A 57,671-nucleotide genomic window follows, 5' to 3' on the forward strand; every position below is an offset into this window, starting at 1 on the left:
AGTGGGTGCGCATTATAGGGACATCAGAAAACTGCGCAACCCCTTTTTTCGAGTTTTTTTGATTTTTTTTAAAATAATGAGATAGCCACAATTTACGCACGAGTTACTCATAGAGTTATCCACAGAACACGCTTTTTGGGGGTTAATTAGGGGGATTCGGCACTGCTCTATAATGAAGAACAGCTTGTATGAAGTCTGTCGAAAAGTAGTATTACCGAACTAAGAGTTTAATATTTTCTGATAAATCGGAATTGTTTTTACCCTATAACCAGGAAGGGCGCCTTTAAGGCGCCCTTCTACTTCTTATATAGCAGTGTCGATTAGCTCAGTTTGCCATGACACTGTTTGTATTTTTTACCTGAGCCACATGGACATGGATCATTGCGACCAACTTTTTCACCATCACGAATAACCGGTGCAGAAGGCATTCCTTGAGGCGCAGGCGCTTCATCCGCCATTGCTTCTGCAGCTGCATGTTGGAATTCACGTTCAATACGTGCTTCATTTTCGCGACGACGCGCTTCCATTTCATCAACGTCAGATTGTGCTTGTACTTGCACCTTCGACAGAATACTAATGACATCATGTTTCAGCGTATCCAACATTTGTTGGAACAGCTCAAATGACTCACGCTTATATTCCTGCTTCGGATTCTTCTGCGCATAACCGCGTAAGTGAATACCTTGGCGCAGATAGTCCATTGCCGCGAGGTGTTCTTTCCACAAACCATCGAGGGTTTGCAACATGACGGCTTTTTCGAATTGACGTAGTACTTCCGGACCTACCATCTCTTCTTTGGCATCATAAGCTTGCTGCCATTGAGTAACGATACGCTCACGCAAGGTTTCTTCATGCAGGTCGTCTTCGTTATCCAGCCACTCTTGTAATGGCAGCTTCAACGCAAATTCTTGCTCCAGACGTTCTTCAAGGCCCGCGACATCCCACAACTCTTCTACTGATTGCGGTGGAATATAGTTGTCGACCAGTGTATTGATGACGTCTTCGCGAATACCTTCGATAGAATCCTTGATGGATTCCGCATCCATCAGCGCGTTACGTTGCGAGTAAACGACCTGACGTTGGTCGTTGGCCACATCATCGTATTCAAGCAGTTGCTTACGAATATCAAAGTTACGTGCTTCCACTTTACGTTGAGCGTTTTCAATCGCGCGCGATACCCATGGGTGTTCGATCGCTTCACCTTCTTCCATACCCAGCTTTTTCATCATGCCGGCAACACGGTCAGAGGCGAAGATACGCATCAAGCTATCTTCCATCGACAGATAAAAACGTGATGAACCTGGGTCACCTTGACGGCCTGAACGGCCACGCAACTGGTTGTCGATACGACGAGATTCATGGCGTTCGGTACCCAGAATATGTAAACCACCAGCGGCTAACACATGATCGTGACGTTGCTGCCAATCAGTACGAATGGCATCAATCTGTTCTTGGGTTGGATTTTCCAACGCTTCGATTTCAGACTTCCAGCTACCACCTAACACGATATCGGTACCACGGCCGGCCATGTTGGTGGCTACGGTAACCGTACCTGCTCGTCCGGCTTGTGCAACGATCTCCGCTTCATGTTCGTGGAACTTAGCGTTCAATACTTGGTGCGGGATCTTTTTCTGCTTCAGCAGATGCGACAGCAGTTCAGATTGTTCGATTGATACGGTACCCACCAACACAGGCTGACCACGTTCACGACAATCTTCGATATCTTTAATAATGGCTTCGTATTTTTCACGGGCGGTGAGATACACCAAATCCGCCATATCCTTACGGATCATTGGGCGGTTGGTCGGTACGACTACTGTGTCCAAACCATAGATGTGTTGGAACTCAAACGCTTCGGTATCAGCAGTACCTGTCATACCCGCCAGTTTTTCATAGAGACGGAAATAGTTCTGGAAGGTAATCGATGCCAACGTCTGGTTTTCGTTTTGGATCTTAACACCTTCTTTAGCTTCAACGGCTTGGTGCAAACCTTCAGACCAACGACGCCCCGGCATAGTACGACCGGTGTGTTCATCGACGATGACGATTTCGTTGTTCTGCACAACGTAATCAACGTCTTTTTCAAACAGGTGGTGCGCGCGCAGACCAGCGTTAACATGGTGTAGTAAAGAGAGGTTAGCTGCAGAGTAAAGCGATTCGCCTTCAGCAAGTAAGCCTACCTGTGTAAGCAGTTGCTCGATTTTTTCCTGACCACGCTCAGTCATGTTTACTTGCTTGGATTTCTCGTCGATAGAGAAATCGCCGTCACCCGTAAATTCGTCTGAGTCTTCTTTCTCCTGACGAATAAGTTGCGGGATCAGCGTATTAACTTTGATGTACAACTCAGAGCTATCTTCCGCAGCCCCCGAGATAATCAGTGGCGTACGAGCTTCGTCAATCAGAATCGAATCCACTTCGTCGATCAGCGCATAATGCAGCGGACGTTGCACACGTTCGTTCGGTGAGAACGCCATGTTGTCACGCAGATAATCGAAACCAAATTCGTTGTTAGTACCGTAGGTGATATCGGCGCTGTATGCGGCCACTTTGTCTTGGTGTTGCATACCGGACAAGTTAACACCAACGGTCAGCCCCAGGAATTCAAACAATGGACGGTTGGTTTCAGCATCGCGCTTCGCCAAATAGTCGTTCACGGTAATGACATGTACACCTTTGCCGCTAATCGCATTCAAATAGGCAGGCAAGGTTGCCGTCAGTGTTTTACCTTCACCGGTACGCATTTCAGCGATACGGTTAGAGTCCAACACCAAACCACCGAGCAGCTGCACGTCAAAGTGACGCATTTCGAAGGTACGCTTTGAGGCTTCTCGAACGGTCGCAAAGGCTTCTGGCGTGATCGATTCTAATGATTCGCCATTTTCAAGACGGGCACGGAACTCTGCAGTTTTGGCTTTGAGTTGCTCATCGCTGAGCTTTTCATACTCAGCTTCAAGAGCGTTAATCTTATTTACAACCTTCCCCAACGCTTTAAGTGTGCGTTGGTTACGGCTACCAAAAATTTTTGTCAGTACTTTACCTAACATCTGAATCACTTATTAAGTTGTAGGCCAGACCCGATTCGAGGCTGGCGGCCAATTTCCGTTAACCCGCGTGACGATATACAAATTTCTTTGGATCGATCTGCTGACCGTTACGCAGTACTTCGTAATGTACATGGGGACCGGTAGAACGGCCGGTACTGCCCATGCTGGCGATTTTCTCGCCTTTGGCAACCACATCACCTACAGCTACTGACAATGTTTCGTTATGGCCATAGCGGGTACGCAATCCGTTTCCGTGATCAATTTCCACCAGATTGCCATAACCAAACATATTTCCAGCCCATGTGACTACCCCTGCACCAGTGGCAATCACATCAGCTCCTTCCGAACCAGCAAAGTCGATGCCTTTGTGCATCGCTCGATGGCCGTTAAAAGGATCGTTTCGTAAACCGTAGGGCGAGGATAGCCAGCCTTTGCTGACTGGTCGCCCGGATATGTAACGCTCTTGTTCTATATTGAGATTACTTGCCACAGTTTCAAGCAGTGACAATTGAGCATTACCTTTATCTATTCCTGAAGCCAGCTGCTCCATATCGTTAAGCAACTGGTTTAATTCGATAGTTGAACCAAAATCACTTGGACCGCCAACACCAACTTCGGCACCAAAATCAAATTGTTCATCTAGTTGATAATTCTGAGCGAGCTGCTGCCCAAGCGCTTCAAGCCGGGTAAGTTTGGCTTGCATTTTTGCGACGTGACTGACCAAGGTAGCCAGTTGATTTTCGGTAGCGCTTTTGAGTTGTTTGACCTGCCGCTGTTGTGCTTCACGTGCTTGACGCTCGCTATCAACACTGGCTTGCTGCGACTCAAATCGCTGCTGATTGTATTGGTACAATCCGGCCCCAGTGGCAATGAGCAACATTGGCAATAATAGCCAACGTTTTCCCGGTTGCCAGCGCGTGACGCCATTTCGACCCTGAATAAAAACTGTTACACTCATAGCCTCGTTAAGCCATCTTATTATCGTAATGAAAAAGCTCCCCCAACACCTCAGTCAACTGGTTCACCAGTCAGGCATTTTACCTGAGCTGGCTGAGAGAGCAGAGCTTTTGTTATACCTGGACCGTACCGTCAAAGGTATGTTATCTGGTCCAGTCAGCACACAGCTTACCGTCGCCAATTTTCGTCAAAACATTCTGGTCATCGAGACCACTACCGCTGTTTGGGCTGCTCGGCTTAACTTCCAAAAAGCGCAATTACTGCAGCAGCTCCAGTCAGAAGCGCTACCAATGCTTACCGCTATCGAGGTGAAAGTCAACCCGACTCTGATTTCCCGCGATACAAAACCCAATCCACCTCACAGGCAAATCAGCGAAACGACTGCTTCTCACTTATCAGACTTGGCTGAAACTGCAGGTGGCACCTTAGGGCAGAAACTAAAACGGCTGGCTGCATTAGCCAGCCGTAAAGGCTCTGAAACGACGGATTAAGCCATCACCACAGAGGCTGGCATGCTGAAACTTACCGGAGCATCGGCTTCTTTATCGAAGCTTACGACTTCCCAAGCATCAGCATTAGCTAACAAGGCACGAACTAAGTTGTTATTCAGTGCGTGGCCAGTTTTGTAGGCGCTGAACTCACCGATAATGGCATGACCGGCAACATATAAGTCACCGAAAGCATCCAAAATTTTGTGCTTAACGAATTCATCCTCATAACGCAGGCCATCGGGGTTGAGGACACGATATTCATCAAGCACTACGGCGTTTTCCATACTTCCGCCCAACGCTAAGTTATTAGCGCGCAGATACTCAATATCACGCATAAAGCCAAAGGTTCTGGCACGACTGATATCTTTGATAAAGGCCGAAGAGGAAAAATCCATTACCATCTGTTGCTGGCTACGGGCGATTTCGGGATGGGCAAAATCGATAGCAAAGTTTACTTTGAAACCTTTGTAAGGTTTCAGCTCTGCCCATTTATCACCATCTTCTACACGCACCGTTTGCTTAATTCGCAGATATTTTTTTGCGGCAGCCTGTTCTTTAATTCCTGCGCTTTGCAGCAGGAAGACGAATGGACTGGCACTGCCGTCCATAATCGGAATTTCAGGCGCATCGACTTCGATTACTGCGTTATCAATACCCAAACCCGCTAATGCTGCAAACAGGTGCTCAATCGTCGAGATCCGTACGCCGTCATTATTGACTAACGCAGTACACATGGTTGTTTCACGAACCAGATCTGCTTTTGCCGCAATGGCAACTGCAGGTTCGAGATCAGTGCGCATCAGCACAATCCCTGTGTTGACGGGTGCAGGTCTAATGGTCAAAGTCACTTTGTTGCCAGAATGCAATCCGACCCCAGTTGCTTTTACCGTATTTTCAACAGTTCTTTGAAAAATCATTTAGTTACCCGTATAAAACTCAACGTTAAATCATGTGACCTGAACAGCAAAACCCCGGCGTTATAGCCAAGGTGGTCGGATATCTTAACATAACCTAAGCAATACACAAAAAAATACTGACGCTGAAATAATCAACGCTAGATCAAATTTTCAGCATCCCGCCGTGCTAATTAATCCGCTTGCTTACGCAAAAACGCCGGAATATCCAAGTAATCCAGTTCATTTTTGTGCGGATTAGGGTTAACTGCAGGCTTTACAGAGGCTGCGGTATTGCCATTGCTGACATGTGCCACCGGCTCATCTGTTGGAACATGTGTTTCCACTTTTGGTTCCACAACAGGTTCAGCGCGCGGTGCAGCTTTAGTCGTCACCAACTGAATGTCTGGCTTACGTTCAGCACCGATACCAGTCGCAACCACAGTTACGCGCAGCTCGTCACTCATTTCTGGGTCAATAACCGCACCCACAACCACGGTAGCAGTATCAGAAGCGTAAGCTTTCACGTGGTTACCCACAGTTTCAAACTCTTCGATGCTCATATCCATGCCCGCAGTAATGTTAACCAACACGCCACGCGCACCCGCCAAGTCGATATCTTCCAGCAACGGACTCGCAACAGCCGCTTCAGCTGCTTCTTCTGCACGATCTTCACCACGTGCCACACCGGTCCCCATCATGGCGTTACCCATTTCAGACATTACCGTGCGTACGTCAGCAAAGTCGACGTTAATCAGACCTGGACGGGTGATCAGCTCGGCAATACCTTGCACAGCACCAAGCAACACATTGTTGGCAGCAGCAAAAGCATCCAACAATGAAGTACCACGACCTAACACTTTCAGCAGTTTTTCGTTAGGAATGGTGATCAACGAATCCACATTTTTGGCCAGTTCAGCGATGCCCTGTTCGGCATAAGCCATACGCTTTTTACCTTCAAACGGGAATGGCTTGGTCACCACAGCAACGGTCAAGATGCCTTCTTCTTTGGCAATCTGCGCGACCACTGGTGCTGCACCAGTCCCGGTACCACCGCCCATACCGGCGGCGATAAAGATCATGTCTGAGCCTGCAATCGCAGCACGAATGCTTTCACGATCTTCTTCAGCGGCTGCACGACCGATTTCTGGATTAGCACCCGCACCAAGACCTTTAGTTACGCCGCGGCCCAACTGAATGGTGGTGCCAGCAGAAGACTTACGCAGTGCTTGTGCGTCTGTATTGGTTACCATGAACTCAACACCTTCGATGTTGTGCTCAACCATATGCTCGATAGCGTTGCCACCACCGCCGCCTACACCGATGACTTTGAGGACTGCATCGCTCATCGCATCGTCTGAATGGGTATCCATGATTTCAAACATGGTTTAATTCTCCCTGCTACCTGCGTTTACTGAGTTAAAACTCACCTTTAAACCAACTCTGGACCCGATTCCATAAGCTGGTTACCCCTTGACGCTCTGGTTTTTCTAACTGACGATCCATCAGTCTTCTGGCGCCGTAATGCAACAACCCAACTCCAGTGGAGTAGATAGGTTGGTCTACATATTCATAAAGTCCCTTCACCGGCAGCGGCTTAGCCACACGTACCGGCATGCCGAAAGTTGCCTCGGCAATATCAACTGCGCCTTCAATTGACGCTGTACCACCGGTAATCACAATACCGGCAGCAATTTGATCTTCTAATCCGCTGTCTTTCAGTTGTTTGAACACCAGCTCAAACAGCTCTTGGTAACGCGGCTCTACCACTTCTGCCAGCGTGTGGCGGCTCATGGTCCGTGATGGACGACCGCCAACTGACGGCACTTCAATACTGTCTTCGCGACTCACCAAGGCACTGCGCGCGCTGGCATATTGCACTTTAATCTGCTCCGCATGTGACAGCGGTGTACGGAAAATCTTGGCGATATCATTAGTCACCTGATTTCCCGCTACTGGCACCACGGCGCAATGACGCAAGGCACCATTGGTGTATACCGCGATATCAGTGGTACCACCGCCAATATCGACCAAACAGACACCCAGATCTTTTTCATCGTTGGTCAGTACCGCATCAGCCGATGCAATGCCGGAAAACACCAAGTCATCCACTTTTAAGCCACAGCGCTCAACACTCTTGGTAATGTTCTTCGCCATATCGTTGGCACAGGTGACAATATGCACCTTGGCTTCCATACGCATACCAGACATACCAATCGGGCTCTTAATGCCCTCTTGCACGTCAATGGCGTACTCTTGCGGCAGCACGTGCAAAATACGACGCTCAGTCGGGATCTTTACTGACCGAGCAGTGTGAATGACGTTTTCGACATCTTCCGAGGTCACCTCTTCGTCATTGATAGACACCATGCCGTTTTCGTTTTGGCAATCGATATGCTTGCCGGAAATACTCAAATACACCGAAGATACTTGGCAATCAGCCATTAATTCCGCTTGATCCAATGCTCGCTGAACACTGCGCACAATAGAGTCGAGATCATTCACACCACCTTTATCCATGCCGCGCGACGGATGATTACCGAGCCCGACAATGCTGATTTCACCATCAGGTAGCACTTCACCAATAATCACGGCAACTTTTGCGGTGCCAATATCCAATCCGACGATCAGATTTCTTTCTTGGTTTTTGGTCATCGATCACTGACTCTCTTCTTGTGATGCTTCCCAGCCTACGGCCAGTCCGGTGTCGTAACGCAAATCCACTCGCGCGACGCTTTTATCCTGTTTTAACAACTCCGGATACACGTTGATAAAACGTTGTATCCGCGACATTTTATCTTCTCGGCCGAGATCGAGCACAATGCCATTTCCCAGCTCAGCCTCCCACGCTAAGCGTGGGCTTAAATGCAATTTCTGCAGATGAAAACTGTTGATGCGCAACAGCTCTTCCATCTGCTTATAAGCGGTGAGCACATCCACACCACGGTCATCCGGCCCAGACAGCCAAGGCAATGTATCTAGCCCCGGCTCTTGCGGCGCGGCAAACACCTCACCGTGTTCATTCAGCCATGCGGTAGCATTCCAGTGCGCTACAGGGCTCTGCTCCTGCAGATAAACCTTTAGCTTCGCTGGCCAATCGCGCCGCACCGAAGCGTGATACACCCAAGGCAAGGCTTCCAATGCCTTCTGCACTTCCATCACATCGGCGCTGAAAAAGCTGCGCGCCATCAAATCCTGCAATGCTGTACGTATCTCTGCGTCACTGGTAAAGCGACGCTCACCTTTTACCGCTACCGCCTGAATTGGCAAGGCATCAGCGTCGTTCAGCAACAGGTCGAGCTTCCAACCTGCATAAGCGAGGCCGAGCAGTATCAACAGCAGGAAACCCAGTCCGCTGATTAGATACCAATTTGCTCGCCGCAGTCGCTGCCGAACAGATACCAATTTTTGCGCCAATCCCATCCTTCAGGCTCCGTCATGACGGCGGAAAAACGGCCATTATACGGAGCCGAAAATCTTGGTCAAAATTTATCGTACAAACGTTAATAACCGCTTGTTTTTTATTCAATTGCATCGGCTTTTACCTGATTTTTAAAACCAAGTTTGCTGGCCGCCAGCGATTTTGATAATGCGCCAATATTGCCTGCGCCTTGGGTCAACATCAGATCGCCATCCTGCAATACGCCGGGCAACAACTCAGCTAGCTGCTCAGGCGTAGCAACATAAACCGGATCCACCTGACCACGTAGGCGGATACTGCGGCACAAGCTACGGCTGTCAGCCCCCGCAACGGGTGTTTCACCTGCGGCGTAGACTTCCAACAACAGCAAACAATCAACCTGTGACAGTACATCGACAAAATCTTCATAGAGATCACGGGTACGGGTAAAACGATGCGGCTGAAATGCCATCACCAAACGCTTATCCGGCCAGCCAGCCCGCGCCGCTTTAATCGTCGCTGCCACTTCACTGGGATGATGGCCGTAATCGTCCACCAGCATGATGTCGCCATTTGGGGTGGCAAAGTTGCCCAAATGCTGAAAACGACGGCCAATCCCCTGGAATTCGACCAACGCCTGCAAAATTGCGCTATCGTCAATGTCATCCTCGGTCGCAACCGCAATCGCGGCGAGTGAATTCAGCACGTTATGACGGCCTGGTAAATTCAGCGTGATGTCTAAATCATCACGGCCTTTGCGGCGCAGGGTAAAGTGACACTGTCCTACCGTTTGGCTGAAATTCAGCGCTTGTACATCGGCATCATCGCTAAAACCATAAGTCACCATATGACGACCGATGCGCGGCATAATTTCGCGCACCACAGGGTCGTCGATACACAGCACCGCCACGCCGTAAAACGGCAGGTTATGCAGAAAATCAACGAAGGTGGTTTTCAGCTTTTCAAAGTCCCCACCATAGGTATCCATATGGTCGGCTTCGATGTTAGTGACCACTGACACCATCGGCTGTAGGTGCAGGAACGAAGCATCGCTTTCGTCCGCTTCAGCAATCAAGTAACGGCTATGGCCCAAGCGCGCGTTGGTACCGGCACTATTCAGCAAACCGCCAATCACAAAGGTAGGATCTCGTCCTGCTTGTCCATAAATACTGGCGATCAAACTGGTGGTAGTCGTTTTACCGTGAGTGCCAGCAATGGCAACACCATGGCGATAACGCATCAGCTCGGCCAACATTTCAGCGCGGCGTACAATCGGCGTGCGGTTAGCTTTAGCAGCCACAAGTTCTGGGTTGTCGGCCTTAATCGCGGTCGAGACCACCACCACATCAACATTCATTACCGCTTCAGCGGTATGACCAATCACAATCTTGGCGCCAAAAGATGCCAAACGTTCGGTGACGGCATTCTCAGCGATATCTGAGCCACTGATCTGGTAGCCTTCATTCAGCAGCACCTCAGCGATACCGCCCATACCAGCACCACCGATACCGACAAAATGAATACGCCGTACCCGGCGCATTTCCGGGATGGTTGCTCGTAACTGGGCGTATTTAGCTGCATTCATACTCTTTTTTATCCTTTACTCTGCCAACTGCTTACATACGTCAGCGACTCTGGCAGTTGCATTCGTTATGGCGACTTGCTTAGCGTTTTGTCCCATTTCAACCAACAGTTGCCGATCTTCGGCCAACGTCAATAACTGTTGCGATAAGCTCTCTACGGTCATCTGCTCCTGTGGCAACAAGCGTCCGGCGTTAGCCTTGACCAAGACATTGGCATTGCGAGTCTGGTGGTCATCTACGGCATGTGGCAAGGGGACTAAAATCGCTGGCAAGCCGACAGTTGCAAGCTCTGACACCGTTAGTGCACCCGCTCGACACACCACCACATCGGCCCAGCGATAAGCGGCTTCCATATCATCGATAAAATCCGCGACCTTGACGCGATCTTCTTGACCAACGTTCTGGTATGCCGCTAACAATCCCGCCTGATTTCCCTTACCCGCCTGATGCCACACAGTTACCGAACACTGTTGACTCAATTTCGCGACCGTTTCAGGCATCACTTCGTTAAACACTCGCGCCCCCAGACTACCGCCGACCACCAGCACTTTTAATGCTTCTGAGGCCATAGAGCTACGCGGCTGCTCACCCAAGCTCACCAGCTCTTGGCGAATCGGGTTACCGACAACTTCGGCTTTCACCTCGGTAAAGGTGTCGGCAAAAGCACACAGCGTGCGGGTGGCAATCTTCGAGAGCAATTTGTTCGTCAGTCCAGGGATCGCGTTTTGCTCATGCAACACCAACGGAATACCCGCTAATTTGGCGGCTACCCCACCAGGCGCGCTGGCATAGCCCCCCATGCCCATCACCACATCAGGTTTAAACTCGCGGATAACTCTCCGCGCTTGCCAGACTGCCCGCAGCAGTTTTAACGGCGCAGCCAACTTGCGCAGGACACCGTTACCACGCACACCTTTGATGTCGATAAAGGCGATATCAAAACCATATTGCGGCACTAAGCGCGCTTCCATACGATCGGCGGTCCCCAACCACTGCACCTGCCAGCCCTGCTGTGCCAGATGCCGCGCGACCGCTAACGCCGGAAATACGTGACCGCCAGTACCACCGGCCATCACTAAAATGCGTTTACCCTGCTCGCAGCTCACCATTATTTCATTCTCCCTTGCACCGCCTGAATCAAACTCAGGCGCCGCTCATGGTCGATGCGAATCAACACCATGGCTGCTGCGGTCATTACCCATAAACTACTGCCACCATAGCTAATAAATGGCAGGGTTAATCCTTTAGTTGGCATCATGCCGATACTGGCGCCAACGTTGACCACGGTCTGAAAACAGATCCAAATGCCAATGCCGTAAGCAAGATAACCTTCAAATGCCCGCTCCATCGCCAAACATTTGTGTCCCAGTTTCAGCGCGCGAATCGAGACGAACAACAACACTGACAACACGGCGACAATGCCGACAAAACCAAGCTCTTCCCCAATGACAGCGAAGATAAAGTCAGTATGGGCTTCCGGCAGATACTCCAACTTCTGAATACTGTTACCGAGCCCTTGCCCCAACCAGTCACCGCGGCCATAGGCCATCAAGGATTGCGTTAACTGGTAACCGCTACCAAACGGGTCCTGCCAAGGATCCAAAAACGAGGTCACACGGCGCATACGATACGGCTCAAACACCACCAAGCCAGTGAACACTATGGTGCCCGCCAACAGCAGCACGAAGAAGTCAAACAAACGTGCTCCGGCCAAAAACAGCAAGCCCACCGTAATCACGAACAGCACAATCACTGTGCCTAAATCGGGCTGCAGAATGATCAGCAAAGCGTAAAAGACAAATACCGCAATCGGCTTATAGAAGCCTTTAGCGTTTTCTCTTACTTCCTGATGACGCCGTACCAAATAACCAGCCATGTACACCGAGAACACAAACTTGGCCATTTCGGCCACCTGAATCCGGATTGGCCCCACCGATAACCAGCGGGTTGCGCCGTTGACGGTAGTACCAACCACCAGCACCGCAATCAGCATCAGTGCAACGCCAAGCAACATCCACGAACTGAGCTGCTGCCACTGCTCCATACTGATACGTAATACCACTGCGGCAATCACGACGCAGCCGGCCAGATAAAACAGATGACGCCACACAAAGTAAAATGGGTTGTCTTTTAAGCTCTGGGCTTCAGGCATAGAAGCAGACATCACCATTACAAACCCGAACGCCATAAGTGAGATAACCGCAAACAGCAAATGCCGGTCATACAACTGCATGCCCGGAGCTTCCCGTTCACGAAACCAGTCCGCCCATGGCCAGCGAATGCGGCCACTAAACAGACTGAGTTGCTTCTCACTGCTGCTCATCAAGCGCCTCCACGCGCGCGCAGAAATCATCACCCCGCGCCATAAAGTTGGGGTACATATCTAAGCTGGCACAGGCGGGCGACAACAATACAATGTCACCGGAGTTCGCAATTTCATTCGCCTTAGCCACTGCTTCTTCCATGTTAGCGACCTTAATCGCCCCTTCTTTTTGTGCGGCAATCTTGTCACCATCACGCCCTAGCGTGATCAGCGTGCTGACGCCATCCAATGCGTCTTCAAGTGCACTGAAATCAGCGCCTTTACCATCGCCACCTGCGATTAAAATAATGTCGCCCAAATAATCACTCAGACCATTGAGCGCCGCCAATGTCGAACCGACGTTGGTGGCTTTAGAGTCATTGACCCAACGTACGCCATTTTTTGATGACACCAGTTCACAGCGATGGCGCAATCCTTTAAATTCCTTGGCCACTTTTGCCATTGCGGCTTTTTCCACACCCGCAGCGTCGGCTAACGCCATGGCGGCTAAGACATTAGCGAGGTTGTGGCTACCCAGCAGCGAAATTTCATCAATATTCATGATCTCACTGCTACCACGGACGATTTTGCCATCCGTGACGCCCCAATCATCACCCTCTGGATTGCCAAGCCCAAAGCTGGTGACATTCATCGGTGACAGCGGCTCGGTTTGTTCATCATCACGGTTAAACACCGCTAAGCGGCTCTGATCAAACAGATGCAGCTTAGCGCGACGATAAGCCTCAAGATCGCTGTAGCGATCCATATGGTCTTCGCTGATGTTCAGACAGGTCGCCGCAATACAATCCAGACTATTGGTGGTTTCTAACTGAAAGCTCGACAACTCCAACACATAATGCGTGGCATATTGGTTAAGCAGCTCTAACGCTGGTACACCTAAATTGCCGCCAACAGCGACATCGATGCCTGCTTCTCTGAGCATCTCACCAACTAACGTGGTTACCGTCGATTTACCGTTAGAACCGGTAATGGCCAGCACGCAAGGTGATCGGTCAGCAATGGCGCGCGCAAACAACTCAACATCGCCAATCACTTCAATGTCCATATCCAAGGCTACACGCACTTCTGGCGTATCCATCGGGATCCCCGGACTGATAATGATCTGCTCCGCTTGTACCAGCGCGCGACAATCAAAGCCGCCCACATGGCAATCCAATTGTGGAAATTCGGCTTTAATTTCATCGAGTCCAGGCGGATTGCGCCGACTGTCCATCACCAGTGGCGTAATGCCTTGCGACATCAGATAACGAACCACCGATTTGCCGGTAGCTCCCAACCCCATCACAATGTGCGAGTATCGTTGCGCCATAGCCTTACCTCAGTTTCAGCGTTGCCAAACCCAGCAACACCAAAAACAGCGAAATGATCCAGAAGCGCACAATCACGCGCGGCTCTGGCCAGCCTTTTAATTCGTAGTGGTGATGAATCGGTGCCATGCGGAAAATCCGTTGGCCACGCAATTTGTACGACCCTACCTGCAAAATCACAGACACGGTTTCCATCACAAATACGCCGCCCATGATCACTAACAAAATCTCTTGCCGCACCAATACTGCAATTGTGCCGAGTGCCGCACCCAGCGACAGCGAGCCAACATCGCCCATAAACACTTGCGCCGGATAGGTGTTAAACCATAAAAAGCCCAATCCGGCTCCCACGATGGCGGTACACACAATAACCAACTCACTGGCGCCTGGTAGATGCGGAATGTTCAGGTACGCCGCAAACTGCGCGTGACCAGACAAATAAGCAATCAAGGCAAATGCTGCAGCCACCATCACTGTCGGCGTTATTGCTAGGCCATCGAGACCATCGGTCAAATTCACCGCATTGCTAGAACCGACAATGGTGAAATAGGCCAGTACCATAAAGACAGCACCCAACTGCGGCATCACGTCTTTAAAAAACGGCACCACTAACTGAGTTTCCCCCGCTACGCCAGCGGTGTAATACAAGTAAACAGCCACCACCAGTGCAGATACTGACTGCCAAAAATACTTCCAACGCGCCACCAGCCCCTTCGGATCTTTGCGGATCACTTTGCGGTAGTCATCCATAAAACCAATAAGGCCAAAGGCCGCTAATACAAACAGCGTCACCCACACATAGCGGTTATCAAGATCGCCCCACAGCAACACACTGAGGAAAATGCCTGCGAGGATGAGTAACCCACCCATGGTTGGCGTACCGCGCTTACTAAAATGCGACTCTGGACCATCGTTACGTACTACCTGACCAATCTGCAGCAATTGCAGTTTTTGGATCAGTTTTGGCCCCCACCACAGTGAAAAGCTGAGCGCCGTCAGCAAGCCGAGAATGGCTCTGAAGGTCACATAAGAAAACACATTAAACCCGGTATAAAACTGGGTCAGATACTCCGCCAGATAAACCAGCATTTACACTAACTCCCCACGCCCTTGCGCCGCTATTAAGGCTTCGACAACTCGCTCCATGCGCGAACTGCGAGAACCTTTTACCAATACAGTGACCTTCCCAGTATGCTGTTTGATATCTGTTATTAATTTATGCACCAGTTGCTCTACATCTTGCAGATGTGGAGTGCCGAATCCTTCGCTGGTATTTTGCGTTAAGTCACCGCAGCAATAGAGTGCTGATACGCCAGCCTGTTTTGCCTGCTCGCCGAGCTCGCGGTGTAAAAGCGCGGCATTGTCGCCTAATTCGCCTAAGTCGCCCAGTACCAAGGCGCGAAATCCTGATAATTCTGTCAGCCAATTGATAGCTGCGGTGACCGATGCCGGATTCGCGTTATAACTGTCATCCACCAACAACACTCGGCCAAACTCATGCGGCACCATGCGCCCTTTCACCGGTTTCATAGCTTCGAGTCCCGCTTTGATAACGGCCAATGGCACGTTCAGCGCAATACAGATAGCGGCCGCCGCTAATGCATTACTCACCTGATGACGCCCAGCTAATGGCAGTTGGATAGCGAGCTGCTGCAGCTTGTACTCCAACACAAACTGATAACGCCCACCGATATCGCTGCTCAACTGCTTGGCCATCACGTCGGCCGCGTCTTGACAGGAAAACGCTAACTGACGATGGCCCGCAGCTGCCTGACGCATGACGTCAGCATAATGATCGTCGGCATTAATAATGGCGATACCGTCTGCTGTAAGATGGCGGAAAATCTCTGATTTAGCCTTGGCGACACCGGCTTCTGAACCAAAGCCTTCCAAATGCGCACTGGCTACATTGTTCACCAATGCCACTTGTGGCCGTACTATGCTGGAGGTGTAATCAATCTCACCTGGATGATTAGCACCGAGCTCAAACACTGCGTATTCGTGCTTTGGCGTCAACCGCAGCGCCGTGAGCGGTACACCGATATCATTATTGAAATTACCTGCGGTATAGAGCACCGAAAATTGGCGCGCCAAAATCGACGCGACCATCTCTTTGACACTGGTTTTGCCGTTAGAGCCAGTTAAGGCAACACAACGGGGCGCTATTCGATCGCTCACTAATTTCCCTAACTGACCCAATGCCTTATGGGTATCAGCTACCACCAATTGCGGTGTAGCGATAGGCAATTCACGATTAACCAACAACGCCATCGCACCAGCGTCGATAGCGCTTTGCGCATAATCATGACCGTCAAAACGTTCACCTTTAAGCGCGATGAACAGGCTGTCTGTTGCGACGCGGCTGTCGGTGGTCACGCGATTTACCACGATGTCCAATGCCAACGACGGTACTAACCGCGCACCTAAGGCGATGGCAATCTCACCCAACGTTAAGGCAATCATTCATGACCTCCGCAGAGTTGTTGCGCCAACGCGCGTTCATCGTAATGCCGACGTTTTCCGTTAATCTCTTGATAAGTCTCATGTCCCTTGCCTGCCAGTAAAATCACGTCGCCTGGCTTAGCTAATGCCACTACTTGCTTAATGGCGGTTTCTCTATCAACTTCAAATAGTGCCGCGTCAGGCTGTAATAAACCTGCGCGAATATCGTCTAAAATCGCGACGGGATCTTCACTGCGCACGTTATCGCTAGTCACCATAATGCGATCGGCTAAGCGCTCTGCAATGGCGCCCATTTGAGGCCGTTTGCCTTTATCGCGATCACCTCCGCAACCAAACAAACACCAGAGTGTACCGTCACAGTGACTACGTGCCGCTTGCAACGCTTTATCTAGACCATCTGGAGTATGGGCGTAATCGACAACAATCGAATAGCCAGCAGCTGCGGTAAAACATTCCATACGACCAGCGACAGGTTGTAATCTAGGTGCTAGCTCAAGCAGCTGCGGCATTGAATAGCCCATGGCGTATAGCGTGGACAGTGCCGCTAACAGATTGGCAAGATTGAATTCGCCTAACAACGAGGTGTTAAGTGTTCCCATACCTTCGGGCCATAGAATCTGCGCCGTCATGCCGGCATGATGATAATGAGCTGAATGCGCGCGAATTGTGGCAGAGGTGTCATTTTGCAATGAAAAACCTAACGCCAATTCGCCAAGTTCTTGAAACCAAGCAGCCCCCACGCTGTCGTCCAGATTAATCACCGCATGTTTCACACTCGGAAATGCCATCAGCCGTCTTTTGGCCGCGGCATAGGCTTCCATGCTGTGATGAAAATCGAGATGATCACGACTAAGGTTGGTAAATACCGCCACTTCAAACGGCACCGCATCCACACGCCCTTGCACTAAACCGTGGCTGGAAACTTCCATCGCGCAAACATCGATCTGTTGCTGCGACATGTCGTTCAGCTGTGTTATTACGGTGACCGCATCCGCGGTGGTATTGCCAGTATCAATCAGCTGATTCAGCCGACCATTACCGATAGTGCCCATCACGGTCGCTTGCTGGCCCAGCAACTCGACCCATTGCGCAATCAACTGAGTTACCGAAGTCTTGCCATTGGTGCCAGTAACCCCCACCACACGGGTGTGCCAACCTTTCGGCAGGAAAAACTGTGCCGCTACTGCGGACAACTGCCGATTCAACTGGAAAAAATCGATAACTAAGCCATTTTCGCGATGCACATGGCCGTGTTCATCCGGCACATCGGTATGACGCAATACCGCTGTCGCACCGTTACTTTGCGCTGCCGCGATATATTCGCGGCCATCAACTCGGTAACCGGGCACCGCCAAGAACAAGCCGCCGTTAACGACCTTACGACTATCAATTGTCGGCGCAGCGACTGATTCGTTACCTGCATAATGAAACCAAGGTGCCAGCAGATCTTTGAGGAGTATCATGGCTGACCTCCCGGTGTACCAGCTAACTGCACTAGCTCGCGCGTGCTGGCAGGTTCAACGTTGAGCATCTGCAACGCACCTGACATCACCTTACCAAATACCGGACCAGACACATCACCACCATAGTAGTGATCGCCTTTGGGTTCGTTCACTACGACGACCATTGCCAGGCGTGGATCGTTGGCAGGCGCAACGCCAGCAAACAGTGCTACATAGTCATCACCATAACCGCCGGCAACCGCTTTACGGCTGGTACCCGATTTCCCGGCGACCGGATAGCCATCGATATGCGCTTTTGTGCCTGTGCCGCCTTCCTCGGTGACACCCACCAGCATTTTCAGCACCTCTTTGGCGACATCTTCTGATAGCACGCGCTTACCTTCCGGCGCTTGCTTCAATTTGAAAATGGAGGATGGATAAAGCATACCGCCACTGCCCAATGTAGCGTACATACGCGCCAACTGCAGTGGTGTCACAGTCAAGCCATAACCAAACGCCAATGTGGCGCGCTCAAAGTCAGACCAACGGTGACGTTCTGGTACTAGGCCAGGACTTTCGCCCGTCATATTAATGCCGCTGTAGCCACCTAGTCCCAATGATTGATAGGTACCCAGTAAGTGTTGGATTGGCATTTCTAACGCCAACTTACTGATACCCATATTGGAGGATTTTTTTAGGATCATCGCTAGCGTGATATCACCGTAGTTGCGGCTATCTCGCACCTGCTGACCACCAATACGCATCCAACCTGGCGAGGTATCCACTTTGTCGCCCGGCTTCACAATCCCAGCTTGTAGTGCCGCGGCCACCACAAAAGGTTTTACCGTAGATCCCGGTTCATAGGCATCCACCAAGGCGCGGTTACGCATACGGTAACTTTGCAAATGATCACGGGAGTTAGGGTTATAGGAAGGCGTGTTAGCCATCGCTAAGACTTCGCCAGTACGAACATCTATCATCACCAAAGATGCAGAAGTTGCCTGATACATTTCGGTGGCACGTTTCAATTCGCGATAAGCCAGTTGTTGAATGCGTTGATCGATGCTCAATACTAGATCGTTGGGGCTTTCGCCTTCCTGAATAATATCGAGTCGCTCTACCACGCGACCGTCGCGAGACTTACGCACCTTCTGTTTTGACGGCGTTCCCGTCAACCAGTTGTCGTAGGTATTTTCTAAGCCTTCAATGCCCACATCATCAATATTGGTGATCCCCACCAACTGAGCCGTAATTTCACCGGTTGGATAGTAGCGACGAGATTCAGCTTTGAGATATATGCCGGGCAGCTTGAGCTGCCGAATATAATTCGCCACTTCCGGGGTAATTTGTCGTTTTAAGTAGGTAAAACGTTTTTTCGGGTTATCGCGCACCCGGGCAAGCACTTCATCTACCGGCTCATGCAGCACATCGGCCAATGCTTGCCAACGACGCATATCTTCAAAGCCATTTTCATCAAACACCACTTTAGGATCGGCGTATACCGCCCGCACAGGCACACTGACCGCCAGCATTTCACCGTTGCGATCGGTAATCAAACCACGTTGTACTTCATTTGACGTGGTGCGGAGTGTCCGCATATCGCTTTCATGGCGCAGTCGCCCAGGCTCAAGCACCTGAATATAAGCGGCACGCGCCACCAGCGAGAAAAAAACCGCGCATACGGAAAAAACCACCAGCTTTAAACGCCAGTGGATTGGTTCAGGTTTGGTAATCCTTTTCGCCTGCTTTTTCATGGCAGTCTCACTATAACCTCTTGACCTGGTGAGGGACGTTCCATATCCAAATCCTTAGTGGCAATTCGGGTGACACGGCTATGCTCTGCTAACGACTGCTCTTCCAGCAGCAGATTGCGCCATTCGATGTCCAGTCGATCCCGTTCTTGCTGTAATTTATCTAACTGACTCGTTTGTGAACGACTAATGTGGCTGGTATACACCACCGCAATAGCGTTCAACATCACGGCAAAACCAACTAAAATCATCCACTTGTGATGCCAAATGTCGAGAATCACAATGCGGGTGAGATTGAGCTGCTTAGTTGCCGTCATCGACAATTAATCCGCTAACCGTTCGGCGACGCGCAACACTGAGCTACGGGCTCTGGGGTTGAGCGTCAACTCCTGCTCTGACGGCTTCATCGCTTTACCAATCGGTTGTAATTTACGATTACGGTTGAGTTGTTCCTCAGTTACCGGTAAGCCATAAGGCACTTCTTCGGCTTGGCTAAATTTGCGAATAAAACGCTTCACCATCCGATCTTCTAACGAATGAAAACTGATCACCGACAGACGACCATGTGGTGCCAATACCGTTACTGCACCTTCAAGTGCTTGATTAATTTGTTCTAACTCGCTGTTGATATAGATACGAATTGCCTGAAACACCCGCGTGGCCGGATGCTTATTACGCTCTTTATGCTTGGTGATACGTTCAATCAACGAGGCTAAATCTTTAGTACGCAGGAATGGCGTTTGGTCGCGATCAGCGGCAATACAACGGGCAATATGGCGCGCATTTTTCTCTTCACCATAGGTTTTGAATACCCACGCCATATCATCGATATCAGCGCGCGCTATCCATTCAGCAGCTGTTTCGCCCTTGCTATTATCCATGCGCATATCGAGCGGGCCATCACGTAAAAAGCTAAAGCCACGTTCCGCATCATCGAGCTGCGGCGATGACACACCTAAATCCAACAGTACGCCGTCAATCTTGCCTGTGAGTCCCATCGACTCGATGTATTCTGCCAGCTGTCCGAAACCACCGTGTACGATGGTAAAGCGATTATCATCAGCAAACGCTTTGGCCGCTTCAATGGCTTGCGGATCGCGATCGATAGCAATCAAGCGGCCATGCTCTCCCAGACGTGCCAGCACCTGACGCGAATGACCGCCACGACCAAAAGTGCCATCTATATAGATGCCATCAGGACGAATGTTTAACCCTTCCACGGCTTCATTAAGTAAAACCGATAGGTGCGCAAAGTTTTCGCTCATTTGTCTCTTCTTTAATTTAGTGTCACTTAAAGCGAAAAATCAGCCAGACGATCACTGGCCGTAATGCCTTCGGTGCGGATAAGCGCCAAACTGTCATCCAACTGCTGCTGCCACAGTTGCTCATCCCATAGTTCAAATTTATTTAGCTGTCCGACCAGCATCAGCTTTTTATCGAGTGCTGCATATTTACGTAGCGGCGGCGTGACCAAAATGCGGCCATTGCCATCGAGTTCGCATTCTTGTGCGTACCCGAGCAACAGGCGTTTCACTGCCCGCTCTTGTGGCTGTGTATCAGAAAGCTTCTGCAGCTTGTCAGCAATCACTAACCATTCATTCAATGGATAGATGAGTAAGCATGCAGATTGGATATCAACAGTGACAACCAGCTTGCCTTCATGATTGGCGCGCAAAAGTTCGCGGTATCGCGTTGGCATCGCGATCCGGCCTTTGGCATCCAAGTTAAGGGCACTGGCTCCGGAAAACATCCGGCTCTCCTTTATCGTGTTAAAAGATCCACATTGATCCACAAATTCCCACAAATGCTAAGTGTAGGGACAGTCAATAAAGCTTGTCAAGCGATCGGATCCCGTTTAAATCCAGTCGCCAAGCGGGTTAGCGGCGTGTTACAGGAAAGTAGATAGGCGTCAAAAAAGTGGAGCATTGTGGGAATTTGTCACTATATATCAGCTCGATAAGGAACATGATTCACCAGTGAATTGGCATTTGAACCTACAAAAGTGGATCTCAGCGGGTTGTTTTCCCCATTTTCACTAAATTCTTACAATTACCACACAAGCGTCAACTAATTTGCCACCACCTAATTTTGGTTAAAGTTTGTGCAATTTTTGCCGATAATATGTGTGTAGAGGTGTCAAATATAACAACAAGCAGGTGTAACGACAGAGAGTAAGGTAAACGATATGGGCTTAGAAACTATCTATGCGATGCAGGCGTTACCACCGCCGAATCAATACAAGAGCAAACGAGACGTAAAGCAGGTCAGCGACTCAGCTGAAGTTGCGCCTGAGCATGAAAATGAGCAAAAGGCGATTACACCTCATCTGCAAGAACGTCGTAAACGTGTTGAAAGACGTAAAGCACAGCGACCGTTTGCACGCGAACGCCGTAAGGGCAATCGTCGCCAACCACAAAATCGTGAACCTGAACAATCAGCTGCATCATCGGATAGTGGTGCCATTATCGATATTACCGTGTAGTTTCAGCTGCCGACAAAAAAGCCTCGCTTAGCGAGGCTTTTTTAACGACTGAGCACAGCTTACATTTTGTATGTTAACTGCAATCCGGCCAACCATACGTGGCCAACTGACTCACCGTTGTAGGTAACCTGCGCCAAGTTCAACAATGATTGAGTTTCATTGATGGGTGACTCACCACGCGCCTTGATATAGGTCACACCTAAATCGAGCGTCATCGCATCAGTCAACGCATAGCCAGCACCTATGCTGAACCATAAACGATCACTGTCTGGAATGGTAATCGTACGGTTTTTGTCTGCCACCGCAGTTTTATCCAAAGCAACACCTGCACGCAACGTCAATGCCTTGCTCGCTTGGTAAGTACCGCCGACAGAGTAACGCCAGTTATCTTTGAAATGCTCTTCTTTAACCAGATCTGATTCTGCACCAGACAGCGGCTTTTCATCGTGTGGGAAGTACACAACTAATTCATCAAAGCTGCTCCAGTCAGTCCAGTTGATACTCGCCTGTAAAGCAAAGTCGTCGGTGATCTGATGATAAGACGCCAGCTCAGCAAATGCAGGCAACTCTAACGGAATGTAACCAGGCACAGTGGCAGAACCACCAGTGTACATTACACCGCGCGCATTCCCGTCTAAATCAAGCTTCACTTTGCTGCTATAGGCTAAACCAATACGGTTGTTGTCATCGATCTGCCAGCTAGTACCAGCGCGCCAACCCATACCGTAATCGTCACCTTTCAGATGCTTCAGCTCAGTACCAGATGGCGGTAGTTGTGCAGCTACCGCAGCGGGTACGGTAGGAATAGCGCCAATAGCATCGATCCAAGCTGGTGCAGTAGCCCCAATTTCACCCTTACCGTAAACAAAGCGCATACCACCGCCGACGGTGAAATGACGATCGATCTTATAGGCAATATTCGTGTTGAGCTCTACCGTGGTGACTGAGGTCTTGTTGCCAAAGATTGAGGCAGCATGCGTTGCAGGCAACTCGGTCTCTAAGCCATAGTTTGAGTTAACCGCCAATCCCCATGTCCAGCGATCATTAAGCTGACTAGAGTAATAAAAGTTAGGCACTACCGCGTTATTGGCCACGTCATCTACGCTCGCGTCCATAGTGATCGTCTGCGGCAATAATGGTGAATCAATTGATAAGGTGCCTGGCGTGTTTACTGATGGCATCACATACACGGCACCTACTGAAACCTGACGACCTTTCAGATAACTCAACATGGCCGGGTTACGTGCTTGTACTGATGGATTCTCTGCCGATGCTGCTTCACCAGCAAAGGCACGGCCCAAACCTGTGGCAGAAGATTCAGCCAATTGGAAGCCTGCAGCATGAACAGGTAACTGAGCGCCCATCCCCAAAAGCGCCACTGATACCAGTGTCAGTTTGAATTTTTGAGTCATTGTTGTTCTCTTATTGTGAGTTCGAAAATGGAGTACAGCTTATTGTTTTTCTGGCATGCGAGTTTACTTTTGTAGAATATCTTTGCAAGCAAAAAGCCAAAAACAGCAGATAACACCGCTAAGTGATTAATAACAGACTTAATCACTATAAAACAAACGTTTTAAACAATGACTCTGGATGCGATAACGCTATATCACTCGCTATCAGTAAGCAGCGACTTTAGAGTAAAAACTTAAATTTAGCTATTATTCAGTGAGTTATTAAAATCGTGCTAGTGAACATATGTACACTTAAGCGGACTTCACTTTTCAGCATAAATATCTAGCAGCAGGATAAAATTCGGCCATTCCATTACAAAAAAGCTGCGCCATTGATTGTTCACTCGATGACATTACGTCAGTTTGCGCTACTGAGTAACACGAGTATTAAGGCGTGGAAAGCAAAGGTAAATGACAATTTAGGTACAAAAAAAATAGAGGCATAAATGCCTCTATTTTTAGCTATGCTGGCCGACCATTACGACCTGTGTTTAGTTAACCACGCCAAGCAGGCACAGTTTGCTCGTACTGGCTGATCTCAGCTTCATGGGCCAAGGTCAAACCAATCGCATCTAAGCCATTCAGCAATTTATGGCGAGCAGATTCTGCCAGTGTGAATGGGAACTCAGCGCCCGATGGTGACACCACTTTGCACTGTTCCAAATCCACGGTGATCTGCACGCCTTCACTGGCACTCACTTCCACAAACAACTGCTCAACCTGCTCTGCTGGCAACTTCACTGGCAGCAGGCCGTTGTTGATCGAGTTGCCATAAAAGATGTCAGCAAAGCTTGGCGCGATAATCGCCCGTAAACCGTAATCGGCTAGTGCCCACGGTGCGTGTTCACGGCTCGAGCCACAACCAAAGTTTTCCCGCGCCAGCAAAATGGTCGCGCCTTGGTAACGTGGTTGGTTCATCACAAACTCTGGGTTGGCTTGCTCGCCCGCATCATCGAGATAACGCCAGTCGTGAAACAGATGCACGCCAAAGCCATCTTTGGTGACTTTGGACAGGAACTGCTTCGGAATGATCTGGTCAGTGTCGACGTTAGCGTTGTCCAGCGGCACGGCAATCCCTTGATGTACAGTAAATGCCTGCATGTTACTTCTCCTCTGCTGGCTGACGAATGTCAACGAAGTGACCGGCAATCGCCGCAGCGGCAGCCATTGCTGGGCTAACCAAATGGGTGCGACTACCACGGCCTTGGCGGCCTTCGAAGTTACGGTTGCTGGTCGACGCGCAGCGATCGCCCGGTTCCAAACGGTCATCGTTCATCGCCAAACACATAGAGCAGCCCGGCAGACGCCATTCAAAACCTGCTTCGGTGAACAGCTTGTCCAAACCTTCCGCTTCCGCTTGGGCTTTTACTTGGCCCGAACCCGGCACCACAATCGCACTCACGGTTGCAGCTACTTTGCGGCCTTGAATTTGCGCCGCAGCGCTGCGTAGATCTTCAATGCGTGAGTTAGTGCATGATCCGATAAAGACCTTGTTGATGGCCACATCGGTCATCAACACGCCTGGCTCTAAGCCGATATATTGCAGTGCTTTTTCCATACTGCCTTTGGTGACCGGATCGGTTTCATCGGCGGGATTTGGCACCGGTTTATCAATCGCCACCACTTGGCCTGGGTTAGTGCCCCAAGTCAGTTGTGGCGCAATATCTTTCGCTTCCAACGTCACAGTGGCATCAAACACCGCATCTTCATCGGTTTTCAGCGCTGACCAATCGGCTACCGCTTGATCCCAATCGCTGGCTTTCGGTGCAAAGGTACGGCCTTTTAAGTATTCAAAAGTGGTGGCATCTGGCGCCACCATACCGGCTTTAGCGCCCATTTCGATGGCCATGTTACACAAAGTCATGCGACCTTCCATCGACAGGTTGCGAATGGCTTCACCGCAGAATTCCACCACATAGCCAGTGCCGCCATCCATGCCGATTTTACCGATAATCGCCAGCACGATGTCTTTGGCGGTAATGCCATCTTGTACACTGCCGCGCACTTCAATCTTCATGGTTTTGGCTTTTAACTGACGCAAGGTTTGGGTTGCCAGTACGTGCTCAACTTCTGAGGTACCGATACCAAATGCCAGCGCGCCGAACGCACCATGGGTAGCAGTGTGCGAGTCACCACACACAATCACTGTGCCCGGCAAGGTGATGCCCAGCTCTGGGCCCATCACGTGTACAATGCCTTGATTAGGATGGTGAATATCGTACAAGCGCACGCCAAAGTCTTCACAGTTTTGCTGCAAAGTTTCCACCTGAGTCCGCGCCATTGGGCTTAACGCATCTAAGCTGGCGCTCTTGGTGGAAGTATTGTGATCCATGGTGGCGAAGGTTTTTTCTGGCGCGCGCAGCTTGCGGCCCGCCATTTTCAAACCACTAAACGCTTGTGGCGAGGTCACTTCATGCACTAAGTGACGATCGACATAAATAATTGGCGCTTCGCCCGCAGGCTCGGCCACAATGTGGGCATCCCACACCTTTTCATATAAGGTCTTACCCATTACACACCTTCCCTCACGGCTTGCGCGATAAAATCACCCATCTGGCTGGTTGATTTGGCATTGTGACGCTGATCCGCTGCCAGTAATTCACCAGTCAGATAGCCTTCGGCCAATGCTTTACCTACCGCACGTTCAATTGCGCTGGCAGCTTCTTCTTGTTGCAGACTAAAGCGCAGCATTAATGCCGCTGACAGAATTTGCGCCACTGGGTTTGCAATGCCTTGACCAGCGATATCTGGCGCACTGCCACCAGCTGGTTCAAACAAGCCAAAACCGCTGCCGTTAACTGAGGCGGAAGACAACAAGCCCATAGATCCGGTCAACATGGCGATTTCGTCTGACAGAATGTCACCGAACAGGTTTGAACACAGCACCACGTCGAAATCGAATGGGCGACGCAGCAACTGCATAGTGGCGTTGTCGATGTACATATGTTCCAGCTCAACGTCTGGATAATCTTTGGCAACCTCTTCCACTACTTCTCGCCACAGCACTGAGCAGGCCAGCACGTTAGCTTTATCAATTGAGGTCACTTTTTTGCGGCGGCCCTGAGCGGTTTCAAAAGCGATTTTAGCGATGCGGCGGATCTCTTGGCGGCTATAACGCATAGTATCGAACGCTTCTTCGGCTTCACCTTCGCCTTGGCGACCTTTCGGCTTACCAAAGTAGATGCCACCAGTCAGCTCACGCACACACACCACATCAAACCCTTGTGAGGAGATGTCAGCACGCAGCGGTGACAAACCTTCTAAGCCCGCATGCAGCTTGGCCGGACGCAGATTACAAAACAGCTCGAAGTGACCGCGCAGTGGCAGCAATGCACCGCGCTCAGGTTGTTCATCAGGTGGCAAGTGCGTCCATTTTGGGCCACCGACCGAACCAAACAAAATCGCATCTGCGGCTTCACAGCCTTTCAATGTGCTTTCTGGTAATGGGCAACCTTGGTTATCAATGGCGGCGCCGCCGACATCGTACTCGCTGTAGTTGATCTCCAGACCAAAACGTTGTTCTACTGCGGTCAGCACTTTACGTGCTTCAACCATCACTTCTGGCCCGATACCATCACCAGCAAGTACCGCTACTTGATAACTCATACTCCCCCCAATTCCTTTTTTGCTAAGATTTTTTGTTTCTGATCTGCCACCAGATCAGCACGACGAACCAAGTTCATCACGTAAATTAATGCTTCGGCAGACGCTTCGACCACATCGGTCGCCAAGCCCACACCGTGGAAATTCTGCTCGCGATATTTAGCTGTAATATCCACCTGCCCCAATGCATTTTGACCTTGGCCTTTCGCCCCTAATTGATAGCTGATGATATTGATCTGTTCACCACCCAATTCGGCAATCGCGTTATAGGTCGCATCGACTGGACCATTACCATGCGCCTTGGCTGTTTGCGCTTCACCATCAATGTTCAAGGTCACGGTGGCGTTAGCACCACCTTCAATAGAATCTGACTGGATCTGCAACTGCTGCAGTTTGTAGTGCGGTTCACGGTCAGATTTACCTTCCATGAATACCAAGGCTTCCAAATCATAATCAAATACTTGGCCTTTCTTATCAGCCAATTTCAAAAAGCTGTCATACAGTTGATCCAGTGAGTAATCGCTTTCGCTGTAACCCATCTCCTGCATGCGGTGTTTGATCACGTGACGGCCTGAACGCGAAGTCATGTTCAGGTGGTTACGGTTCAAACCGATGCTCTCTGGAGTCATGATTTCGTAGGTGTTTTTCGCCTTCAACATGCCATCTTGGTGAATCCCAGATGAGTGAGTAAAGGCATTACCGCCAACGATCGCTTTGTTGGATTGCACAGGCATATTGCAAATCTGGCTGACCATTTGAGAGGTGCGATAAATCTCTTTGGTATTGATGTTGGTTTCAACGCCCATCACGTCTTTGCGAGTCGACAGGATCATCGCCACTTCTTCCAGCGAGCAGTTACCGGCGCGCTCGCCGATACCGTTGACGGTACATTCAATCTGACGTGCGCCATGCTGCACAGCAGTAATCGAGTTGGCTACCGACAAACCTAAGTCGTCGTGGCAATGTACCGAAATCACCGCTTGGTCAATGTTCGGCACGCGGTTAAACAGGGTTTGAATGATACCGCCAAATTCGTTCGGTACGGTGTAGCCCACAGTGTCAGGAATGTTGATGGTACGCGCACCCGCAGCAATGGCAGCTTCAACCATACGGCACAGATTATCAATCGGGGTACGGCCAGCATCTTCACAAGAGAATTCCACATCGTCAGTGAAGCGACGCGCGTACTTCACTGCGCCCACAGCCATTTCTAACACTTGGTCAAATGAGCGTTTCAGCTTGCTTTCAACGTGAATGTTCGAGGTTGAAATAAATGTGTGGATACGGAACTGCTCAGCTACTGACAGCGCTTGCGCCGCAGCATCAATGTCTTTCTCTAACGCTCGCGACAACGCACATACGCGTGAATTTTTGATGGTGCGCGCAATGGTTTGCACAGATTCGAAATCACCTGGAGATGAGACAGGGAAACCCACTTCCATGATGTCTACGCCCAGACGTTCAAGCGCCATTGCGATCTGTAACTTGTCTTTTACCGACAAACTCGCGGCCAGCGCTTGTTCACCATCACGCAGCGTGGTATCGAAAATAAATACTTTATCAGACATCTGGATTCTCCGTAGGGGATCACTTTCTTCGATTAAAATACGTTAAAAACAAAAAACCCCGCGACAATGGGCGCGGGGTTTTGAGTTGTACTTGCTGTCTGGCAAACAGCCTTAACTCCTCCGCGCAGCACCTGCGAGAGTAAGGAGGAGGAGAGAGAGAGTTACGTTAGTTTGCATGCCAGTCAGCCAATATTCTTACAAAATTCTCGCGGTGATAATTATTCACCGAATTCAGAGTGGTTCAATAAATAACCGTGATAAGGTTTTCTGTCAACATCAATTTGCTAGAAATCGTTAAATCTTCCATTTTTGTTGCACTTTGATGATTCATACGCGCCAAATTTTGAGAAATAGTGAGTATATGTCATATCAACAAAATGTAATAAATGCAGTATGCATCAATTTTTAACCAGCCACATTTGCTGAAAAAACGTTATAATCCCGCCTTGTCGTTTCAGTCATGATACCAATGCCATACGGAGATTAAATGGACTTTCGCAGTTGGATCTTGAGCCTGTTTCTCTGCACCTTGGCAACGTTGGCTCATGCCGATGAAATGGATCGCCTCGCTACTCAGATTTATCAATTTCCGAATCAAGCTGCGAACAAAATCGGCGAGCTGGAGCAACATCAGGATAAGTTATCTTCTAGTGAACAACTGCGGCTACAGCTACTAAAGTGTCAGTTGATGATTCAGTTAGGTGACAACTCAGCGGCAATTGATATCGCTCAGCAGGGGCAGCTAAGAGCTAAACAAGCTAAACTCGACATAGTTGCCCCCTACTTCGAAGTTTGTGCAGCAGAGGCTTATCAAGATATGGATGAGCTGAAGCAATCACTGCCTTTATTAGATTCTACCGCTCTCTACGCCAAGAAAAATAGTGACTATCAACTACTCTTTTCCGTATTAAGGCTGCGTGCTGAATCAGAAAATGAATTAAGTAACTTTGCTGCAGCCATTGAAGATCTGCGTCTTGCAATGGATATTTACCCCGACATCCAACATCAAAGCGAAGCATGGTTAAACCCTCCTCTAGCCTACGTATATGCAGATATGGCATCTGTACTGCAAGCAACCGGCGACTATTCGCAAGCCGATTACTATTTAAATCTTGCGCAAGCTGAACCAAGTTCGAATGGCAAAATTAGGCATGTCCTCTACCTGATGCAATCTCGTGTTGCTCTCGACCAAGGCAAAGTAGAACAGAGTAACTCGCTGCTTAATAAGGCAATTGAAACCTTGCACTTAGTGCAGTCGGATGTTGAAAAAGCGCCATCATACGCGCAAATATCAGCCATCTACTTGATGCTAAATGAGCTTTCGGAAGCAAGTAAATACAGTAATCTCGCACTAAACTTGTACGAAAAATTGGGTATTAGTACAGGGACTATAGGTATTAGCCGACTCGCTGCACGCATAAAAATGCGGCAAGGAGACTTAGAAGGCGCGCTCAATGAAACAGATAATTCATTGTCATTGTCTATAGCACTCACCCAACCTTTTGACACCGCGGCTTCACAGCAACTTCGTGCAGAGATCTTGTATAAACAAGGCAAACTAGAGTCAGCTTATCAAGCGTTGCAGTCGGCTATAGTTGCACTGCAACAGGCGCAAGATAAACTCAATAGCACGCAATTTATGCAATACAAAGCCAAGTTGAGTTTACAGGAACAGCAACAGTCTCAAGCACAACAGCAAATCAAAGCCGCGACTAACAATAGTGAGCAAAAACTAAAACGTGCATATACCATGATTTACGCACTGTTACTGGTGCTGGTTGCGGTTATTTTTTGGATCATCAGTCGCTATAAAAACTGGTATCCCAAAGTGAGTAAGCCAACCGCTGATGATAGTGAACAATGGGTAGAAGCCATGATTGAGACGGCGAAAGCGGCGGGTTATCCGTTGAGCTTATTAATTGTCAATATCAATCATATCAAGCAGGTGGATCTACCAGATGTAATTGAACAGGCTACGCATCGACTACGTGAACAAGACAAAATCATTCGTCACTCTGTTGACGAGTTACTCGTGCTATTGCCACATACATCAGCCGAAGGCGCCACCCGCGTGGTACGTCAATTGGAGCCGGTACTGCATATGTTCAGTATGCAACCAGCATCGATAGGGATGGCAGAGATGAAACAACCAGATAATCTGCAATCACTGATCAAACGCGCCAATGTCAATCAATTATCTCGCACGCGAGAACGAGGCGTACCTCAAACTTCGCTGAGATAATCGCCAATCTCATCAATAAATTGCTGACCAAAACGCGCCCATTTACGTTCGCCGACACCACTGACGGCTAACATTTCAAGCTCAGTGGTCGGCATGTTCGCCGCCATTTCCGCCAAGGTCGCATCATTAAACACCAAATATGGTGGCACATCATATTCTTCGGCAATACTGCGCCGCAGCGTTTTCAAACGAGCAAACAGTCGTCGGTCATAATTCAGCGGCGCACGACTATTCCCCGTTTTATGCGTCATCGGCTTGTGCGTCATGTGCGATAGCGTTAAACGCGGTTCCGCCAGCATCAACGCCAACTCGCCACGCAGTATCGGCCTCGCCGCTTCAGTTAAGCGCAGACTAGAACCACGGGAAATATCTTGATTGATAAGCCCTAGATGAATGAGTTGCCGAGTTACGCTCAACCAGTATTCCGCGCTCTTATCTTTGCCAAGTCCCCAAGTAGACAGCTTATCGTGGCCCCGCTCAGTTATTGGAGCCGAACGGCCTCCGCGCAGCACCTCAATCACATAATTCAAACCAAACTTTTGCTTCAAGCGGTAAATGCACGACAACACCTTTTGCGCATCTTCGGTGCCGTTGTAGCGTTTCGGCGGATCTAGACAGATATCGCAGTTGCCACAAGGTTCAGCAGCCTCACCGAAATAATGCAGCAATACCTGACGGCGACAGGTTTGCGCTTCGGCAAACGCCACCATAGTATTGAGCTTATGCAGTTCCACTTGCTGTTGCGGCCCCGGTTCACTTTGGTCAATCAAGTGCCTCACCCGCTGAATATCAGCCGGGTCAAACAGCATCAGTGCCTCTGACGGCATACCATCACGACCTGCACGGCCCGTTTCTTGGTAATAGGCCTCAATACTTTTGGGCAAATCATAATGCACCACAAAGCGCACATTGGATTTATTAATCCCCATGCCAAACGCCACTGTCGCCACCACGATTTCGAGCTGTTCTTTTAGAAAACGATCCTGCACGCTGGCACGCTCTTCGGTGCTCATGCCCGCGTGGTAACCTTCAGCGTGAAAACCTTGCAACCTCAATCCTTTCGCCACTTCATCCACGCGGCGACGGCTAGCGCAGTACACTATCCCTGCCGCACCTTGTTGCGTCTTAATAAACTGCCGTAATTGGTTAGCAGCATTGAGTTTTTCTGCCACTGTGTAGCGGATGTTGGGGCGGTCAAAACTGGATAATAAGGTGAAAGGGGCAATATTGAGTCGCTGACAAATATCCTGACGCGTGGCTTCATCGGCGGTAGCGGTAAGTGCTGCGATAGGCAGTGCTGGGAATAGCTGTTTTAGCCTGCCGAGCTGGGCATACTCAGGGCGAAAATCATGCCCCCATTGGCTAATACAATGCGCTTCATCAACGGCAATCATATCAAGCGGCAGGTGATGTAAACGCTCGATAAAGTCGTTACTCATCAACCGCTCTGGCGCGATATACAGCAGCTTGATTTCGCCTTGATGTAAGCCCCTCAGTATCTGAAATTGCTGATCGCGACTAAGCGATGAGTTGAGATACGCTGCATTAACGCCCATCTGTTGTAGTGCATCCACCTGATCTTTCATCAGCGAAATCAGCGGCGAAACGACTAAGGTAAGCCCTTGCATCAGCAAGGCTGGCAATTGATAACACAGGCTTTTGCCACCACCAGTGGGCATGATGATAAGGCAATCTTGACCATCGAGTAACTGCTCAATGACTTGTCGTTGGCCCTGACGGAATTCTCGATAGCCAAACACTTGCTGCAGCACCGCATCCATAGCGGAGACATCAGCAGTCAATTTCGGCAAGGGTGAATTTTCGAGACTTGATTCCATTAACACGGCATAACAACTTAAGGAGGGTACATTGTACTGAAGCACTGAGCATTAAGCATCCGTAATTGGCAGCTAAATTCATTGAATGATCAGCAACCATTACTGCTCACGAATTGGTGCATATCATCTTTTGCTTGAATAACCGACAGTTACCCAGCACAATCTCTCTCCCTCACCAAGACCACCATAGTCAACATGGCCGATACAGAATACCGCAAAGGCATAGTGCTTGCGCTTAGTGCTTATATTTTTTGGGGCTTTGCACCACTCTATTTCAAACTTATCCAGCAAGTCGCGCCGTTGCAGATCCTCGTACATCGTATCGTTTGGTCGTTCGTATTGATGGGCATACTTATTGCGCTCATGGGCGGTTATGGCCGCATCAGACAACTTCTAAAGCAGCCTAAGCAGCTGCTGGTGTTGACCATCACTTCGATATTGGTTGCGGCCAACTGGCTTTTGTTTATCTGGGCGGTGAATAATGATCACCTCTTAGATGCCAGCCTCGGCTATTTTATTAATCCCCTAGTGAACGTGGTACTTGGGTTACTGTTTTTATCGGAGCGGTTGAGCAAACTGCAGTGGTTTGCCGTAGCACTTGCTGCATCAGGCGTAGCAATTCAACTGATCTCATTTGGCTCCATTCCCGTGGTGTCACTTGCGCTGGCGGGAACTTTCGGGGTTTATGCGCTGCTGAGAAAAAAGGTCAACATTGATGCGATGACGGGGTTAGCGGTCGAAACCGCTATTTTACTGCCGCCAGCACTGTTGGTGATGTGGTTTGCCGAGGGCGAACAGGCATCGCACATGCTCACCAACGGCTGGCATCTCAATCTGTTATTAGTGGCAGCCGGGGTCATCACCACCATTCCACTACTGTGTTTTGCTGGCGCTGCCGTGCGCATTCCCTTGAGCACTCTGGGCTTTTTCCAATATGTCGGCCCCAGCATTATGTTTGTCATGGCCGTAATTGTGTTTCACGAACCGTTTGATATGGAAAAAAGTGTCACCTTTGGCTTTATCTGGAGCGCGCTTCTAGTGTTTAGCTTCGATATGCTACGACGCCGTCGTCGTTTGACTGTCGCGTAATTGTTGCAGCAATACGGACGCCTGTGGCGAGCTCAGCAGCAGACTAAAACCCAATTTTGTCGGAATAAACAGGACGTGCTGAGTATCGGATACAGCCACTAGCGCTTTGCCGTCCTGTTTTAGCTGGAACCATCCCAAATGGTAGCCTGGCAATCCTACACCATTGGTGCGCCACGACAGCGCTGGAGCTTGTTGACTCTGCATATCCACCACTTTGGCACCGGTCAAATCCAAGTCGCTTAAGGCAATATGGCGACCATAAAGTGGCATATCAATCTGTAAATCAGTCTGCGCCACCAGCAAAGTAGCGTGATTTGCCTGCCAGTACATCCACCCAAAAAAACCAACGGTCGCAATCACGAGACCGGCAGAAACTGAAGTTGCCGTGGCAGGCATTGGCTTTTGCCAAATAAATAACATGATGACAATCAGAAAGATGATAAGCCCGGCAAAACTCCAATGCGCGGCAGTTGAAAGTGGGGCTAATACTGAAGTTTGATGTTCCATATCCATATTCCTCTTGAATGAACATGGATGAAGTATGAGCGGCATTGACATAATATGTCAATGCCGCTCTACGAAAAATGACTTAAAGGTCTAATGCGAGGATTTTGGAACGACGCTGATAGTTATACAGCTGCTTTTTCTTCGTCGGCAGCGCATCAACATCCACCATTTGGAAGCCATGCTCTAAGAACCAATGAATACTGCGCGTAGTCAGCGCAAACAGGCGAGAATAACCACGTACTTTGGCTTGGTTGACAATGTTTTTCAGCAACAAACTACCACGGTCCATATCGCGATAATCTGGATGAACGACGAGGCAAGCGAACTCACCGGCATTATCTTCTTCAAATGGATACAAAGCCGCACAGCCGATGACCAGCGCATCACGCTCGATAATCATAAACTGCTCGATTTCCATCTCTAACTGTTCGCGGGAACGACGCACCAAGATGCCTTGCTCTTCCAGCGGACGGATCAAATTGATAATACCGCCGATATCAGAAATCGATGCACGACGCAGACGTTCAGCGCTTTCAGTCACAATCTGAGTACCAATGCCATCACGGGTGAACAGTTCCTGCAACAGCGCCCCATCTTCTTGATGGCTCACCAAGTGGCAACGCGGCACACCTGCACGACAAGCATCAATAGCCGCCTTTAAGAAGGCTAAAGTACCACGGTCAGTATCTTGCTCTGCCAGCGATGTCAGCATGCGCTGTGCATCGTTTGGCATCAACTCAGCAATCACTTCACCATTTTCATCCTGCACACCGTGATTCGCGCTGAAACCGATAATTTTATCGGCTTTCAGCTTGATAGCGACTTGAGTCGCCACCTCTTCGGCCGTCAGGTTTAAACTTTCGCCAGTCACGGATGCCGCTATCGGTCCCATCAGGATGATGCTGTTCTTCTCTAACTGCTGTCTCAAACCTTGAGTATCAATACGACGCACTTTACCTGACAGGCAATAATCAATGCCGTTATCCACACCCAACGGCTGCGCAATCACGAAGTTGCCACTCACCACGTTAATTTGTGCGCCTTGCATCGGGGTATTAGACAGGTTCATCGATAACCGCGCTGTGATATCAAACTGCAGCGAACCCGCCACTTGCTTGATGACTTTCAGGCTACTTTCATCGGTAATGCGCACACCTTCATGATAAGCCGGCTCAATGGAATTCGCTTCTAATGCCGCGTCAATTTGCGGCCGTGCACCATAGACCAACACCACTTTGATGCCCAGGCTATGCAGTAGGGAAATATCGTTAACGATTGAGCGAAAGTTGCCATCATCAATCGCTTCACCGCCCAGCATGACGACAAATGTTTTGCCGCGATGGGCATTAAGATAGGGAGCTGAATGACGGAATCCGTCAACCAATTCTGTGGTACGCACCGTTAGTTTCACCTTCTAGCAAAATTCGGCACGTTTACGGACAACGGCCGATTAAACAGGCGCCATGCTAATGCATTTTAATTCACTATTAAAGCATTTATTTTCACTTTTAATGGCAAATCCAATGCGTTAAGGCGCGACTTACAGCGAAAGAATAATGTTAGTGTGCGACGAATATGTGAAAAAGCCAATAAAAAAGCCTCTGTAAAAACAGAGGCTCTTTCAGAATCCAAAAGTAATCGAGTCGATTACTTGATTTTGGCTTCTTTGTAGATAACGTGCTGACGAATTACTGGATCAAATTTTTTGATTTCCATTTTCTCAGGCATGTTACGCTTGTTCTTTTCGGTAGTGTAGAAGTGACCAGTTTTGGCAGTAGATACCAGCTTGATCTTCTCACGATTGCCTTTAGCTTTAGCCATTTTCTATTACACCTTCTCGCCACGGGCACGAAGTTCAGCAACAACTACTTCGATACCTTTCTTGTCGATAATGCGCATACCTTTGGTAGAAACGCGCAGTTGTACGAAACGCTTTTCGTCTTCCAACCAGAAACGGTGGTTCTGCAGGTTAGGCAAGAAACGACGACGAGTTGCGTTTTTCGCGTGCGAACGGTTGTTACCAACCATAGGACGCTTGCCAGTTACTTGGCATACTCTAGACATGTCAATCTTCTCCAAAAACAGTTTTAACGCTCGAGCATTAATGTACCTCGATATGGCCGTCGCCCGAGGCACAAAGAGGGCGCATGTTATACAGGATAATTGAAGAAAGATCAAGCACTCGATCAGTTCAACCATCCGCGTTCGGCAAAGGAGACGATTTCCAGATCCCCTACAACCATGTGATCCAACAGGGGAACATCAATGGTGGCCAGCGCACATTTTAATCGCTCAGTTATTCTTCTATCCGCCATGCTGGGCTCTGCCACACCCGAGGGATGGTTGTGACAGACGATTACGGCACCAGCCTGTTTTTCCAAAGCAAGGCGAACAACTTCTCGCGGATACACTGATGCAGCATCTAGCGTCCCACGAAATAATTCTACGAACTGAATCACCCTGTGCTGACTGTCCAGCAATAATATTGCAAACACTTCATATGCACGGTCTCCCAATTGTCTCATTAAATAGTCACGAGTTAAATCAGGATTTGTCAAAACAGTGCCTCTTTGTAGCTTTTCTCGTGACACTCTGCGCGAAATTTCAGCAGCCGATTGCAATTGAGCGAATTTGACCGGCCCTAACCCCGGAATTCTGCTCACTTGCTGCAATGGGGCTGCGAGGATTTGACGCAGCGAGCCAAACTCAGCCAGCAATGATCGGCCAAGTTCCACCGCATTTTGTCCTGGCAATCCATTACGCAGCAGTACTGCTATCAGCTCCGCATCACTGAGCACTTCCGCGCCGTCACGTAACAGTTTTTCACGCGGCCCTTCCCCGGCCGGCCAATCTTTAATACCCATCTGCGACTCCTTTCGCGATTTCATTGTTTTTGCGGTCGATAATCAAGTATGGCCGATTATTTGCGAGTTGCAGACTGCCCAGTTACCCGTGCTTTATGTTAAGGTTTAACTCTATTTCCTCGTTCAATTTATGAGCTATGAGCCTGAACAATAAAAAGATACTGGTCGGTATCGGCGGTGGCATCGCTGCCTACAAATGCGCAGAGCTGGTAAGACGCCTGAAAGATAAAGGCGCTGATGTGCGAGTCGTCATGAGCCAAAGTGCAAAAGAATTTATCACGCCACTCACCTTACAAGCTGTATCCGGTCATCCGGTCGCCTCGCAGTTGCTCGATCCTTCCGCTGAAGCAGGCATGAGCCATATTGAATTAGGACGTTGGGCAGACTTATTTATTGTTGCCCCGGCAACGGCAAATCTTATCGCCCGTTTTCGCACTGGCATGGCCGATGAACTATTAACAACCCTTGCCTTAGCGACCACCGCACCGTTGGCAATTTGTCCGGCCATGAATCAGCAGATGTATTTAAATGCAGCGACTCAAGAAAACCTAGCGGTACTGCGTCAACGCGGCATGCCGATATGGGGCCCAGCCAGTGGCAGCCAAGCTTGTGGCGAAGTTGGTCCTGGCCGTATGTTGCAACCGGATGAAATTGTTGAGCTCGCTGAGCAATTTTTTGAAGCGCCAATTTTGGCAGGTAAAAAGTTGCTGCTGACGGCCGGTCCAACGCGCGAAGCACTCGACCCGGTGCGTTACATTTCTAACCACAGCTCGGGCAAAATGGGCTTTGCTATTGCCAGTGCCGCCGCCGCTATGGGCGCTGATGTCACCCTCGTCAGTGGCCCGGTGAATCTGACCACACCGGCCAATGTAACCCGCATTGATGTGGAATCGGCACAACAGATGTTTGATGCAGTGATGCAACACATCAACGAGCAAGATATTTTCATCGGTTGTGCCGCCGTAGCAGATTATCGCGCGGCTACCGCGGCTGAACAGAAAATGAAAAAGACGTCTGCCGAGCAAACACTGCAGCTCACCTTAGTGCAAAATCCCGATATTCTTGCCAGCGTCGCGGCGCTGGATGTACGCCCGTACACCGTGGGCTTTGCGGCGGAAACTGACAATGTCGACCAATATGCGAAGCAAAAACTTGCCCGTAAAAATCTCGACATGATTGCGGCAAATGATGTTTCAGAGCAAGGGCTTGGCTTTAACTCTGATAGCAACGCACTGAAAGTTTTTACAAATTCGAGCTGTGAAGAATTACCAGCAACCGATAAACTAGCGCTCGCAAAACAATTATTAAAACTTATCGCTGACAAAATAAATCACCATGAAAACTCCAATTGAAGTCAAAATTCTCGATAGCCGCATTGGTAACGAGTTTCCATTGCCAGCTTACGCCACCAGCGGTAGTGCCGGCATGGATTTACGCGCCATGATTGATGATGAATCGATCACGGTTGCTCCGGGGCAAACCATTCTTATTCCTACTGGTATCGCCATTCATGTGGCCGATCCATCACTCGCTGCGGTTATTTTACCGCGCTCAGGCCTGGGCCATAAAAATGGCATCGTACTGGGTAACTTGGTCGGTTTAATTGATTCTGACTATCAAGGCCCATTGATGGTGTCTTGCTGGAACCGCGGCAGCGAATCCTTTACGCTGAATGCTGGCGACCGTTTAGCACAACTAGTATTTGTGCCTGTGGTACAAGCTCAGTTCAATGTGGTGGAAGAATTTGATTCCAGTGAGCGTGGCGAAGGTGGTTTTGGCCATTCAGGCACCCGCTAAGCAGGTATAAGCAGTATGGCCACAAAAGAGAAATTTAATCGGCGCGAGCATATTTTGCAGTGTCTAGCGCAAATGTTAGAAACCAATCCTGGGCAGCGTATTACGACCGCCAAATTGGCTTCAGAAGTGGGCGTATCCGAAGCAGCACTCTATCGTCACTTTCCGAGCAAAGCACGCATGTACGAAGGGCTTATCGAGTTTATCGAGGAGTCGCTGCTGACGCGTATTAATCTCATCATGGCAGAAGAAAAGGACACAATGCGCCGCTGCCATTTGATGTTGCATCTGCTGCTGGTATTTGCCGAGAAAAACCCAGGGATTTCACGCTTGCTCAATGGTGATGCACTGCTGGGTGAACATGAACGACTGCGCGACCGTATTAACCAGTTGTTCTCCAAAGTAGAGACCCATCTGAAACAAATTCTGCGGGAAAAGACGCTGCGAGAAGGCAAGAAATTCAACTTGGATGAGGCGATTCTGGCCAATATGTTGCTCGCTATTGCCGAGGGCCGCATCACCCAATTTGTCCGCAGTGAATTCAAGGTTAAGCCCACCAGCCATTTCGAAGAACAGTGGCAGTTTATTCAAAATCAGTTGCTGCAGAGTTAATCAACATAGTGCGTTGGCAATAATTGACTAACATCATGGTTGCCACTGACCAGTTATGAGTTTATTCGATGCTAATAACCGCTTTTATAGCGGTTATTTTTTGTCTTTTTTATGTGAATTTACGTGGTTTCGCGCTATGCTTCGCCCCCCGTATATAATGTGAGTATGGTCACATGCTGATACAGCATTCGGGGATGTAAGTCCGAAGGAGAATATCGATGTCATTAAGTGAAGCTGCCATTACCGTCCGTTCTGCATTAGAAGAACGCGGCCTAGAAACCCCAATGGTGCCCTGCACCCTGTCGGCGGATGAGCGGAAAGTAGCGATTGAGAGCCACTTCAGTGAGATCATGAAGCTAATGTCGCTTGACCTGTCTGATGACAGCCTAGCCGACACACCTAAGCGCATCGCGAAAATGTATGTCGATGAGATTTTCTCAGGGCTCGATTATGCCAACTTTCCTAAAATCACCGTCATCGAAAATAAGATGGGATTTGATGAGATGGTGCGAGTGCAAGATATCAGTCTCACCAGCACTTGTGAACACCACCTGGTGACCATTGATGGCACTGCAACAGTGGCGTATCTGCCACGCAAGAAGATCATCGGCCTGTCAAAGATCAACCGCATTGTGCGTTTCTTCGCTCAACGTCCGCAGGTGCAGGAACGCCTAACGCAGCAAGTATTAGTGGCGTTGCAAGCGCTGTTAGAAACCAAAGATGTCGCGGTAAAAATGGATGCCGTGCATTACTGCGTTAAAGCCCGTGGTGTGATGGACTCAACCAGCTCTACCACAACCACAGCTCTGGGTGGCGTGTTTAAATCTAACCCAGCTACGCGTGCTGAGTTTTTGCACCAGGTATAACATCGTCGAAGCCGTATTTTCTGCATAAAAAAGCCTGACACGGTGTCAGGCTTTTTCGTTGCAGGTGTGTCGGTATTAAATACCGTACTGCTCACGATAGGCTTTTACTGATGCCAACTCTGCATCTTTACCTTCGCTTTGCTCAAGATAGGCAATTAAGTCCGCCAGCTTGATGATAGACACAACTTCGCAACCAAAATCACGTTCCACTTCTTGAATCGCAGACAACTCAGCCTTACCTTTTTCTTGGCGATCTAGGGCAATCAATACCCCTGCCAATGAGGCTCCCGCTTGTTGAATGATGTCCATTGATTCACGAATGGCAGTACCAGCGGTGATCACGTCATCCACCAACATAATACGGCCCTGCAGCTCACTGCCCACCAGCGTGCCACCTTCGCCGTGATCTTTCTTCTCTTTGCGGTTGAAGCAATATGGTGTATCCACATCATGGTGATCAGCAAGTGCCACCGCCGTGGTAGTCGCGATTGGAATCCCCTTATAAGCAGGGCCAAAGAGCACGTCGTACTGGATGCCTGCATCCACTAATGCTGACGCGTAGAAACGCCCTAAACGCGCCAGATCACGACCAGTATTGAATAAACCGGCGTTAAAGAAGTATGGGCTTTTACGACCAGATTTCAGCGTGAATTCGCCAAAACGCAACACGTTACGTTCAAGGGCAAATTCAATAAATTCACGTTGGTAAGCTTTCACATTTGCTCCAGATTCAACTAAACCGATTAACTTAACGCGGCCTTTTGCACATCCACAATTTCACGAATACCATGCTTCGCTAACTCAAGCATGGTCAGCAATTCTTCATGGCTGAATGGTTCACCTTCGGCAGTACCTTGGATTTCAATCAGTTTGCCTGTTTCGGTCATCACCACATTCATATCGGTTTCAGCGGCGCTGTCTTCGACATATTCCAAATCAGCAATGGCTTCGCCTTCATAAACGCCAACACTGACGGCCGCAATCAAAAACTTCAGCGGGTTTGCTTTGATAATGCCCTTGGCACGCGCCCAATTTAGGGCGTCAGCTAATGCCACACAAGCGCCTGTGATTGACGCTGTGCGGGTACCGCCGTCCGCTTGGATAACATCACAATCTATCACAATCGTATTTTCGCCCAACAGCTTCATATCAACGGCAGCGCGCAATGCACGACCGATTAAGCGTTGGATTTCCTGAGTACGACCAGACTGCTTGCCACGCGCGGCCTCCCGATCCATACGGCTATGAGTTGAACGCGGCAGCATACCGTACTCAGCAGTCACCCAACCTTGGCCTTGGCCTTTCAAAAAGCGCGGTACGCCTTCAGTGAAACTGGCGGTACACAATACTTTGGTGTCACCAAACTCCACTAATACAGAACCTTCTGCATGAGCAGTGTACTGACGAGTGATAGTTACTGGGCGGATTTGAGCGGGAGCTCGATTACTGGGGCGCATGGTGACTTCCTTCATTCTAAAATTCAGCGTGTATTATAGGGCTTGAGGCTGCCAAGTGCTACGCCAGTCGCTATGTTGCTTTGATCGCTACCGCTGCGGGTTTATAATCAGGCTTTAAATACTTGCCAGTAACAGGACTTACCTATGATCCATAGCATGACCGCCTATGCCCGCATCGAACACAAAGCCGACTGGGGCACAGCTTCCTGGGAACTGCGCTCAGTCAATCAACGCTACCTCGAAACCTATTTTCGCCTACCTGAGCAGCTGCGTTTTTTAGAACCAACACTGCGCGAGACCTTACGCAAGCGTCTTAATCGCGGCAAAGTCGAAGTTAACCTGCGTTACGATCTTGCGGACTCTAAACAGAGTGAACTGACCATTAACCAAGAGCTGGCACAGCAGTTATTAAAGGCGGCACAATGGGTCAAGGATGAAGCCCGTGAAGGTCATCTCAACATCGTAGACGTACTGCGTTGGCCCGGCGTGGTGTCTGGTGCTGAGCAAGATATGGAAGCGATCGGTAATGAAATGTTGACGGTTTTTGGTAAAGCACTCGACCAGTTCCTTGAAGCACGTAGCCGTGAAGGTGCCGCCATCACCGAGATGCTCACCACCCGTTTAGATGCCGTGGAAGCCCAAATCGCTATCGTGCGCGAACATATGCCAAAAGTGATTGAATGGCAGCGAGAAAAACTTACTTCTCGTCTGGCAGAAGTGCAAGGCGAACTCGATTCCGCCCGCATTGAACAAGAGATGGTGTTACAAGCACAAAAGCTCGATGTCGCTGAAGAGATGGATCGCCTAGAAGCTCACGTTAAAGAAGCCCGCCGCATCATCAAAAAAGGGGGCGCAGAAGGCCGCCGCCTCGATTTTATGATGCAGGAATTCAACCGCGAATCTAACACCCTTGCCTCTAAATCTATTTCTACCGAAATCACCGCCGCCGCAGTTGAACTTAAAGTACTTATCGAACAGATGCGCGAGCAGATCCAAAACGTTGAATGATGTTTTTGGTTGTTCACCCAAGTTCTAAAATCCACCACAAACCCTCGATTTAAGAGGGTTTTTTATTTACCTCTGTTTATAGTTGTTCGTGACTGTTAAGATAAAAGTGGTTACTAAAACGGTTACTAGACTCTTTAGTAACCACAAAAACACTCCAAAATTTTAAAATTAGTAACCACTTTAATCGTAACCACATGAATGACAAACAAATTAAAGCACTTATAAAGTCTGGTGAGATAGTTAGGAAACCCGTCGGGGATGGGCTATATATCCGCATACAGACGGCAGGAAAGGCATCTTGGGAAGTGCGCTATACCATTTATGGTAAACGCAAGTTCTATGCACTCGGCCAATACCCGCAAGTGAGCCTCGCGGATGCAAAACTCGAAGCGCTACGTGTGAAGGTTGAAGCAAAAAACGGCATTGACCCACAGGTAGAAAAACAGAAAAACCAGCGCGCGCCGATCAACACCATCAATGAGTTGTTTGAAGACTGGTATCAAGATCTCAGCAAGCGTCTCAAGTACCCAAATATTCCCAAGCGCATTTATGAGAAAGAGATTAAGCCGCTGATTGGTAAGTATCCGATTGAGGATGTGAGCGCGAGAGATATCAGGGACATTATTCAGAAAGTCCAACAAAGTAACCGCCCGACTACCGCTAACGATACCTTGATGTACTGCAAGCAGCTGTTCAACCACGCCTGCAAACTCGACCTAGCAAGAAGTAACCCTGCAAGCCCATTTAATGTGAGTGATGCTGGTGGCATTGAGAAAAGCCGCGAACGCGCATTAAGCCGTGAAGAAATCACCAAGCTATTTACTATTCTGCGCGCTAATCCTGCGGCTTTTACCCGTGACAACTATCTCGCGGTCGCGCTGTTGCTCGCACTTGGCGTACGTAAAAACGAATTGATTGCGGCGAAATGGGAAGAGTTCGACTTTGAAAAGCAGCTATGGCAATTGTCCACCAGCCGTAGCAAAACAGGTGCAGCGATTACCATTCCTCTTGCTGATGCCGTGATTCCTTGGCTAGCAGAACTTAAACAACGGGCCTTTGGCTCCGAGTATCTATTTCCTACCCGTAAAGCGGGTGGCAAGCGGCCACATATATCAGCCGACACCTTAAATCATGCGCTATCCAAGTTATTTGGTAAGCCACTAAATGGCGGCACACGTGACTATCAAAATGCTTTTGAAGAAACAGGTATTGAGCATTTCACCATCCACGATTTACGTCGCAGCTTTCGCAGTTTACTTGCTGAGCTTGGTGTTCCCGGTCATGTGGCCGAACGCTGCCTAAACCACAAATTGAAAGGAGTCGAAGGGATCTACGACCGCTACGACTACCTTGATGAGCGCCGCGATGCGCACAACCTCGTCGCAAATCTTTTAGAGCCAATAGTTAACTTTTAAACTTGGAGATATCGTTTTGTTTCCTAAAAAAACAATTACAGAGCAGCGTGAACAGATACTGAAAACTATCATTCCAGAACTGTTACCCACCAAACTCAAAGCGCTTGGAATTAATCCTCCAAAAGCAGAGCTGAATCTTTTATGGTTAATTGAAAATCAAAATTCCAATTTTCAGTTTTTGGATGGTGTACAAGGTCGTTTTTCCAAGATCTACAAAGCTGGAGTACAGAAGCAAGTTGATTTTCAAGGGCAAGAGTTCAACACAGAAGCAAATGAAGCGGAATACAACCTTGAAATAAGCAAACAATTGCTTGAGCACCTTCTGCTGCACAAGCAATTGGATGTAGAAACCCTTAGTAAGCTAGCCACTGCGCTGTATCTAGCTGGCTACTATTCCGGGGCTCACGATTACAAGACTAATACTGAAAAATATACCGATGATGGTTTTATAGCAACAGTGATCCATCCTCAAAAAGGAGGGAAAGCTAAGTCCAGAAAAACTATGCAAGTGAAATCGTTATGTATGTTGATTGATGAAGAGTTAACCAATGAACTCACCAATGTCTACTATTCTGATGAAGTATTATTCAATGCGTTAGTTGAAGTTCTTAGTGACTTCGCTCTCGCTAAAAATCATTCTGCGACCTTAGAGCAACTAAAAGGCTTTACCAATCGATACCCAGAGTATTCCACGATTAAATCTTGGTTTAATGACCGGCCGGATAGAAATAAACGTCCAAAAACCAATCGCGCCAAAGTGACAAAGAATCGCTTAGTAGAAGAGATTAAGAAAAGATTCCCTCATTCAAGGATTAAAAAACTAATTTCATGAATTGAATAAATTCAATTAGTTACACCAAAAAAATAGTCAGTGTACAGTGCACACTGACTTACTAATCAATCTCAAGTCCGTAAAAATCACTCCCATCAAACGAGGCCGAACAGCCTCAAATAACCTCAGCTAAAAAAGACAGGAGTAATTTATGACCTCAAATACTAAAACCACACAAGACCGTATTGTGCGTGAACCTGAACGTAAGCAGCTCACAGCTATCGGACGCACAACAGCTTGGCAGCTAGAACGTCGAGGACTGTTCCCAAAACGTCGACACCTATATCCGCATAGTGCAGCTATGGGTTGGCTGTTATCAGAACTCAATGAGTGGATAGCCTCCCGCAAACCAGTGAATGGGGGGGCAGTTCATGACTGATAAAGCGCCCAACTATTACGAGATGTATATCGAGGATAATCGACTGGTGAGAAAGCCAGAGATCGAGCATTTATTAGGAATTAAGCGAACAACACTATGGCGTAGGATAAAGAACGGCAAGTTCCCTAAACCAACTTTAATTCAAAGTGGTCGTTCCTATTGGCGCTTTGCAGATATTCATGAATTTTTAGTTAAACGGTAGAGAAATCACTTTGGTAAAAGCAGGCTAAGTCCTGCTTTTTTTATAGCGGCGACTGCAACACATTGAAACACGTCAGAAACGAAAACGTGTCTCTCCGCAATAGCATAAACGCATATAAACCAAGGGATAGCGCCCTAAAACAGACTCAACCAGCAGCGGATATTAAATGATATACCCGCGCAACACCACCGAAGAAGCAAGCATCTGGTTCTAACAATGGAAAAAAACAATAAGCGCAAATCATCTAACAAGAGATTCTGCATAAATCACCACAATCACACTCTCTATGCATACAAAGATCATTGTTATGAAGTCTACCGACCTAAGAACAAAGGCTTAATCAACAAAGTCGTCAAAGCAATCATTGCTGACTACGAGATCATGCTAAGTCACTACAGTCGTGTTCTTGTGGCAAGAATAGATCTTCACCCTAAGTCATTCTCACCAACTAACGAGGCAATTACTCAGTTCTTAGAACAGCAGGTAAAAAAATTGCGTGAACAATATGGCTGTAAAGTGATGTATCACTGCGCTCGTGAGCAGGAGACTTCATACCGCGAGCACTATCACGTTGAACTAATGCTAAGCGGGCACAAAATCCGCCATGCGCACAAACTCCTATCACTGCTAGGTATCGCATGGAGTCAATACTCCGGCGGGCATACCGCACAGGTTCACAATCCATTTTGTCTGGTGTATCGCGGTAACAAATCATCTCTAAGGCCTGCAATCTATCGTTCTAGTTATCTTGCCAAAAAACACTCCAAAGAAAGAAATGGCACAACAAAAGGCTTCATCAGCAATAAATATCCACCAGCGCCCCACTTCGAGCCAAGTAACGATCTGATGCTGGTGGCACCTGATATCACCTACATGAAGCACAAAAAGAAAATTGACTTTAAGAACCTAAATGAAAATGCCCGAGCAGCAATTACTAGCAAACGCCACCCCAGCCCCCATTGCTGGTTTGAAACCTTAGCTCATGAACTGCAATTCAAAGAGTGCCTAGCATCAAGGACTAACGAGCTATTAGCTAAGCCGGATAACGCCTCTCTGTATCGGTCCAGAGATCACGCTCAATATGATGATCACTCTCTAGCAGCCCATGAACCGAAAAATGGATCTCTCAAGATAAGCTGAAGTGATCACCTCATAACGGAAATAACGCCTTGAAAATTAGTGGCTATTCATAAATCGAACAAATGCGAACCGGACCGTGCAGCGCTTACGCCGGGGTTCTTATTCGAAAAAAACCGAAATACAGCAATGTAATTATCATGCTGCAAAACAAAGCCCATGAACCGAAGTAGATCCAATCATAGTGATCCACTCTAATGGATCACTATGTGCGTACAGGAAACCGTAATGGCAAGATTCAACTTAGATAAATTACCCCGTTGTGGTGCGAAAACTCGTAGTGGCGGAACATGCCAACGCTACGGCAACAAAGTGAATGGCCGCTGTAAATTACATGGTGGTCGTTCAACAGGGGCCAAGACCAAAGAAGGCAAACTTGCAGTTCGAGTCAATGCATTGGTTAACGTATTTGTATGGCAGTTCGAAAAAAATTATGACTTGCCAATTTCACAATCCGATTGGGCAAATGCGATCACGGCATATCTGAAAATTGTTGAGCTGAGTAACTCCACCTCCCAACAAAACAGCGATGAAATTACTGAATTAGTCGGCTTGTATCGAGTTGAACTAGAAGCCACCAAGTACTGCATTGCAGAATATGACGGTTTAGATGCGCTTCTTTTGATCCAATCAGCCTTAGATCACTACTACAAAGATACTGCAGCCACGCACCTAAAATTTCATATACACGCGCCTGTGTATCCTGCGCCGTATTTTGATAATTTGAATGGTTCCCAAGCCGAGTTTAGATACATGATGCAATCGATGGCCAATACTGGCGACAAACTATATAACTGCACCACACGACACTATTTGAGCCCAATGCAGAGGATGTTGAGGCAGTATCTGAAAGCCCACAAGAAAAGCAGTGTGAATAATTGATGAACAAAGCGTTTGGGCTGGAGTTGAATTCTGCTCAAATCTGATCTGACAGTGGTACCTGAAAAACGGTAACAGTCAGATCAGGCCTGAGAGAGTGCGACTCAATACACAATTCCATGGAGCCTTGAAGCACATCCATGACAAGTTTCTTTGTCATAAAAGTGACCGACATTCTTTGTTGAGTCACAGTGCTTGCATGTACGAACGAACTCAATCTCATTTCGATGAAACTTGATACGTTCTCGAACTTCCCATGGTTTAATCGTAGCCGGAAAGTGTTCTAAAAAATTATTTCGCGTCACAGGGCTATGAGGTCCCGCCCAAGATAATTGCTTAACATATAAGTTAAATCCCGAATCGGCTTTTTCCACGATAAAACTACCGTCAGAAAGATGCCTTACTCGATCCAAATACTCTGCGCGATAAGGTTGAGTAATTGGCTCACTTTGGCAAATACAATCTGTCCTTATTTCGATCCGACTGTGTCCGTCTTCGCATAGAGCATCATCAATCCAACGATACAAAGGCACATTTACACCGAAAATATTTCTTCCAGCAACTAATCGATTACATTCGTAGCAAAAGAAAAAAGCAAAAGACTCATTCCACTTGCGATAAAGCGTGCTAATACTTCGATATGCTCGATTAGGGTTAACGTTTTTTTTGCGATACAAGACTTTAGTTCTGAAGCCATTCGGAGATATAACATGCGCGACTAAAGAAAATTCGCCCCGCATAGTTAATTTATAAAGAGGTGTTTTCGCTGGTTTCGCTGCCCAGAAATCTTCTGGGGGATCAGACCACATAACCCTCTCAACGATTTGACTCCACTTAACATCTTCAGGAGCCTTGTCACAATGCGGCTCCCTTTGTGCAGGGAGATACTCCTCGCGATGTATCACCCTAGCCAAACTATCTAAATATTCCTTGTCACAATCAAGTTCAACCAACCCTTGCTCAATAAATGAACCAACATTAGGGATAAAATCTATTGTATGTGCTGAGGTCATTTATAAATTCCTTCTACCATTGAGCCTCACATTTGCGTGTAAAACATATCTCTTTCAAATAACTCAATACACTGAATTTGAGCGAAGGATGCTATAACTTCAAAGACGATCGTTGGTGCCATGAAAAACCAATAAAGAGTCTGGAAAGACGTACAGTATGCTAACGGAGTGTCAAATGCTGAGTGCTTTTGCAACTCTGATAACTGCACTTTAAAGGATGCTGGAAATCGATTTTCATAGGTATAAACGGCGAATTCGGCAAATTCCGAACCTTGTCGAGAGAACCGAATATCTGAAATATGTGGTAGAAATCTCACTTTGGAAACACGCACTAAATCATCCAGCAGTGATACATCCACCAGCTTGTTACTTTCTTGACCATTGGCTAGAAAATGTTGAGTACTTTCACACTCCAATTCATATTTAAGCTGTTCAATTTGTTCATTGTTCTCAGCGATTAAATTCTTCAACGCTAAGACACCAAACTCTTGGCTTATCCCATCACTAGCAATGATCTCATGGGCCAATAAACCATTATCCCATGATTCTTCATCTAATATTTTGGTCAAACGACCGAACCATTTAACTCGTAATAAATTTTTCTCGTTCGGATAGCTGTTGTACTGGTATAAGACCCAACTGAGAAGGTTCGGTCCAGACTCACCATTATCAAAAGATGGATTAATGTTTGCGCCTAACGCTAGCAATTGATTCATTGTCTGGTAGTCGTTATTCAAGCAAGCCACAACCATCAAGGTGTGTCCGTCCTCACCATAAGTAGTCTCAGTATCGACACGTAAGAATTGCATGACAGGAACGTATTCTGGCCTACACAGTCTCATTGCAGGTAACATACTTTGATGGGTATTTTCATCAAGAAAAGCTCTGATATCAGCCTCCTCAAGTTCAGCCCACCCTTGAACGTTAACATCAATATCTGGATGCAATAGCAACAGGTTGAATACTTCATCGAATCCACAAGCACAAGCCAATGAAAGTGGACAATGGAGTCCCTCGGAATCAAATACGTTGACCCGCTCTCCCATTGCCATTAACACAATCATCAACTCAAGCTGACTTTGTTCAACCGCCCACATCAAAGGGGATAACTGGTATTCACCATAAGTCGAACTGCTACGATAAATAGAAACACCGTCGATCAATAATTTTGCGGCACTAAAAAATTCACGGTCACGACAAAGCGCTAAGATATCGTCTTCACTGCAAATATGGTCCACATCACCCGCGTTATGAGCGAAAGTAACTAAAACAGACTGAATTTCTTGAACTTTCTTTTGTAGCCAATTTTCCTTAAACAACACTGGCAACTGATGCGTTGCCAACATTGAAGCATCGATACGCTGCATAACTTCCTGTTACCTAATCAATTACAACTCTGATAGACAATTCGATGTCTATCGCTGGTGGCCGAACCTCCAGCACATATTTAAACTGCCGCAGTCCATCCATCAGCCAACGCTTCTGCTTGCTCTAATACCAACTGAATGGCAGCGTCAGCTTGATCTGGCGGATACTTCCAACGGCGCAGTAAACGGCGTACCAAGTTGCGCATTCTGGCACGTACACTTTCGCGCTTTTGCCAATCTACGGTGGCGGATTTTCGTAACTGCTTGGTGAGCTCAATGGCGAGTTGGCGCAGGTTATCGTCACCTAACTCACGTACTGAAGCCTCATTCATTACTAGCGCACGATAGAAGGCGATCTCATCAATAGAGAGGTTCAGCTTGTCCGTCATTTCAGCGTCAGCCTGCATCTCTTTGGCCCACTTGATGAGCTCTTCAATTACCTGTGCGGTTTCAATGCTGCGGTTGTGGTATTTGCGCAGGGTTTCAGTGATCCGCTCGGAGTACGTCCGCTCCTGCACCACGTCGTTTTTCATGCGCGATTTAACTTCATCGCGTAGCAGCTTTTCCAGCAGTTCGACCGCGAGATTCTTCTCCTTCATGTTTTTCACATCTTCGAGAAACTCTTCAGACAACAAACCAATATTGGGTTTATCGAGCCCAACGGTTTTAAAGATGTCTTCCACCCCTTCAGCCACAATCGCGTTGTTGAGGATCTGCCTCAGTACAGAATTCTTCTCTTCATCACTGCGTTTGCTATCCACATTAGAGTGTTTGAGAAATGCGGTTTTGATTGCCGCAAAAAAGGCGATTTCTTCGCGATACTGCTTGGCTTCATCAAGGGTGTTACACAGCGAATAGGCTTTCGATAATGCAGCCATCACGTCTAAAAAGCGGCGTTTACCATCGCGGATTTGTTCGCCTTTACCGTTGGTATGGCTTAACCCGGCAATATGGTTCGCTGCCCCCGCCAATATCTGCAACGGCTTAGTTTCAAAATCTGGGCGATAGTTAAATACCTTGCCATCAACCGGCGTGGCAAACATGCCGCGAATGATGTCGATTTTCTCTTCCAACACGGCAAACGCCTCAGCGGCATCAACGGTTGGAGCTCCTTTACCTTGGCTGTTGGTATAGGTTTTCAGGGCATTTTTCAGCTCATTGGCAATGCCAATGTAATCCACCACCAAACCGCCCGGCTTATCTTTAAACACGCGGTTTACACGGGCAATCGCCTGCATCAGGTTATGGCCTTTCATCGGCTTATCGACATACATGGTGTGGCAACATGGCGCATCGAACCCGGTTAACCACATATCGCGCACAATCACCAATTGCAGCTCGTCATTGGTATCTTTAAAACGCTTTTCAAATAGCTTCTTGGTCTTCTTATCGTAGATGTGCGGCTGTAACTTAGACTTGTCAGCAGCGCTGCCAGTCATCACCACTTTAATAGCGCCTTGCTGAGGATCATCGCTATGCCATTCTGGCTTTATAGCGACAATGGCGTTGTATAAGTCCACGCAAATTTCGCGGCTCATCGCCACTATCATCGCTTTACCGGGGAAGGTTTCAGTACGAGTAGTAAAGTGGGCGACTAAGTCTTCTGCCACTTGCCGAATGCGCGGCTCTGCGCCCACCAGCTTTTCAAGGGTTGACCACTGAGATTTAAATTTCTCACGCGCGGCGGTTTCTTCCTCTTCGCCAATCTCTTCCTCTACTTGATCATTGAGCGCCTCAATCTCATCTTGATTGATGGTGAGCTTCGCCAAGCGGGACTCGTAATAGATAGGCACTGTCGCGCCATCATCCACGGCGTCTTGAATATCATAGATAGAAACATAGTCACCAAACACACCTCGAGTATCTTTATCGTCCTGTGAGATAGGCGTTCCGGTAAACCCAATAAACGAAGCATTTGGCAAAGCATCCCGCATGTATTTGGAATAGCCATAAACATAACGCTGGCCAACAACATTGCCCTGCTCGTCCTTCACATTGCTTAGCCGCGCTTTGTTGCCATACTGACTGCGGTGCGCCTCATCAGAGACCACCACAATATTACTGCGTTCAGATAATTTGGGATGCTCGGTTTCATTATCTAGCAGAGCAAACTTCTGCACTGTAGTGAAGATAATGCCGCCCGATTGACGGTTCAGCAGCAAGTCACGCAGCGAGTCTCTATCCGTGGCCTGCTGAGGCAACTGCTTAAGCGTGTCTTGCGCCATCACAAAGGTGTTATACAACTGCCCATCAAGATCATTTCGATCAGTCACAATCACTAACGTGGGGTTATTCATTTCAGGCTGTTGCAGCAATTTGCTGGCGTAACATACCATCGAGATGCTTTTGCCACTGCCTTGCGTATGCCACACCACCCCGGCCTTTTTACTACCGGGCACAACGCGGTTGGCATAGTTGGCGCGCGGCTCATTAATGCCCTCGCCATTGGCGGCCGCAATCACGGTCGCCTTAACCGCAGCTCTCACCGCATGAAACTGGTGATAACCGGCAATCTTTTTAATCAGCGTTTCGTTATCATTTTCAAACAGAATAAAATAACGGATGTAGTCCAGTAGCAACTCAGGTTTAAAGAAGCCACGCACCATGGTTTCTAGCTGCATTTCTAACAGCGGTTTGTCGTCTTCACTGTTAATGGTTTTCCATGGCAGAAAACGTTCTTTATTGGCAGTCAGCGAGCCCACACGCGCCAACCAGCCATCACTGATCACTATCGCCTCGTTAAACACGAACAAGTCAGCAACTTCATCTTTGTAGGTTTGGATCTGGTTATAAGCCTGCCAAATATCGGTATGTTCGACCGCAGGGTTTTTCAGCTCAATCACCGCAATCGGCAAGCCATTAATAAACACCACCACATCAGGGCGGCGATTACCTTTAGTGCCTACAATGGTGAATTGGTTAACCACCAAGAACTCGTTATTCGACACATTGCCAAAATCTATCAAGCGTACATGGGTATGTTTTGTTACCCACTGGCCGCCTTCAATCACCGAGTATTCAAGTGGCACACCTTCGATAAGGTAGTTATGAAAGCAGCGGTTATTTTTGATCAGCACTGGCGTGTTGGGTGTCGCCACGGTATTAGCGACCTCCAGCAGCGAATCTGCGGGAATTTCTGGATTCAATAACGTGAGCTTCTCCAGCAACCGCTGCTTGAGGATTACTTGGTGGAAGTTTTCTCGCTCTGGCGTATCGCCATCAGGTGCGATGTCGTAACCATTTTGATATTGGTAATCGAGCTCACCAAACCATGCAAGGCACTGTTGCTCTAATTGGTCTTCCGTGATCTGCATTATTTGTCCTTTTAAATCTTGATATATGCCTGCTTGGGATGATTACGGGTTGTCGGATATGCCAAAGCCAGCAAATCGTCTTTAACCAATGGATTTAAATAGTTTTTTCGCAAAGTGTCCGGCTTTTTATCCAACAATTGCGCTAAATCACTTAATGTCACGTAACGCTCTGAACAAATCTCTAAAATTGCCGCCACAATTGCTTCTTTGCCTACAGATTTAGCACTCCCTTTCACGGAGCTCGCAATAGCCTGTAGTTTGGCCCACTCTTGCTGATCTATGCCAGAGTCCGGAGCAACCTCCGGAGTTAAGTCCGGACCTAACTCCGGATTTACCGCTGAAGTAACATTCGAGTGCGGATTTACCACAAAAACATGCTCAGCTAGGAAGCGTCCAGATTCATTATCGGGGGTAGGGATTTCAACATCTGGACAGTGATAAACCTTATTTTTCTGTTCACCAGTTGAAGCAATAATCCCCATTCTTTCCAGCTTAACCAAAGCAATCGTAACCTCACGCGTGTGGGCTGAGGTTTGGGTACAAATTTGGTGATGTGTTAGATAGCTTTCTGAGTAAATCGTAATAACGATAATCCGCTCCAGCTCAGAAAGCTTCGTGAAGACCTGCGGGAATTTTTGATTCAGAAACTCAATCACCTCAGGAGGGTAAAGATCTATCATTTTGAGTTCTAGCAGCGTTTGCTCGTTGGGCTCACTCACCTCACGCAATAACGGCACTTTCCAATGCTGGCTCTTCCAACCATCTAAAATATGCGGGATTCCCGACCCAGCCTGCTCACCAAACTTAATGTAACGGAACATTTGGGCCAGCAAACGATTACGACAATCAGGCTCGCCGCCATTCAGCGCTATCTCAACAGGAACTCGCATTAAGCCGGGGTTACGAAAACCAAACATATCTGGGCGCTTAACCACCAACACTGAAGCTCTGCCGGTATAATCGGCGTGGATAATCACATTGGCTAATGCCTCACGTAAAGCAATATGCACCGGAGTATCTTCTTGTCGAACGCCTTGCTCCAGCCTAAATGGCACCTTCAGGCCGTCCACCAGCTTTCGGTAAACCTTGCGTGAGAAATCATATAGATTGCCAGACCACGTACCATCCAAGGTTACTCGGTCCACCCACCGTAACTCTGTTTTAGCTTCAGGACGTTCCTGATAATCAAGCATGTAATATGGGAACTTTTCTTGTATCGCGGGGTAGATACCAAACATTAGCAATCCGGCAACTGTAGGCCCTTGCATGCCAGTTTCTCGATTCACCCGCCAAGCACCAATCATGCGTAAGAAAGCTTCGTTATCTAACTCATTCCAAGGATGGCCAGGGTTTAAATTTGCATAGGTTTGGCGGTAGATACGCAGAGATTCAAGGTCTAAATCCGCCATAGTAAAATGCACAAGCACTTCATCATCCCGCGAATCTTCAACCTGTTCAGCCAGCATGCGTTTTACTTGCTCATCTGACAGTTTCTGATCCGCCTCATGCAGGCGCTTATAGGTATTTCCGAGAGGATTGCCTTTTAAGAAAACGGGGCGCTGCTGACGTTTGGCTCGGGGAATAAAAATCACCAGTAGCTTTTTGCCGTCGATCTCAATCTCTTGCACCGTTTGATTGGTGAGTAAATTAATACTGACTTTGTCTGGATTATTCGCGGTATTAAACAGATCCGCTTTTACCTTTTCTATCTGTTCAATACCAACGACTGAAAACTGATGATTCTTTTCTTTAAGCCCGAGAACGATATAGCCACCGTCAGTATTGGCCATTGCGCTATAGCTTTCCCACATATCTTTGGGGATAGCGCCCTTACCATCCTGACCTGATGCTAATTTACATTCAATTTCAGCCGACTCACGGAGTAACGCCAACTCGTCTAAATTGTTCAACGCAAATTCAATCACAAAGCGATTTCCCCATATAACCAAACATCGAGCTACACCATAGAATTGGCAGCATAACGACTACGCATCTCAGCACAAAAGGCTTCAAACTCAGGTAACGAAATTAACAACCGCTGCAATTTATCAAGCTGTTCAATAACGCGTATTTCTTGCTGCTCAGCGGTTTTACAGCCTTGCAGTAATGGCATTAACTCGGCATAAATCACCAACGGGTGCCAGCTGTTATATCCAGCATACTGAGTTCTATCAGAAATTTCCCAACCACTAGGTAAAACCTTAGCGATGGCAGACACAAGCTGCTGGTAACACAAGGTTTGCCCAATACCGTGATGCAAACTTCTATCGAGTGAAATGTTCATCACCGCAATAGGGCCTTGTTCAAGTAATTCATGGATCACGTGGTCAGCGGGGTCTTTCATAAAACCACAAAAAACACCGGGTTCCCAAGCTTCATATAAGGAAGGGTTACGCTTTGGAGCATTGAATACCAAGCCAACTCTTCCCCACAGCTTGTCAACTTTGGCCTTTAGCTCAAAATACGGTAACGCTGCTAACGGCCATTGATGCCGCAATGCAGCTTCGCAAATATTGGCTAGCTGTTGATCCAATTTAATGGCGTCTTGGTAGTAGGCAAGAGAAAGTGGATTAATCGGCGTATCGTTCAGCAGACTATGATGATCAAGTAAGGCAATAAATTCCTGCCTTAACCATTGTTGTTGCTCATCCGTTGATGGTAACTGGTTTATCAAATCAGCAATATCCTGCCAGCAAAGGGCAATATCTGGATTCTGCTTATGTTGGCTTCGTCTCGCGGTAATAAGGATGAGCACATATTGAGGGAAGTGAGCCTCCGCATAAGCCCGATAATTGGCTAACTGCTGATCACTCAGTTCACTCCAAACCTTGTGCTCAAATACGAGCGTCCAAGGTTGCTGGTGGTCTTGCCAAACCATGTCAGGATAAACCCCAGCAAAATTCATCTGAGTAGCAATAGTCACCGTATCGGATGCTTGATACGCCCCCAGCTCACAAGCAAGGCTATTAGCGCCAACATTCTTAACTCGCTCTTTGAGTAACGCTAAAAGACCATCTCGGAGCGTAATATCGCTGCGCAGTAACCATGCAAAAGCCTCAGTAATAAAGTTTTCAACTGGGGAGTGGTTGGCGCTAGCGGCGTACTTACTCACGTTAACGAGCAAACTATCCAACATGCTGTTGCTTCCTTGTTATTTATTCCATGCGCTCTTAATCAAACGGCCGGTTTGGTTGTAGATCCCCACTTGCTCAATGTAATGATGAAAGTCGCTGTTTTCAGTCACGATACGGTTGGCCGATTGCCAATCAACATTGGTGCGCTCTTGAGCGGGGATAAGGATCTGGCTATCAAATAGCGAATCGGTATCAAGCAATAACACGCCGATACCATGCAGGCTCGACAGCATTTGCAGTTCACTTTCCACATCGCTGTTAAGCCCTGTCGCCACTAAATAGCCAAAGTTGGCCCAGCTAGAGTTTGATACCGCCTGAAAGAAGTATTTACGCACGTTGCCTTTGGTGAGGTGCTTTTTCACCTCAAACGACCATAAGCGCACTGAGCTGTGATTGCCGCTGCGCACACAACTGCGCACTATTTCATCCCAACCTTGGTCAAGCGGCTCTAGTGCAACTACATCGGGGTGCAGCCAATGATTGCCGCCATTGCCGTGGCTGTTTTTCGATTTACGCTCATCAATACGCTGGCAATACAGCCCCATGTCTTTGTTGAGAAACTCAATCAACATCGGGTAGAGGTCATGCTCGCTGTAGCTTTGCGCCACCAGCGGCGAATCTACCTCTACCACTTCAAGCTCTTCGTGTGCCTCTTCAGCGGCAACCACTTCAGGATTAGCTTGCCAGTAATACACCCTTGGCCGAGGTTTATCGCGAGTTGCCACGTTGGCACAGGCTTTCTTAGCGGCGACGGTTCGCTCACCGCCCACTTCGGCCGCTAGCTGTGCAATCAACTTCTCTTCGGTGTCGTAACGCGGGTTGGTTTGCTTCTCGGCCATCTCTTGCGGATAACGCTGTAAAAAAGCCACCGCTAAGTCGCGTGCAGTGAACTTTTTATCAGGGCTATCGCGCAACGTTTCGATGATCATCTCAACACGGGTAGTCATACGCTCACCTCGGCTAA

52 protein-coding genes (1 of these 52 running past the window's edge) are annotated in these 57,671 nt (G+C 48.3%); 15 read left to right on the forward strand and 37 right to left on the reverse strand.

Going from position 1 to position 57,671, the window contains the following annotated elements:
- Positions 1-320: 320 nt before the first annotated feature.
- Positions 321-3,044 (reverse strand): preprotein translocase subunit SecA, encoded by a 2,724-nt coding sequence (secA, locus tag HR45_RS16315; protein WP_037445150.1) that lies wholly within the window; start codon positions 3,042-3,044, stop codon positions 321-323.
- Between the two features lie 58 nt (positions 3,045-3,102).
- On the reverse strand, positions 3,103-4,002 hold the full coding sequence (locus HR45_RS16320) for a M23 family metallopeptidase (protein ID WP_037445152.1): 900 nt from the start codon (positions 4,000-4,002) through the stop codon (positions 3,103-3,105).
- A 28-nt stretch (positions 4,003-4,030) separates the two neighbouring features.
- Here HR45_RS16320 and HR45_RS16325 point away from each other — a divergent pair, with 28 nt between their 5' ends.
- Positions 4,031-4,492: a DUF721 domain-containing protein gene (locus HR45_RS16325; RefSeq protein ID WP_037445154.1), complete on the forward strand. Its 462-nt coding sequence runs from the start codon at positions 4,031-4,033 to the stop codon at positions 4,490-4,492.
- Here HR45_RS16325 and lpxC read toward each other — a convergent pair.
- From lpxC to mraZ, 15 genes are all read right to left on the reverse strand, one after another.
- Complete coding sequence (gene lpxC, locus HR45_RS16330) at positions 4,489-5,409, reverse strand: UDP-3-O-acyl-N-acetylglucosamine deacetylase (protein WP_037445156.1); 921 nt, start codon at positions 5,407-5,409, stop codon at positions 4,489-4,491. The two genes, HR45_RS16325 and lpxC, sit on opposite strands and share 4 nt — an antisense overlap.
- Positions 5,410-5,579: 170 nt before the next feature.
- Complete coding sequence (gene ftsZ / locus HR45_RS16335; protein ID WP_037445159.1) at positions 5,580-6,770, reverse strand: cell division protein FtsZ; 1,191 nt, start codon at positions 6,768-6,770, stop codon at positions 5,580-5,582.
- 34 nt (positions 6,771-6,804) lie between these two features.
- A complete protein-coding gene (gene ftsA, locus HR45_RS16340) occupies positions 6,805-8,040 on the reverse strand; it encodes a cell division protein FtsA (RefSeq protein WP_037445162.1) in 1,236 nt (411 codons plus the stop codon).
- Positions 8,041-8,043: 3 nt separating this feature from the next.
- A complete protein-coding gene (locus HR45_RS16345) occupies positions 8,044-8,808 on the reverse strand; it encodes a cell division protein FtsQ/DivIB (protein WP_156104101.1) in 765 nt (254 codons plus the stop codon).
- A gap of 98 nt (positions 8,809-8,906) precedes the next feature.
- Positions 8,907-10,370 (reverse strand): UDP-N-acetylmuramate--L-alanine ligase, encoded by a 1,464-nt coding sequence (gene murC / locus HR45_RS16350; RefSeq protein WP_037445165.1) that lies wholly within the window; start codon positions 10,368-10,370, stop codon positions 8,907-8,909.
- Between the two features lie 15 nt (positions 10,371-10,385).
- Positions 10,386-11,477 carry an undecaprenyldiphospho-muramoylpentapeptide beta-N-acetylglucosaminyltransferase gene (gene murG, locus HR45_RS16355; RefSeq protein ID WP_037445168.1) on the reverse strand — a complete coding sequence of 364 codons (1,092 nt, stop codon included), beginning with the start codon at positions 11,475-11,477 and terminating at the stop codon, positions 10,386-10,388.
- Complete coding sequence (gene ftsW / locus HR45_RS16360; RefSeq protein ID WP_037445171.1) at positions 11,477-12,691, reverse strand: cell division protein FtsW; 1,215 nt, start codon at positions 12,689-12,691, stop codon at positions 11,477-11,479. The genes murG and ftsW overlap by 1 nt, the downstream gene beginning before the upstream one ends.
- Positions 12,678-14,000 carry a UDP-N-acetylmuramoyl-L-alanine--D-glutamate ligase gene (gene murD / locus HR45_RS16365; protein ID WP_037445173.1) on the reverse strand — a complete coding sequence of 441 codons (1,323 nt, stop codon included), beginning with the start codon at positions 13,998-14,000 and terminating at the stop codon, positions 12,678-12,680. The genes ftsW and murD overlap by 14 nt, the downstream gene beginning before the upstream one ends.
- 4 nt (positions 14,001-14,004) lie before the next feature.
- Positions 14,005-15,087: a phospho-N-acetylmuramoyl-pentapeptide-transferase gene (gene mraY, locus HR45_RS16370; RefSeq protein WP_037445174.1), complete on the reverse strand. Its 1,083-nt coding sequence runs from the start codon at positions 15,085-15,087 to the stop codon at positions 14,005-14,007.
- On the reverse strand, positions 15,088-16,461 hold the full coding sequence (locus HR45_RS16375; RefSeq protein ID WP_037445175.1) for a UDP-N-acetylmuramoyl-tripeptide--D-alanyl-D-alanine ligase: 1,374 nt from the start codon (positions 16,459-16,461) through the stop codon (positions 15,088-15,090).
- Complete coding sequence (murE, locus tag HR45_RS16380; RefSeq protein WP_037445176.1) at positions 16,458-17,924, reverse strand: UDP-N-acetylmuramoyl-L-alanyl-D-glutamate--2,6-diaminopimelate ligase; 1,467 nt, start codon at positions 17,922-17,924, stop codon at positions 16,458-16,460. Before murE ends, HR45_RS16375 begins: the two co-directional genes overlap by 4 nt.
- On the reverse strand, positions 17,921-19,657 hold the full coding sequence (locus HR45_RS16385) for a penicillin-binding transpeptidase domain-containing protein (protein WP_037445177.1): 1,737 nt from the start codon (positions 19,655-19,657) through the stop codon (positions 17,921-17,923). The genes murE and HR45_RS16385 overlap by 4 nt, the downstream gene beginning before the upstream one ends.
- Positions 19,654-19,971 (reverse strand): cell division protein FtsL, encoded by a 318-nt coding sequence (gene ftsL / locus HR45_RS16390; RefSeq protein WP_037445178.1) that lies wholly within the window; start codon positions 19,969-19,971, stop codon positions 19,654-19,656. The genes HR45_RS16385 and ftsL overlap by 4 nt, the downstream gene beginning before the upstream one ends.
- 6 nt (positions 19,972-19,977) lie before the next feature.
- Positions 19,978-20,919: a 16S rRNA (cytosine(1402)-N(4))-methyltransferase RsmH gene (rsmH, locus tag HR45_RS16395; protein ID WP_037445179.1), complete on the reverse strand. Its 942-nt coding sequence runs from the start codon at positions 20,917-20,919 to the stop codon at positions 19,978-19,980.
- Positions 20,920-20,945: 26 nt separating this feature from the next.
- On the reverse strand, positions 20,946-21,404 hold the full coding sequence (gene mraZ / locus HR45_RS16400; RefSeq protein WP_037445181.1) for a division/cell wall cluster transcriptional repressor MraZ: 459 nt from the start codon (positions 21,402-21,404) through the stop codon (positions 20,946-20,948).
- A 435-nt stretch (positions 21,405-21,839) separates the two neighbouring features.
- Here mraZ and HR45_RS16405 point away from each other — a divergent pair, with 435 nt between their 5' ends.
- Complete coding sequence (locus HR45_RS16405) at positions 21,840-22,136, forward strand: hypothetical protein (RefSeq protein ID WP_037445182.1); 297 nt, start codon at positions 21,840-21,842, stop codon at positions 22,134-22,136.
- Between the two features lie 59 nt (positions 22,137-22,195).
- On the opposite strand, the gene HR45_RS16410 is transcribed toward HR45_RS16405, so the two are convergent.
- The 5 genes from HR45_RS16410 to leuA form a co-directional block, all read right to left on the reverse strand.
- Complete coding sequence (locus HR45_RS16410) at positions 22,196-23,548, reverse strand: outer membrane protein transport protein (protein WP_037445185.1); 1,353 nt, start codon at positions 23,546-23,548, stop codon at positions 22,196-22,198.
- A 534-nt stretch (positions 23,549-24,082) separates the two neighbouring features.
- Positions 24,083-24,688 carry a 3-isopropylmalate dehydratase small subunit gene (gene leuD / locus HR45_RS16415; RefSeq protein ID WP_037445187.1) on the reverse strand — a complete coding sequence of 202 codons (606 nt, stop codon included), beginning with the start codon at positions 24,686-24,688 and terminating at the stop codon, positions 24,083-24,085.
- 1 nt (position 24,689) lies between these two features.
- A complete protein-coding gene (gene leuC, locus HR45_RS16420) occupies positions 24,690-26,099 on the reverse strand; it encodes a 3-isopropylmalate dehydratase large subunit (protein WP_037445189.1) in 1,410 nt (469 codons plus the stop codon).
- Positions 26,099-27,193: a 3-isopropylmalate dehydrogenase gene (gene leuB, locus HR45_RS16425; RefSeq protein WP_037445191.1), complete on the reverse strand. Its 1,095-nt coding sequence runs from the start codon at positions 27,191-27,193 to the stop codon at positions 26,099-26,101. The genes leuC and leuB overlap by 1 nt, the downstream gene beginning before the upstream one ends.
- Positions 27,190-28,758, reverse strand: coding sequence for a 2-isopropylmalate synthase (gene leuA, locus HR45_RS16430; protein WP_037445194.1), 1,569 nt, complete (start codon positions 28,756-28,758; stop codon positions 27,190-27,192). The genes leuB and leuA overlap by 4 nt, the downstream gene beginning before the upstream one ends.
- A 487-nt stretch (positions 28,759-29,245) precedes the next feature.
- Here leuA and HR45_RS16435 point away from each other — a divergent pair, with 487 nt between their 5' ends.
- The gene (locus HR45_RS16435; RefSeq protein WP_037445196.1) at positions 29,246-31,000 is read left to right on the forward strand and encodes a hypothetical protein; all 1,755 of its coding nucleotides are present in this window, start codon (positions 29,246-29,248) and stop codon (positions 30,998-31,000) included.
- Here the strand turns inward: HR45_RS16435 and recQ are convergent.
- A complete protein-coding gene (gene recQ / locus HR45_RS16440; RefSeq protein ID WP_052074811.1) occupies positions 30,982-32,781 on the reverse strand; it encodes a DNA helicase RecQ in 1,800 nt (599 codons plus the stop codon). The genes HR45_RS16435 and recQ overlap by 19 nt on opposite strands.
- 252 nt (positions 32,782-33,033) lie before the next feature.
- On the opposite strand from recQ, the gene rarD reads away from it, so the two are divergent.
- Complete coding sequence (gene rarD / locus HR45_RS16445; RefSeq protein ID WP_037445198.1) at positions 33,034-33,927, forward strand: EamA family transporter RarD; 894 nt, start codon at positions 33,034-33,036, stop codon at positions 33,925-33,927.
- Here the strand turns inward: rarD and HR45_RS19130 are convergent.
- The 5 genes from HR45_RS19130 to radC form a co-directional block, all read right to left on the reverse strand.
- Positions 33,895-34,434 (reverse strand): PH domain-containing protein, encoded by a 540-nt coding sequence (locus HR45_RS19130; protein ID WP_052074808.1) that lies wholly within the window; start codon positions 34,432-34,434, stop codon positions 33,895-33,897. The genes rarD and HR45_RS19130 overlap by 33 nt on opposite strands.
- 82 nt (positions 34,435-34,516) lie before the next feature.
- Positions 34,517-35,833: an amino-acid N-acetyltransferase gene (gene argA / locus HR45_RS16455; protein WP_037445200.1), complete on the reverse strand. Its 1,317-nt coding sequence runs from the start codon at positions 35,831-35,833 to the stop codon at positions 34,517-34,519.
- 248 nt (positions 35,834-36,081) lie between these two features.
- Positions 36,082-36,255, reverse strand: a complete 174-nt coding sequence (rpmG, locus tag HR45_RS16460) for a 50S ribosomal protein L33 (RefSeq protein ID WP_006079871.1) — start codon at positions 36,253-36,255, stop codon at positions 36,082-36,084.
- A 6-nt stretch (positions 36,256-36,261) separates the two neighbouring features.
- Positions 36,262-36,498: a 50S ribosomal protein L28 gene (gene rpmB, locus HR45_RS16465; protein WP_028769274.1), complete on the reverse strand. Its 237-nt coding sequence runs from the start codon at positions 36,496-36,498 to the stop codon at positions 36,262-36,264.
- Positions 36,499-36,620: 122 nt separating this feature from the next.
- A complete protein-coding gene (gene radC / locus HR45_RS16470; protein ID WP_037445202.1) occupies positions 36,621-37,298 on the reverse strand; it encodes a RadC family protein in 678 nt (225 codons plus the stop codon).
- Between the two features lie 137 nt (positions 37,299-37,435).
- On the opposite strand from radC, the gene coaBC reads away from it, so the two are divergent.
- The 4 genes from coaBC (at position 37,436) to folE (ending at position 40,570) form a co-directional block, all read left to right on the forward strand.
- Positions 37,436-38,650, forward strand: a complete 1,215-nt coding sequence (gene coaBC, locus HR45_RS16475) for a bifunctional phosphopantothenoylcysteine decarboxylase/phosphopantothenate--cysteine ligase CoaBC (protein ID WP_037445204.1) — start codon at positions 37,436-37,438, stop codon at positions 38,648-38,650.
- Complete coding sequence (gene dut, locus HR45_RS16480; protein ID WP_037445206.1) at positions 38,634-39,095, forward strand: dUTP diphosphatase; 462 nt, start codon at positions 38,634-38,636, stop codon at positions 39,093-39,095. Before coaBC ends, dut begins: the two co-directional genes overlap by 17 nt.
- A gap of 15 nt (positions 39,096-39,110) precedes the next feature.
- Entirely contained in the window at positions 39,111-39,704 is a 594-nt protein-coding gene (slmA, locus tag HR45_RS16485) for a nucleoid occlusion factor SlmA (protein ID WP_037445208.1), read from the forward strand.
- Positions 39,705-39,922: 218 nt separating this feature from the next.
- The gene (gene folE / locus HR45_RS16490) at positions 39,923-40,570 is read left to right on the forward strand and encodes a GTP cyclohydrolase I FolE (RefSeq protein WP_037445209.1); all 648 of its coding nucleotides are present in this window, start codon (positions 39,923-39,925) and stop codon (positions 40,568-40,570) included.
- A 75-nt stretch (positions 40,571-40,645) separates the two neighbouring features.
- On the opposite strand, the gene pyrE is transcribed toward folE, so the two are convergent.
- Together pyrE and rph are read right to left on the reverse strand one after the other, a co-directional pair.
- Positions 40,646-41,287 carry an orotate phosphoribosyltransferase gene (gene pyrE / locus HR45_RS16495; protein WP_037445211.1) on the reverse strand — a complete coding sequence of 214 codons (642 nt, stop codon included), beginning with the start codon at positions 41,285-41,287 and terminating at the stop codon, positions 40,646-40,648.
- Between the two features lie 26 nt (positions 41,288-41,313).
- On the reverse strand, positions 41,314-42,027 hold the full coding sequence (rph, locus tag HR45_RS16500) for a ribonuclease PH (RefSeq protein ID WP_037445213.1): 714 nt from the start codon (positions 42,025-42,027) through the stop codon (positions 41,314-41,316).
- A 144-nt stretch (positions 42,028-42,171) separates the two neighbouring features.
- Between rph and HR45_RS16505 the strand changes: the two genes are divergently transcribed.
- The 7 genes from HR45_RS16505 to HR45_RS16535 all read left to right on the forward strand — a co-directional run bounded on the left by HR45_RS16505 (position 42,172) and on the right by HR45_RS16535 (position 47,882).
- Positions 42,172-43,035 carry a YicC/YloC family endoribonuclease gene (locus HR45_RS16505; RefSeq protein ID WP_037445215.1) on the forward strand — a complete coding sequence of 288 codons (864 nt, stop codon included), beginning with the start codon at positions 42,172-42,174 and terminating at the stop codon, positions 43,033-43,035.
- A gap of 194 nt (positions 43,036-43,229) precedes the next feature.
- Entirely contained in the window at positions 43,230-44,450 is a 1,221-nt protein-coding gene (locus HR45_RS16510) for a tyrosine-type recombinase/integrase (protein WP_037445217.1), read from the forward strand.
- A 16-nt stretch (positions 44,451-44,466) separates the two neighbouring features.
- Positions 44,467-45,282: a hypothetical protein gene (locus HR45_RS16515; protein ID WP_037445219.1), complete on the forward strand. Its 816-nt coding sequence runs from the start codon at positions 44,467-44,469 to the stop codon at positions 45,280-45,282.
- Positions 45,283-45,433: 151 nt separating this feature from the next.
- On the forward strand, positions 45,434-45,661 hold the full coding sequence (locus HR45_RS16520) for a helix-turn-helix transcriptional regulator (protein ID WP_037445221.1): 228 nt from the start codon (positions 45,434-45,436) through the stop codon (positions 45,659-45,661).
- Positions 45,654-45,863 carry a helix-turn-helix transcriptional regulator gene (locus tag HR45_RS16525; RefSeq protein WP_037445223.1) on the forward strand — a complete coding sequence of 70 codons (210 nt, stop codon included), beginning with the start codon at positions 45,654-45,656 and terminating at the stop codon, positions 45,861-45,863. The genes HR45_RS16520 and HR45_RS16525 overlap by 8 nt, the downstream gene beginning before the upstream one ends.
- Positions 45,864-46,079: 216 nt before the next feature.
- Positions 46,080-47,003, forward strand: coding sequence for a YagK/YfjJ domain-containing protein (locus tag HR45_RS16530; protein ID WP_037445225.1), 924 nt, complete (start codon positions 46,080-46,082; stop codon positions 47,001-47,003).
- A gap of 225 nt (positions 47,004-47,228) precedes the next feature.
- The gene (locus HR45_RS16535; RefSeq protein ID WP_037445226.1) at positions 47,229-47,882 is read left to right on the forward strand and encodes an HGGxSTG domain-containing protein; all 654 of its coding nucleotides are present in this window, start codon (positions 47,229-47,231) and stop codon (positions 47,880-47,882) included.
- 101 nt (positions 47,883-47,983) lie between these two features.
- Here HR45_RS16535 and HR45_RS16540 read toward each other — a convergent pair whose 3' ends face one another.
- From HR45_RS16540 to HR45_RS16570, 7 genes are all read right to left on the reverse strand, one after another.
- Positions 47,984-48,892, reverse strand: a complete 909-nt coding sequence (locus HR45_RS16540) for a hypothetical protein (protein WP_037445229.1) — start codon at positions 48,890-48,892, stop codon at positions 47,984-47,986.
- Between the two features lie 26 nt (positions 48,893-48,918).
- Entirely contained in the window at positions 48,919-50,259 is a 1,341-nt protein-coding gene (locus tag HR45_RS16545) for an ankyrin repeat domain-containing protein (RefSeq protein WP_037445230.1), read from the reverse strand.
- Positions 50,260-50,339: 80 nt separating this feature from the next.
- Positions 50,340-53,573, reverse strand: coding sequence for a type I restriction endonuclease subunit R (locus HR45_RS16550; RefSeq protein WP_037445232.1), 3,234 nt, complete (start codon positions 53,571-53,573; stop codon positions 50,340-50,342).
- 11 nt (positions 53,574-53,584) lie between these two features.
- A complete protein-coding gene (locus HR45_RS16555; protein WP_052074809.1) occupies positions 53,585-55,498 on the reverse strand; it encodes an RNA/DNA-binding domain-containing protein in 1,914 nt (637 codons plus the stop codon).
- A 32-nt stretch (positions 55,499-55,530) separates the two neighbouring features.
- Entirely contained in the window at positions 55,531-56,709 is a 1,179-nt protein-coding gene (locus HR45_RS16560; protein WP_037445235.1) for a PD-(D/E)XK nuclease family protein, read from the reverse strand.
- Between the two features lie 15 nt (positions 56,710-56,724).
- Positions 56,725-57,654 (reverse strand): COG2958 family protein, encoded by a 930-nt coding sequence (locus HR45_RS16565; protein WP_037445237.1) that lies wholly within the window; start codon positions 57,652-57,654, stop codon positions 56,725-56,727.
- A protein-coding gene (locus HR45_RS16570; protein WP_037445240.1) for a hypothetical protein crosses the window boundary here: on the reverse strand, positions 57,651-57,671 show its final stretch. Its footprint extends 762 nt past the window's final position; 21 of the gene's 783 nt are visible here — the last part of the coding sequence; the start codon falls outside the window, past its right edge; the stop codon is at positions 57,651-57,653. The genes HR45_RS16565 and HR45_RS16570 overlap by 4 nt, the downstream gene beginning before the upstream one ends.

Origin of the sequence: Shewanella mangrovi (genome assembly GCF_000753795.1) — a bacterium.
GTDB lineage: Bacteria > Pseudomonadota > Gammaproteobacteria > Enterobacterales > Shewanellaceae > Shewanella > Shewanella mangrovi.

Bases quoted from the DNA above. Each gene is read 5' to 3' on its own strand.
- HR45_RS16565 (WP_037445237.1), bottom strand. From the start codon at position 57,654: ATGACTACCCGTGTTGAGATGATCATCGAAACGTTGCGCGATAGCCCT.
- HR45_RS16410 (WP_037445185.1), bottom strand. From the start codon at position 23,548: ATGACTCAAAAATTCAAACTGACACTGGTATCAGTGGCGCTTTTGGGG.
- HR45_RS16525 (WP_037445223.1), top strand. From the start codon at position 45,654: ATGACTGATAAAGCGCCCAACTATTACGAGATGTATATCGAGGATAAT.
- mraY (WP_037445174.1), bottom strand. From the start codon at position 15,087: ATGCTGGTTTATCTGGCGGAGTATCTGACCCAGTTTTATACCGGGTTT.
- HR45_RS16435 (WP_037445196.1), top strand. From the start codon at position 29,246: ATGGACTTTCGCAGTTGGATCTTGAGCCTGTTTCTCTGCACCTTGGCA.
- murC (WP_037445165.1), bottom strand. From the start codon at position 10,370: ATGAATGCAGCTAAATACGCCCAGTTACGAGCAACCATCCCGGAAATG.
- HR45_RS16520 (WP_037445221.1), top strand. From the start codon at position 45,434: ATGACCTCAAATACTAAAACCACACAAGACCGTATTGTGCGTGAACCT.
- HR45_RS16405 (WP_037445182.1), top strand. From the start codon at position 21,840: ATGGGCTTAGAAACTATCTATGCGATGCAGGCGTTACCACCGCCGAAT.
- coaBC (WP_037445204.1), top strand. From the start codon at position 37,436: ATGAGCCTGAACAATAAAAAGATACTGGTCGGTATCGGCGGTGGCATC.
- rarD (WP_037445198.1), top strand. From the start codon at position 33,034: ATGGCCGATACAGAATACCGCAAAGGCATAGTGCTTGCGCTTAGTGCT.
- HR45_RS19130 (WP_052074808.1), bottom strand. From the start codon at position 34,434: ATGGAACATCAAACTTCAGTATTAGCCCCACTTTCAACTGCCGCGCAT.
- mraZ (WP_037445181.1), bottom strand. From the start codon at position 21,404: ATGTTTTCCGGAGCCAGTGCCCTTAACTTGGATGCCAAAGGCCGGATC.
- HR45_RS16560 (WP_037445235.1), bottom strand. From the start codon at position 56,709: ATGTTGGATAGTTTGCTCGTTAACGTGAGTAAGTACGCCGCTAGCGCC.
- ftsA (WP_037445162.1), bottom strand. From the start codon at position 8,040: ATGACCAAAAACCAAGAAAGAAATCTGATCGTCGGATTGGATATTGGC.
- HR45_RS16540 (WP_037445229.1), bottom strand. From the start codon at position 48,892: ATGACCTCAGCACATACAATAGATTTTATCCCTAATGTTGGTTCATTT.
- recQ (WP_052074811.1), bottom strand. From the start codon at position 32,781: ATGGATGCGGTGCTGCAGCAAGTGTTTGGCTATCGAGAATTCCGTCAG.
- leuA (WP_037445194.1), bottom strand. From the start codon at position 28,758: ATGTCTGATAAAGTATTTATTTTCGATACCACGCTGCGTGATGGTGAA.
- HR45_RS16325 (WP_037445154.1), top strand. From the start codon at position 4,031: ATGAAAAAGCTCCCCCAACACCTCAGTCAACTGGTTCACCAGTCAGGC.
- HR45_RS16375 (WP_037445175.1), bottom strand. From the start codon at position 16,461: ATGATTGCCTTAACGTTGGGTGAGATTGCCATCGCCTTAGGTGCGCGG.
- HR45_RS16535 (WP_037445226.1), top strand. From the start codon at position 47,229: ATGGCAAGATTCAACTTAGATAAATTACCCCGTTGTGGTGCGAAAACT.
- rpmB (WP_028769274.1), bottom strand. From the start codon at position 36,498: ATGTCTAGAGTATGCCAAGTAACTGGCAAGCGTCCTATGGTTGGTAAC.
- leuB (WP_037445191.1), bottom strand. From the start codon at position 27,193: ATGAGTTATCAAGTAGCGGTACTTGCTGGTGATGGTATCGGGCCAGAA.
- HR45_RS16550 (WP_037445232.1), bottom strand. From the start codon at position 53,573: ATGCAGATCACGGAAGACCAATTAGAGCAACAGTGCCTTGCATGGTTT.
- rsmH (WP_037445179.1), bottom strand. From the start codon at position 20,919: ATGAGCGAAAACTTTGCGCACCTATCGGTTTTACTTAATGAAGCCGTG.
- ftsZ (WP_037445159.1), bottom strand. From the start codon at position 6,770: ATGTTTGAAATCATGGATACCCATTCAGACGATGCGATGAGCGATGCA.
- slmA (WP_037445208.1), top strand. From the start codon at position 39,111: ATGGCCACAAAAGAGAAATTTAATCGGCGCGAGCATATTTTGCAGTGT.
- murD (WP_037445173.1), bottom strand. From the start codon at position 14,000: ATGGCGCAACGATACTCGCACATTGTGATGGGGTTGGGAGCTACCGGC.
- secA (WP_037445150.1), bottom strand. From the start codon at position 3,044: ATGTTAGGTAAAGTACTGACAAAAATTTTTGGTAGCCGTAACCAACGC.
- ftsL (WP_037445178.1), bottom strand. From the start codon at position 19,971: ATGACGGCAACTAAGCAGCTCAATCTCACCCGCATTGTGATTCTCGAC.
- HR45_RS16505 (WP_037445215.1), top strand. From the start codon at position 42,172: ATGATCCATAGCATGACCGCCTATGCCCGCATCGAACACAAAGCCGAC.
- HR45_RS16530 (WP_037445225.1), top strand. From the start codon at position 46,080: ATGGAAAAAAACAATAAGCGCAAATCATCTAACAAGAGATTCTGCATA.
- dut (WP_037445206.1), top strand. From the start codon at position 38,634: ATGAAAACTCCAATTGAAGTCAAAATTCTCGATAGCCGCATTGGTAAC.
- radC (WP_037445202.1), bottom strand. From the start codon at position 37,298: ATGGGTATTAAAGATTGGCCGGCCGGGGAAGGGCCGCGTGAAAAACTG.
- murG (WP_037445168.1), bottom strand. From the start codon at position 11,477: ATGGTGAGCTGCGAGCAGGGTAAACGCATTTTAGTGATGGCCGGTGGT.
- murE (WP_037445176.1), bottom strand. From the start codon at position 17,924: ATGATACTCCTCAAAGATCTGCTGGCACCTTGGTTTCATTATGCAGGT.
- leuD (WP_037445187.1), bottom strand. From the start codon at position 24,688: ATGCAGGCATTTACTGTACATCAAGGGATTGCCGTGCCGCTGGACAAC.
- HR45_RS16320 (WP_037445152.1), bottom strand. From the start codon at position 4,002: ATGAGTGTAACAGTTTTTATTCAGGGTCGAAATGGCGTCACGCGCTGG.
- rpmG (WP_006079871.1), bottom strand. From the start codon at position 36,255: ATGGCTAAAGCTAAAGGCAATCGTGAGAAGATCAAGCTGGTATCTACT.
- rph (WP_037445213.1), bottom strand. From the start codon at position 42,027: ATGCGCCCCAGTAATCGAGCTCCCGCTCAAATCCGCCCAGTAACTATC.
- lpxC (WP_037445156.1), bottom strand. From the start codon at position 5,409: ATGATTTTTCAAAGAACTGTTGAAAATACGGTAAAAGCAACTGGGGTC.
- folE (WP_037445209.1), top strand. From the start codon at position 39,923: ATGTCATTAAGTGAAGCTGCCATTACCGTCCGTTCTGCATTAGAAGAA.
- leuC (WP_037445189.1), bottom strand. From the start codon at position 26,099: ATGGGTAAGACCTTATATGAAAAGGTGTGGGATGCCCACATTGTGGCC.
- HR45_RS16510 (WP_037445217.1), top strand. From the start codon at position 43,230: ATGAATGACAAACAAATTAAAGCACTTATAAAGTCTGGTGAGATAGTT.
- HR45_RS16545 (WP_037445230.1), bottom strand. From the start codon at position 50,259: ATGCAGCGTATCGATGCTTCAATGTTGGCAACGCATCAGTTGCCAGTG.
- ftsW (WP_037445171.1), bottom strand. From the start codon at position 12,691: ATGAGCAGCAGTGAGAAGCAACTCAGTCTGTTTAGTGGCCGCATTCGC.
- HR45_RS16385 (WP_037445177.1), bottom strand. From the start codon at position 19,657: ATGAAAAAGCAGGCGAAAAGGATTACCAAACCTGAACCAATCCACTGG.
- HR45_RS16345 (WP_156104101.1), bottom strand. From the start codon at position 8,808: ATGGGATTGGCGCAAAAATTGGTATCTGTTCGGCAGCGACTGCGGCGA.